Here is a 57,671-nt window from a genome sequence, read left to right on the forward strand (position 1 = left end):
TGGACGATTCTTTTATGCCAGCACAAGAGCACGTAAAGTATATACGGAGTTTGAATTCCAGGATGGAGACTTCTTCGTATTTGGCAAGGAAACGAAAGGGCTGCCCCAAGAGTTGATTGAGGCTAACCTTGATACTTGTATGCGTATGCCAATGACAGGTGACGTCAGATCATTGAATTTGTCCAACTCGGCAGCGATTATTGTGTATGAGGCTTTGCGTCAGAATCAGTTCCCAGGAATGGACTGAATTAGCATGATATTAAGGATTATCCCTCAATGGGGAGGAATTCAGGTTCACCCATCGAAAGTCTATTGTGCAAAGGTTTCACAGGATAGCTTGCAAAACTAGACATAAAGAGGTGAAAATGATGAAACCAGCAGGTGTGGTTAGAAAGGTGGACCAACTCGGACGTATTGTCCTTCCTAAATCACTGCGTAAACGGTATCAAATGAATGAAGGTGATCCTGTAGAGATCTTAGTACAGGGCGACCATATTATTTTGGAACGTTACCGTCCAAGATGTGTTTTCTGCGGATCGATGGAACAAGTGAAAGATTTCAAGGACCGTTATTTATGCGAACAATGCATGAGTGAGATGGGACAGCTTCACAACCGTTAATCAGCAATTATCCATAGCGCTATTAGTAAGCCCTCACATAACCATTATTCGGAACAAAAAAATGAAGCTTCTCCTAAAATGTTTAGGAGAAGCTTCATTTTTTTGCCTGCTTAGAGGCCTTTGGTCTTGTCGTCGTTGTAGGAAGACGTCAAGATCGCAGTCAGGAACAAAATAAAGACTGTCATGACAATAACGAAAGTTGTAGACATTATGTTGACACCTCCGATAAGCTAGTTTCATTATACCCAAGGTTTAGGAAAAAGAAAACGTGTAAAGTTAGTTTTATTGCATGGAATGTTTTTATTATGCGACAATAAACTCATGAAAAATCATGGCTTTTAATACGGGAGGAGACGGAAAAAATGGAATTTCGGTTTGCATCAAGAATGACCCAGGTGAAATCATCGGTTGTCAGGGATATTTTGAAGCTGACGCAAGGCTCCGATATCGTTTCTTTCGCAGGTGGATTGCCGGCTGAGGAGCTCTTTCCTGTACAGGCGGTACGGGAAGCAGCAGACCGTGCAATCTCCGCGGGTACTAGTGCGCTGCAATATGGTCTGACGGAAGGCTACTTGCCTCTTCGGGAGCAGCTCTGCGTTCGTATGGCTCAGAAGGGGATGAATGTGCAGCCAGAGGAGATGATTATTACAACCGGATCTCAGCAAGCCATCAGCCTCCTGGTACAAGTGCTGACAGAGCCCGGCGATACGGTGCTTGTAGAGCGTCCAACTTATTTGGCCTGCCTGCAAGTATTTGAACTGCATGGACTGAAGGTTGTTGCTGCTGAAAGCGATGAGCATGGCATGATTCCGGAGGACGTTGAGCGGCTAGTTCGTCTACATAAGCCCAAATTTATGTACGCTGTACCGACATTCGGCAATCCAACGGGAAATGTATGGAGCCTGGAAAGAAGACAAAAGCTGCTTCAAATTTGCGTAAGTCATCAAGTGCCTATTATTGAGGATGATCCATACGGTGAACTGAAATATGATAAGAATGCGGCTTATCCGACGCTCTTTGCTTTAGATCAGGAGCAGGGCAGCGGTGTGGTTATATATACTAGCACCTTCTCGAAAACAGTGGCTCCTGCGCTTCGTACAGGTTGGGCGATTGGTGATACCCGTGTCATTAAAATGCTGGCAAAAGCAAAGCAAGCGGCTGACTTGCAGTCCAGTACAATGGACCAGCAAATTTTAAGCCAGCTGCTGGCTCATTTCCCACTTGATGATCATATTCGGGTCATCTCGGAATCGTATGGAGAGCGGATGCGTGAGATGCAGAGCCTGCTGAGAGCGCAAAAGATTGCTGGACTTAATTGGATTGAGCCCAAAGGCGGCATGTTCCTCTGGGTGGAGCTCCCGGAAGGGCTTGATACGGAAGCTCTGCTGAAGGTAGCCGTATCGAAGGGCGTAGCCTTCGTGCCTGGAAGTGCTTTCTATGCCTATGATCCGAAGCGGAACTCCGCCAGACTCAATTTTACACATAATAAAGGAATAAAGACTGTGCAGGGCGTCGAACGTTTGGCGGATGCAATTCGCGAGTTTACGGTGAGGAGCTAATTCTCTGTTAATAACATTTTTGTAACTTTGGTCCGTTTTGAACCTTTTGTTTTAGGTTCTTTTGGCGTTTTTGCAGCTTTAGCAGCTTTGGGTTCAGGTGCTGGCGGAAGCGCAAACGTCTCCGTCCACTCGGCTATAACTTCGGCGTATTCGGTTAATGCTGCGGCACCGCTTGGGGTCAATTGATATTGGCCGCGCCCGACCTTCTCGAACCAGCCGTAATAATTGCTGCGAAGCATTGACGGACTTTGTGGATTGCTGGTCAGCGCAGTGAGCTGGCTTGGTGACAAGATCCCGGCTTGCTGCAGGGCGTAAGCGCCGCGAAGAGCCTTCTCTCGATAAGCGGTTACCAGCTTGCGCCCTGTGCTGCCACCGACATTGTAATCGCCGCTGCGTTCGCGGAATTCCTTAAGCAGGCGCGCCTGACGAGTTCTTCGAATGCCCCGCTTTGGCATCTCACCTGGCTCGCAGAGCATCTCAATGACAGGTGCTTTCGTCTTGAAGAAGGTAACGGTCATAAGGCCGAGGCCAAGCATCCGGCACAGCTCGGTAATATCGCTGAAGCGCTGATTATGCGATCCGCTTTTCTTCCTATTGCGCTCAATAGCGAGCACAACATGATCATTTATACGTAAGCGTTCAATCCCTTGCAGCAAAAGTGCAAGATTGAACGTTTTTTTCATTTCGACAACAACCGCCTCGCTGCCATCTGGCTTTATCGCGACGAGATCGCAGTGAAGAACCTCGCTTTTTACCGTAAAACCAAGCTTTTCGTAGTGTCTCTTGATGGGGCTGTACAGCTCCTCTTCCTTATTAACAGCCATGTTAATCCCCTCTTTCTCCCATTATTATAACAAAGGATTGTTCATGCTTGTCGCAAAATGCTGGATTGCCGACTAAAATAGTGGTCAATTTCCTACATAACTAAGCATAGGAATGTAATACTTCACTAAAAAAGTTGGTCCACTCGATCAATGATGTAGAGATAATCCCGGGCGGAATGAAAATTGCGGATTGCGGAAGCGATGGGAGGAGGCACGGCATGGACATTTTCAAGCGGATATCGGAGTATCAGACAGAGAGTGAAAAACTTGCGTGGACTGGATCTTTTAGAGAATACATTGAGTTGTTAAGAGAGGACCCTTCCCCGGCCATGACTGCGCATGCGCGCGTCTATGAAATGATTGAATCATTTGGCGTGGAGGAAAATAGTGGAGGTAAACGCTACAAATTTTTCGAACAGGAGATCTTTGGTCTTGATCGTGCAGTGGAGAAGCTAGTGGAGGAGTATTTCCATTCTGCAGCCAGAAGGCTCGACGTTCGTAAACGGATTCTACTTTTGATGGGCCCCGTCAGCGGTGGTAAATCAACAATTGTTACGATGCTCAAGAAAGGGCTGGAGCGTTTCTCCAGAACGGAGAGGGGAGCTACTTATGCGATTAAGGGCTGCCCGATGCATGAAGATCCACTTCATTTAATCCCACATGAGCTTCGTCCTGAGATTGAGAAGGAGCTTGGTGTACGGATTGAAGGTAATTTATGCCCGTCCTGCCAGATGAGGCTTCGCGTGGAATACGATAGCGATATTGAGAATGTACTTGTTGAGAGGGTGCTTATATCGGAGGAGAATCGGGTAGGTATCGGTACATTCAGCCCATCCGATCCGAAATCACAGGATATTGCTGACCTTACCGGCAGCATCGATTTCTCGACGATTACCGAATTTGGATCGGAATCCGATCCCAGGGCTTACCGGTTCGACGGCGAGCTTAATAAAGCAAACCGGGGCTTAATGGAGTTCCAGGAAATGCTGAAATGCGATGAGAAGTTCCTATGGAACCTGTTATCGCTGACGCAAGAGGGGAACTTCAAAGCAGGACGGTTCGCGTTAATATCGGCCGATGAGCTCATCATTGCCCATACGAATGAATCCGAGTACAAATCGTTTATCAGCAACAAAAAGAACGAGGCGCTGCAATCCCGTATGATTGTTATGCCAATTCCATACAACCTCAAAGTATCAGAGGAAGAGAAGATTTATACGAAATTAATCGGCCAAAGTGATATGAAGCATATTCATATTTCACCGCATTCCCTGAAGTCGGCAGCAATCTTCTCCATACTTACCCGTTTGAAGGAAACAAAGAAGCAGGGCATGGATCTTGTGAAGAAAATGCGCATGTATGATGGAGAAGAGGTTGAAGGATTTAAAGAAGCCGATCTGAAGGAAATGCAAAATGAGTACATTGAGGAAGGCATGTCTGGCATTGACCCGCGTTATGTTATTAACCGGATCTCCAGTGCGCTCATCAAGCAGGATATGTCTTGTATCAATGCACTCGACGTGCTGCGTGCTCTGAAGGACGGACTTGATCAGCATCCTTCCATTACGAAGGAGGAGCGGGAGAGGTACCTGAACTTTATCTCCGTAGCGCGCAAAGAGTATGATGGATTAGCGAAGAAGGAAATTCAGAAGGCCTTCGTTTATTCCTTCGAGGAATCTGCCCGTACGTTGTTCGAGAATTATCTCGACAACATCGAGTCCTATTGCAACTGGTCCAAAATTAAAGATCCACTCACTGGTGAAGAGATGGATCCGGATGAGCGTCTGATGAGATCCATCGAAGAGCAAATCGGTGTATCTGAAAATGCGAAAAAGGCTTTCCGCGAGGAAATATTAATCCGTATCTCTTCCTATTCACGGAAAGGCAAAAAGTTCGATTTCACAAGTCACGAAAGGCTGCGTGAGGCGGTTGAGAAGAAACTGTTCACCGACCTGAAGGATATTGTGAAGATTACGACATCCACCAAAACACCGGATGAAAGCCAGTTGAAGCGTATTAATGAAGTGACGAAACGATTAATTGATGAGCATGGTTATTGCCCGGTATGTGCCAATGAGCTGCTGCGGTATGTCGGAAGTCTTCTGAATCGTTAAAATAACAAGCCCGGATTGAAAGCCTGCGGACCTGAAGTGTCCGCAGGCTTTTCTTGTCATGAAGAATACAAGATTGCATTCAGGTGGATTCCATATTTTCCGATATAATCTATATAAGATGAAAGGAGTTAAGACCTATGATTCAAGTCTCAGAAGAACGCCGTAAACAGCTTGCGTATACTCGTATTACAGAAGAGGATTTGAAGCGGCTCGCGGATTGCCGTCCAATCTTCGAGCAGGTGGTCGAAGAAGTCGTTGAGCGTTTCTACGACAGTATCGGCGAGCAGCCACATCTCATGCAAATTATCTCAAACGTAAGTAATATTGAGCGGCTTAAACAGACCCAACGCGGCTATTGGCTTTCGCTGGCTTCAGGTGTCATCGATCAAGCTTACATTGAGAACCGCATTACTGTAGGACTTGTCCATTCTCGAATTGGACTTACGACCGATTGGTATTTGGGAACTTATATGACATATCTCGACATTGCTACAGTAGTTCTGCAGCGCACGATTCCGGACAAATGGACGGCCATTGTACATTCCCTTTCCAAGATGTTTAACCTTGATTCACAGCTGGTGCTTGAAGCTTATAACCGTGCAGAGCAGGCTCTTATTCAAGATTTGGCTGATCAAAAATCAGTTATGCTGACTACAATCACGGAATCGGTTCAACAGTTGGCAGGTTTAATGACCGAGCTTGATCAAGGTGCGCAATCGATTGCTGAAGCAGCTGTATCCACTTCTCAATCGCAGGATCGGTCGCATGAGCTGCTTGGCGATCTCGAAGAAGAGCTTGTCGGCATAACGGAGATGGGTCTCTTAATCCGTGGGATCGCAGACCAGACACATCTTCTTGGGCTTAATGCTGCGATTGAAGCGGCACGGGCAGGGGAGATGGGCCGAGGATTCGAGGTTGTTGCAAACGAGGTTAGAAAGCTGGCAGCTTCCTCACGTTCTGCCCTAGAGACGATTCAAACGAATTTGGATGAGATTCAGAAGAAGGTTCATCTGGTTCAATTGGAATCCGAGAAAACATCAGTGGAAGCACGTAATCAGGCGGCAAGGTCACAGGAGCTTGCGGTATTTGTACAAACCGTCGATTCCGTTACAAAAGATTTACGGCAATTGAATACATAACAAGAGAATAGGCATATGATATAAAGCAGGGTTTCTTCGCCAGCGCAGAAGCCCTGCTTTCGTGCTATATAAGTTGACATGAAAATCCAAATCTTGTATGATAAATCTAACAAAAAATGACTTTAATTAAGGATATTAAGTATTTTCATGTAAGATAAATTAACAAGTAGGTGGCAAGCCAACTTTGGTAGTCATCATCGCAGGCATCAAGAAGGTGCTGCACCATCATGGAGGAGGCGGTTGGCATGTCGACGGCCAAACAGTCGCAATCGCATTATTACGATTCGCAATCATTTTACGATGAAATGTTCGAGAAAGACTTTTCGGTTCGTCCCCATTATGAGAATATCCATAGGTTGTTCACGAGAATGAAGCCGTCGGAGCTCACGATGAGACAACATGCCCTTAATCAACGCATGATGGAAGAAGGTATCACCTTTACGCTTTATAGTCCAAACCAAAGCGAGCCGCTTGAAAGAACAATACCCTTTGATTACATTCCTCGCGTTATCCCCAAGCATGAATGGGAAGCCGTTGACCGCGGCGTCCGTCAACGGACCAAAGCGCTCAATATGTTCATCCACGATATTTATCATAACCAGCGCATTGTATCCGACGGAGTCATCCCTAGACGAATGATTATATCCAACATATATTTTCGTCCAGAAATGATGGGGTTAGACGTTCCAGGAGGCGTTTATATTACGTCCTCCGGCATAGATTTAATTAGAGACGAGAAAGGCCGTTATTTTGTCCTCGAGGATAATCTCCGCTCGCCTTCTGGTTTCTCTTACTTATTCAAAGGCCGTACTATGATGAGTGAGCTGTTTCATGATCTATACTTGTCCTCTTCCGTCCAAAGTATTGAACGCAGCTTGAACTATTTCCTGAGCTCACTTCGATCACTTGCGCCAAACGGCAAGAAGGACCCGTTAATTGCACTGCTTACTCCCGGCGCCTACAACTCGGCTTATTATGAGCATACCTTCCTCGCACAGCAGCTCGGCATTCATTTGGTGGAAGGCCGTGATCTCGTCTATAAGGATCACAAAATCTATTTGCGCGATATGAGGGGACTACGCCAAGTTGACGTCATTTATCGCCGGATTGACGACGATTTTCTTGACCCGCTTGCTTTCCAGCCGGATACGCTGTTAGGCGTTCCAGGTCTGATGAATGCTTACCGGGCAGGCAATATCGCTATCGCGAATGCGCCAGGTACCGGTGTTGCCGACGATAAGGCAGTTTATGCTTACGTTCCGGATATGATTCGTTATTATCTCGGAGAAGAGCCAATTCTGCATAACGTGCCTACGTATCTTTTATCCCGCAAGGATGAGCGTGACTACGTTCTGGATCACCTGGATCAGCTTGTGGTGAAGGAGACCTCTCTCTCCGGTGGATACGGTATGCTGATTGGTCCTGCTGCTACACCAAAGGAAATAAAAGAGTTTGCCGAGGAGATCAAAAAAGACCCTAGCCGCTATATTGCACAGACGACTATGAAGCTGTCACGTGCGCCGGTTATGGTGGATGGCGCAATGGCGCCGCGCCATATTGATTTGCGGGCATTTGCTCTGATGGGTGAAGAGTCAACGCATGTTATTCCAGGCGGTTTAACTCGTGTTGCGTTAAGAGAGGGCTCACTTGTGGTCAACTCATCGCAAGGCGGAGGAGTTAAAGATACATGGGTGTTAAATCGTTAAAATAGTCAAGATAAAGAATGGAGGTATCGCTGTGCTTAACCGAAACGCTGAAGCGTTGTTTTGGATTGGCCGCTATATGGAACGGGCGGAGAACCATGCGAGATTAATTGATGTCCACTATCACCTGCAGGCAGAAGATGAATTAGGCGTTGAAGCTTGCGGTCGAGACGGCGAAGATAATGAGGTGCCTTGCAAGTGGACTCGTATTGTTGATGCTCTAGGCAGCAGAGGCTCTTATGAGCAGCAATATGGCAGTTACACGGAGCAGGACGTTCTGCATTACATCACGCTCGATCGGGATAATGCCAATTCGCTCGTTTCTTGTGTCAGCCATGCTCGGGGAAACCTTCGTACGCTGCGTGAGAAGGTTCCAAGCGAGCTGTGGGATACAATCAACTCCTTTTATTTATGGCTGCGTGAGAAACAGCCGGAGGATTTCCTGAAAGAATCTCCTCACCTGTTCTATGGTCGGATTAAGGAGTGGGCTGCTTTGTTCCAAGGACTCTGCCAATCGGTTATGCCTCGTGAGAATGAATGGCATTTCATCGAATGCGGACGCTTCCTGGAGCGGTCGGAGAATACCCTTCGGATTGTTAAAGCAGTAGGCAATGCGGCTGCCGGAGATGGCTGGAACAATACAGGGGCTTACCCTTATTTACAGGCTGTCTTGAAATCACTCAGTGGTTATCAATCATTCCGCCGCTCATACGCCGATGGCATGTCGGTTGAGTCCATCATGGAGTTTGTTATTCTGAACCCATCGTTTCCGCGATCAGTTCAATTCTCCTTCCATGCTCTCGATGAGCATATGAAGCAAATCGAGCTTACAGATAAACAACTCCGGACCGCTCATGACCGTGTCATTCGCCAAGTGGCGAAGGTGAAGGCGGATCTGGCTTGCCTGGAACATGACGATATGATTATCGATCGTAATGGTTCGATTGTTGGACATTTGCTGGATTCGTGCCAGATGCTTGGGCACTCTTTTGCAAAAACCTTTTTTCGTATGGGGGAGGCAAGCGCATGAAGCTAAATATCTCTCACGTGACGCAATACGATTACGAGGGGTCAGCGATGGACAGTGTCAATGAAATTCGGCTGACGCCAAGCACGAATGAGCGCCAATCCTGCTATCAGCAGGCTATCTTTATCGAGCCGAACGCATCCCTTTTCAGCTATGAAGATTTTTTTGGCAACCGAGTGCATTCCTTCTCTGTGAATCCGCCTCATAAGCGGCTGACGATCCGCACACAGATGACCGTAGTGACCAGACATGCGCCAAGTCCTGAAGAGCAGGCCGCACTCTTAAATGGCAAGCTGGCAAGGGAGGCGTGGGCTTGGCTGGAGACGGAAGAAGCGGCTAACCGCTTTATAGAGTTTCTGCTGCCAACTGGCTATACCAACATAACGGATGAAGTTCGGCATTTTGCGAGTAACGTCGTGGATAACGATGATATAAGTGTGTTAGGCTGGTTAATTGCGTTGTCCAGCAAGATCCGCTCTGAATTCATCTATGACCCTGAAGCAACGACCGTCACTACAAAAGCAAGTGATATGATCGAACGCAAGCGTGGGGTTTGTCAAGATTTTGCCCATCTAATGACCGCATGCTGCCGGGTGTATAATATACCTGCCCGTTACGTGAGCGGCTATCATTTTGTAGGTGATCTGCAAGGCGGCACTGCAGACTTTGAGCAAGCTTCGCATGCTTGGGTGGAAGCCTATGTGCCTCAACTTGGCTGGTGCAGCTTTGATCCTACGAATGTAGAGCCAGTTGGCGAGCGTTATGTGAAGCTAGGCCATGGCCGTGATTACAAGGATATTGTACCGGTGAAGGGTGTTTACCGCGGCAGCGGCGAACAGAAGCTGAAGGTAACCGTTGATGTCCGTAAAGTTGAAGCGTAAGGCGAATAATAAAAGGCTGCTTGCAAAGGTTCCTTTAAGGATGAACCGTTGCAAGCAGCCTTTTATACGTTAACCGAGGAAATACCACAGCTCTACTTCAACCTCTTCAATAACAACATCCGTTATCTGCTGATCTCTTGTATATCGCCACTGCTCATAATAATCCTCTTTCATATAGACATGCACCATAAACCTAGACCCCACATTAAACATCACCCTATAACCTACGAACTTATCTTTGGACAACGGTATCACCTCGGATGTCTTATTCCTCGATTGTAAGTACTATAAAAAATTATAGTGAAGATAGAAGGGAATTACTATAAGCCGCTATCATGCTTTCTTGGGCACTTTTTCCTAAATTTTTTCTCATAATTCCCAGCAAGAGCAGGAGGCCATGAAGGAAGAAATATCCTTCTATTTTCTGATAAATACATCTTTATAAAGAGGAGTTAAAGCAGTCTGGTACTGTATTTAGGCGGTATTTCTGTAATGGGTCTCAGCTGTAAACTGATGGTAAAAAAAGCTATATGAGAAGGCTGTTATTTTGGCTTAGTCTATCAATAGTGGTAGTTTTTGGTCATTGCGGTGAGTGTTGGAATTATCATTTAATAGGAGTGGGAGGGATGTGAAAACATGAAAAAGCAAATACTTAGCCTCGCTATTATTGGATCTTTACTTGGTACAGCTGGTATCGCAAATGCCAGCACGACGTGGACTACGTCAAGCGCAGTAAGCAAGTACAATCAATACATAAACGCCGATAGCTATGTGAAGGACGAGCTCTATAATGTGGCTGATTTCCACTCAAAGTATGGCAGTCAGTCGAACACTCTTGCTTACCAAATTGTCGATCGGGCAATCTGGTATATGGAAAATGGGTACATGGTTTACGGCAGTGGTTCGGATGCTTACGGTAAATATGGCTACGAGGATTGCTCGGGCTTTGTCCGTTTTGTGTTTGGAGATTTTGGATTCAATATAACAGGCACATCTGCAAACTATAACACAGTTGGTACAAAAGTTGCCGGTGTAAGCAAGCAAAAGGTTAATGGCAAATGGAAGCTGACGGGTATCGAAAATCTGCGGATTGGTGATATTCTGACTTGGCAGGAAACAGATCATATTATGCACGTTGCGATTTATATGGGAACAAATCGAGATGGGCAGCCGGTAGTGATCGGCACACGTTCAGATGGCAATCCGACAGCACTTGGCACGGTGGACAGCTGGGAATACTGGTGGGGCGAGAACTTCAAGGAAGCACGCCGTGTAGTTCCAACAGCTGGATTCAGCGGTATGGCGGGGAAAACCATCAAGGCTCCTACTATTCCAAGCTCGTATGTGTTGCCGCCACAGAAGAAGGTACCGGCATGGACAGGTCCTAATCCTTCAAACGGTAATTCGGGTACGGTAACGCCAATTCCGGATCCGACACCTACAAATCCGTCAACACCGTCGGATTCAAACACTACATATGTGGTAACGGTAAAAGGCTGGGTAAGCCTGAAATCGGCCGCGAGCTCCAGCTCATCGACCATTGGCCGCCTCGAGCTTGGCCAAAAAGCTGAGCTGGTCAAGAAGACAAACAGCTATTGGTACCAAGTGAAAGTAAACGGACAAACCGCTTACATCACAACAAGCAGTACTTATACGAAGACAATAACGGAGTAGAGTTGGAATAGGGGGAACTCACAACTGAATGAGCATGACCGCGTGAAACCTGGTGCTTTGGGAAGGGCTGCTTGGACAACGAGGATAATGTTCATGAAGGGGTGAGTTCCTCAAAAGACAAACTCAAAAAATAGCGTTGCAGGGATAGCTCCCTGCAACGCTATTTTTATTAAGAATTACTACATTAATTTACTAATGCGAGCTGTTTCACCAGTGAGCGAACCTTTTTTTGTTGCAGATGTGTGCAGGCCTATCCACATCAGCACAAGTAGTAGAAGGCGGCGGTTCATACACTGCATTGGAGGGTGAATGCAATGTACGATAAAAAATATAACAGTCGCAGTATATATGGGAAGCTTAAGGTGTGCCGGTATTTGAATTCGCATAAAACGCTAAAAAAGCTCGTTCCTCATACCGTTTCGTTCAGCCGCGAACATATGGAATCGATGCTGGCAAGCCACTCTTCCATCTATGTAAAGCCGGATTCCGGCTCGCAAGGGATGGGGATTTTCAAAGTGAAGAAGTCGGAAGGCTCAGGCTATACGGTGAAGCATATCGTGAAGAAGAAGCAATTAAGCCATCATTTGAATACGACTTCAGCGGTCTACGATTATATAAACAAGAAGTCGGAAAAAAAGCTTATTATCCAAAAAGGCATCAAGTTGGACCGGGTGAATGGCAGAGCTTATGATATCCGGGTGATGGTGCAGCGTAAGCCGGACGGACCATGGACGGTGAATTGTTACTCCGTTAAAGTAGGCGCATCAAAGAAGATAGTGACCAACTATTATCAAGGCGGTAAGCTGTACACAATGGAGAAGCTAGGTAAACAACAAGGGAAATCAGCGGCAACGACCTCACAGCGGCTGTCCGATTTGAAATCGATGTCCCTTAAGATCGCCGAGCATCTCAGCAGCAAACGCGAAGGGATGCATGAGATGGGAATCGATTTTGCTTACGACCGTAATCAAAAGTTATGGGTCATTGAAGTGAACTCGAATCATCCGCAGTTTTATCCAATGAAATGGCTTGATTCAAAGGCCTTTAAGAAGATGAAAGAGTTCGCGAAGAGTTACGGTAGGAAGGATGCGTAAGCAGCCAGAAGTAAAAAGACCGGGAAGAAGCAGCCAAAGCTGCTTTTCCGGTCTTTTGCATGCCTACAAAATCCCTTACACATAATGAATTCTTCCAGTCGTTAGTGAATGTAAGAACTGCGTACTCAGATTTCGTAGCCATTTGTGTTATAATTCAAGTACACGCGACCAGATTTTCATAAGTCCATTGAAAGAGGTTGCGGTGTGGGACAACAGACGAGATCATCAAACAGATTAAACAAAAGTGAGTTATAGATAAATGGTAACAGGTAATAAATCCGAAGGAGGTAGATCCAAGTGTCGAATCCGGATGATAAGAAGCTGCACACGTATCAAGACTGGTTGTCATGGGACGGAGTATGGGAATTAATTAACGGCAAGGCATATAATATGTCCCCGGCGCCTACAGCCCTTCACCAGTTTGTTGTAGGAGAGCTGCATTTCGCGCTAAGAACACACTTGCAGAATCAGAGCTGCTATGTGTTTGTCGCTCCGTTCGATGTGTTCTTCAGCGAGAGCGAACAATACGATAGACCTGATCATGTGACACAGCCGGACCTGTCGGTGGTCTGCTCCAAAAATCAGATTTCCAAGAACGGCTGTCATGGCGCCCCGACGATGATTATCGAAGTGTTGTCGCCATCAACGGCGCTTAAGGATTTCAATGAGAAGTTTAATCTTTATCAGAAATATGGCGTTCAGGAATATTGGATCGTTGACCCCGGTAATCGCACGGTTCATGTATATGCGCTGCAGGATGGTGTATATCAGGTGCGGGATTTATATACGGAGCAGGATAGCGTGCGGTCGAACGTGTTCAAGGATTTTCAGATATCACTTGGCAAGCTGTTTAACTTGGAAACCTGATATATCTGATTGTAATTGGACAATCTGTCATAACCATATCTTGTTGTAAAAAAGACCGGGAAGAAGCAGCCAAGCTGCTCTTTCCGGTCTTTTGCATACCTACAAAATCCCTTTACACAAACTTCCGACTCGTCTTTTTCCCATCGCAGCTGAAAACAATCTTTTTGTCCTCGACAACCGTTTCGAGATGGACATTCTTGCCCCATAGCTGCACCACATAAGGGAGGGTACGCTCGACATACTTGAGGTCCAGTTCGGTTCCCTCATAGTTATGCTTCATATAAAGCTCGCCAACCCGGTTGAAGTCGCCGTCCGTTACAACGAGACTTGGGAAACCGCCGTTTACCTTAGAATAGACGAGCTGCTCACGGATGTTTTCCCAGGATTTATCGGTAATTTTCCACTCAGGACCTTTCTTCTCGAAAATATAAAGGTCAAGCTCATCTACCAGGTTCTTCGTCAAGTAGTTGCGGAGGAAGGAGATATCCGAATCAAATTCACGGACTTCGAATATTTTCTCACGGCCTTTGCCGGGTACACGTCCGAAGCGTGCTTGTTCCTCTTTCGTAGGATTATCCCAACGTTTCTCAATGTCCTCAAAGATCTTTAGACCTAGATAATAGGGATTAAGGCTATGCTTTGAAGGGATAACAACAGAAGAGTTCAGCTTGGCGAACTCAATGGTCTCATCGCTTGTAAGCGGCAATTCGCGGATAATACGCTGATGCCAATACGAAGCCCAGCCTTCGTTCATAATTTTCGTCTCAATCTGAGGCCAGAAGTAGAGCATCTCGTCGCGCAGCATGGACATGATATCGCGCTGCCAAGGCTCAAGCTTCGGTGAGAATTCCTCAATGAACCAGATCAGGTCCTTCTCAGGTTCTGGAGGGAATTGGGTGACAGCAGGGCCTGATGCGCCGTCGGAGTCCTCGGCCGCTTCAAGGGACCAAAGATCTTCATAATCCGATTTGGCGGATTGCTTCGAGGAACGTGATTTCTCCTTAGTCAGCAATTCAATATAGCGGGACTTATCGAGTTGGTACGGCTTAATAATGGTAGGATCAACATGCTCTTGAATAGCAAGAACGGCATCAATGAATTTCTCGACGGCCTCCGTACCGTAATCCATCTCGTATTGGGAAATGCGATCGGCTGTAGCAGACATACTTTCGACCATATTGCGGTTTGTTGCGCCAAAACGGGCGTTATTCTTGAAGAAATCACAGTGGGCAAGAACGTGAGCGACGATCAGCTTGTTCTGAATAAGCGAGTTACCCTGGAGCAGGAAGGCGTAACAAGGGTTCGAGTTAATAACAAGCTCGTATATTTTGCTTAGACCGAAGTCGTATTGCATTTTCATTTTATTGAACGTTTTCCCAAAGCTCCAGTGGCTGAAGCGTGTCGGCATACCGTAAGCGCCAAACGTGTAAATGATGTCCGCCGGACAAATCTCATAACGCATAGGGTAAAAATCGAGCCCAAAACCTTGCGCGATTTCTGTAATTTCATCAATAGCTCGTTCTAGTGCACGGATCTCATCCTGATTCATTCCGCTATCCCCCCGTACTTAATAAATACCGTTCATACCATTTGTATGCCTATGCCACTAGTGGATATGCCCTCCTGGTTCAAGTAATCTCCTATTTATTTATTCGAAGAATTCGTTTATGATTTGCCTAATAATTAACGATAGGACCAGGAGGGCCGCCGCACCATGGACAAGCGGATGAGAACGTTTATGCCTTTTACGTACAAAATGATGATTTCCTATCTGCTGCTTGTCTTAATTACAGATGCCGTGATTGGCTATTTCTCGTACACGATGCTTGTGCAGTCCCGTACGGAAATGGCAGAGACGAATATAAAGACTGCGATGCAGCAGACGGAAAATAACCTCAGCTACCAGCTGGATGAGATTCAGCGGATGTCGGATACATTGTTTGGAAGCCTCTCCTTTCAACGGGCCTTGCAGAAGGAAGGCGACCCGTTCCAAACCTATCTGACGATGCTCGATGAGATTGTTCCGCAGATTCAGGCGCCGCTGCATTTGTACGGCAATCATATTAGGCTCCTTGTCTACACGACAAATGGCTATTTGAACGAGGTTGACGGGGACAGCATGTATGAGGAGATTAAGGACAGCGACTATTATATTTTGCCATACAGCGAAATTACGGACAGGTCGTGGTTTAATGCCATCGAGGATTCGGACCGTGATAACATATGGCTGCAGGTCGATACGGATCAAAGCCTCAACAATATCTCGCATTTCCGGAAGCTGGTCTCATACAACGACTATAAAACGATTATCGGGTATGTCCGTATTACAACAAGGCTGGATGATTTATTAGGTGATTTTAAAGCGTTTCCAACCGAAGAAGGACTCATCCTGCGGCTGCTGGATACAAGTTCGAACACGGTTATGTTCCAGCGAGGCGACAATGGGCAGGAAAAAGAGGCAGCAGCGGGTTCCAGCATGGAAGAGGATGATGCGACTTATCTCGTTTTGGAAAATAAGATTCCGAACACCAGTCTCGTCATCGAGACGCTTGTACCACGTACTTATCTGAGCAAGGATGCTGCCAAGCTGCGCGGTGTCATCTTCTCTGTATGTCTCATCAGCTTTCTTGTCATGTCACTCATCGGATTCTTGGTAGCTAGATTATCAGGCCGGAAAATGCGGCGGATCGTTACGTTCCTCCGCTCCTTCCAGCAAGGAAGCTTCCAGAAACGTCTCCGCTTTAGCGGCAATGACGAATTTGTTCATATTGCCGGAGCTTTTAATGACATGGCAGAGAACATTCAAGATTTAATCAAGAAGGTGTATGTCGAAGGCATTCAGAAAAAACAAGCGGAGCTTGAGGCCCTTCAGGCGCAGATTAATCCGCATTTCTTGTACAATACCTTATCGACCATTGGCAGTCTTGCGAATCTGTCCGAGACGGAGAAGGTGACGGGGATGGTCGAAGGGCTGGCGAAGTTTTACCGGCTGACGCTTAATGATGGGCATGTCTTTATCCCGCTGTCTAAGGAACTCGAGCAGGTAGAGTCGTATCTCGACATTCAGCGTATTAAATATGCAGGGAAGTTTGATGTGCATGTTGATACGGATCGGGAGCTTGAAGACTGTAAGGTCATTAAGCTGATCTTGCAGCCTTTTGTGGAAAATATCTTTAAACATGCTTGGTTTGGTGAGCATATCGCCATCCGTATTAGCGGCAGAGTGATCGGAAATAAAGTGGAGCTGAAGGTGATCGATACCGGTATCGGCATGAAACCGGATGTGCTAAAGGCTGTGCTTGCCCAGCCTGGCCAAACGGGAGGGTATGGTATCCGCAACGTGGATGACCGTATCAAGCTGAGATACGGCGATGAATATGGAATAGAGATCGGAAGTGTGTTTGGCGGAGGTACAACGGTCCGGATCCTGCTCCCAATTGACAGACAAGGTATAGCATACGAGGAAGAGCAAAGGAGGCATCTGGCATGATAAAGATATTATTAGTGGATGATGAAGCGGTTGATTTGGAGTGGCTGCGGCGCAGAGTTGCAGGCAGTCCGCTGCCTTTGCAGGTTATTGGAACGGCTAGCAGTGGTTTTAACGCCTTAAAGCTGATGGAAGATGAACGTATTGATGTTATTTTATCGGATATTCGGATGCCTATTATGTCGGGAATGGAGTTCGCACGGAAGGCAAAAGAACTGAACCCGCATGTTCAGATTGTCTTTATTAGTGGTCATGAGGATTTCGGCTACGCAAAGGAAGCGATTCAGATGAACGCTTCCGGCTATTTGCTCAAGCCTGTTAAAGATCAAGAGCTGCAGGACATGCTGGAAACCGTCTGTTCGCAGGTCGAGAAGGAACGCAAGCGACACACCATTGTATCGGAAGCCTTATCACTAGTGAATCGGGAGCTTCTGCTTCGCTGGCTCGCGGATGCCTCGGAGGAACATGAACGTGAGCATATTGCACCATTCTTGACCACTTTGCTGCAATATGGAGCAGCAGCGGCTGTTATTGAAATCGATGATGTGGAATGGAAAATTCCTGAGCAGGAGCGGCGCAGCCAGATCCGCAGCATCTCCTCCTTTGTTGAACATTTTGTTGGCGATAATAATGGCGGGACAGTGCTTGCAAGTCACGATCAACGGATTGTTATCCTGTCTCCAATCTCGGATGAACGGTTTACCGCGATGCTGGAGGAGCTTGTAGAAGAAGTTCGGCAGAACTTCCCGGTTACGATTACAGTCGGAGCAGGCAGCTCTGCCCGGGATACCGAGGAGCTTCGTGAATCGTATCGGCAGGCGCAGGCTGCACTTAGCGCCAAATGGCTGCTTGGCAAGAACCGGCTGATTAAGGATGTGTCAGGAACAGCAAGAGAGGATATGCTGGAGCCTAATATTGAAGCTAATGTTGAGCAGATGCTTACGGCTATCCTGGAGTATGATCTTGTTGCCATTGATGATCGGCTTCTCCAGCTGTTTGATAAGAATGAAATTGTATCCCAGAAGCAATATGCTTACAATCTGATCATTCGCATCACCTCGAAGCTGCATGCCGATTTGTTGCAGCAGAATGAAAACCTGTATGAGCTGCTCAAATGGGATGCACAGGTTCTCTTCCAGTTCGAAACGATAGATGATATCTTATCTTGGCTGAGAAGAAGATTCTTTGAGCTGTCTGAGCTCTTATATGTCAAACGGCAGAAACAAAAGCGCAAGTTATTCGATAACATTATGACCTTCGTTGATGAACGGCTGGAGCAGAAGATTACGCTCAAGGAAGTGGCGGCTCATTTTGATTTTACACCCAATTACTTAAGCACCCTGTTCAAAGAAGAGATCGGCACTTTGTTCAGCGATTGGCTGAATGAGCGGCGGATGGATCGGGTCCGGGAGCTGCTTGCAGATCCTTGCCTGAAGGTGTATGAGATTGCAGAGCGTGTTGGCTACAAGAATATTATTTATTTCAATCGGCAGTTTAAGCAATTTACAGGAATGACACCAGGAGAATACCGGAAAAAGCATAAAATTTAGTCCGTTTGATCTTATATCAAAAGCCTGCGGTCTCTTTTTTTCGAGTCTGCAGGTTTTTCTATTTTCTCTTCTGTAAACTAAACTTTCTTAAACGAATCGTAGATTAAGTATTACTTTTTGTAGTTTGGCTTAATTTTGGAGTGCCTGTGTGGTTTATATAATTAACTTATACGAGAGAGAGATCATACAGGAGGAGAATTCGAATGAAGCAACGCGGATTTTGGGGCTACGCCCTCCAGAACAGAACGCTGCTGCTCATGCTCGCGCCAGCAGTAATCTTTTTTATACTGTTCGCTTACATCCCAATGGCCGGCATTGTGCTCGCATTCAAACAATACAACAACACGGGAGGCATCTTCGGAAGTCCGTGGAACGGAATCAGTAACTTCCGCTTTTTCTTCGAGTCAGGCAATGCCTGGATGGTAACGAGAAATACGGCGTTGTATAATATCGCGTTTATTATCGTGAATAACTTGCTTCAGATTGCGGCGGCAATTCTGCTGTTCGAAGCAGTGGGTAAATGGTTCCGCAAGTTTACACAAACGATGCTGTTCCTGCCCTACTTTATTTCCTGGGTTGTCGTAGGAGCGATTGCATATAACCTGTTCAACTACGATGTTGGTACGCTGAACGTTATGCTGAAGGGACTTGGACTTGAACCAGTTGATATTTACAACACCCCTTCGTATTGGCCAGTTATTCTGGTGCTTGTATCGGCATGGAAAACGCTTGGTTACGGCTCGGTTATGTACCTGGCGGCAATTACGGGAATTGACAACGAGATGTATGAAGCCGCTGAGATTGACGGAGCAAACGTGTTCCAGCGCATTCTGCATATTACGTTGCCGAATCTGTTCCCTACCGTTATTATTCTAGTGCTGCTTGCAGTGGGTAATATATTCAGAGGAGATTTCGGGATGTTCTACAATATGGTCGGTAACAACGGTTTGTTGTTCTCCTCGACCGATGTCATTGATACCTTCGTATTCCGGTCGCTCACGACCTCGAACGAAATCGGCTTATCGGCTGCTGCTGGCTTCTATCAGTCTGTGCTTGGCTTTGCAACGATCTTGCTGGCAAACTATGCGGTACGCAAATACGACAAAGATCATGCTTTGTTCTAAAAGCACATGCTTACGAAGCAAGAATGATCACAAATACCCGATAGAAGGCTATTTGTGTAAAAATTCTTAAGCACATGCTTACGAAGCAAGAATTATCACAATTAGCTGATAAAGGGCTATTTGTGTGACAATTCTTTTCAGGAGGGATTACGATGAGTGCAATTGCCCAAACGGCAAAAAAAGGGATCAAACGACAGGCGGACATCATCCTGCTGCGGATTATCGGTTATGTGTTTATCGGCCTGCTCGCCATCATTTGCTTTATTCCTTTCCTGTTCGTGGTATCATCCTCGTTATCGCAGGAAAGCTCCATTGTGGAGAAAGGTTATCAGCTCATACCAGCGGTTTGGTCTACCGAGGCCTATAGCATGCTGTTTAAATATCCGGAGCAGATGCTTCGGGCGTATGGGGTCACGCTTAGTGTGACAGCAATCGGGACGCTTGTCGGACTATTCATAACGGCCATGACGGCTTATGTCCTGCAGCGAAAAGATTTCAGATGGCGTAACCAATTTGCTTTCTTCTTCTTCTTTACGACACTATTCAGTGGAGGCCTGGTTCCATGGTATATGCTGATCGTCACGTATTTGGATTTGAAAGACAAATTGATTGTTCTTATCTTGCCGATGCTGTTGAACGTGTTCTATATTATCGTGATGAAATCATTCATGAGCAGCATTCCCGAAGCGATTACCGAATCGGCCAAAATCGACGGAGCAGGCGACTTCCGCATTTTCGTTCAGCTGATTCTGCCTCTGTCCAAACCTGTACTTGCCACCATCGGGCTGTTTATCGCTTTGGCTTATTGGAATGACTGGTACAATGCGCTTCTGTTTGTCAGTGATGATAAGCTGATGCCGCTGCAATATTATTTGTACAAAATGCTTGGCAACATGGATGGCATGCGTAAAGCAATGATCGCATCCGGAGCTGTCGTAACGACGAACGTTCCAACAGAAAGCCTCAAGATGGCAATGACGATTGTTGCAACAGGGCCAATCCTGCTCGCTTATCCATTCATTCAACGTTATTTCGTGCAAGGTCTTACGCTTGGCGCAGTGAAAGGATGACCTCAGGGCAACCTGGTTATCATACATTACTACCATTATTAGGGGGATAAACATGCCAAACAAAAAATCGGTCATGATGCTGGCAGCAACTTTTGCCTTATCTGCTACAGTTCTAGGTGCATGCGGCAGCAACAACAATGGTAATAACAACTCGAATTCGGCTGATGCTACACAATCGCCTGCTGCTGAATCGGCAGCTCCATCGGCCTCTGCTGATGCAGGTGCAGTTGATACATCAGAAGAACTAAAAATTAAAATGCTGATGGTTGGCGGCAAACCGGTTGATTATGACACTGTATTCGGCGAATTAAACAAAAAGCTGAAAGAAAAAGTAAACGCTACCGTTGAGGCTGAATTCCTTGATTGGTCGGATTGGACACAGAAATATCCTTTGAAATTCGCGGCAAATGAAGATTTTGATATTGCATACACAGCTAACTGGGCGTTCTATAATGACCAGGCACTCAAAGGCGGCTTCATGGAGCTGACCGACAACATGCTGAATAAGTTTATGCCGCTTTCGATGAAAGCAATGCCAGCAGTAGCTTGGGAACAGTCCAAGGTTGGCGGCAAGCAATATCTGGTACCAAACAATAACCCTGAAGTAACAGACAAAGCGGTTCTGATCCGTGAAGATCTTCGCAAAAAGTATAACCTGGAGCCGGTTAACAGCCCAGAGACTTATGCGGCATATTTGAAGGCGATTGCTGCTAACGAAAAAGGCGTCAACGCTTTTAATGCAAAAGGCGCTGACGGCTGGAAATGGCATGAGCTTGACCAAATCCTGCTCGAGCAGGCAAATGATTTCAACTTAGTCGATTACAGCATGCCGCTTGCTTACAAGCTGGATGATGCAACAGGTAAAGTATTCAACATCTATGACACACCTGAATTCAAATCACTTCTTACTTACTATAAAGATCTGGCTGACAATGGCGCTTGGTCCAAGAACATTGTAAGTAACAAAAATGACGTATGGCAGGACATGAAAGCTGGTAAAACCGCTTCTTACGCTCAAAACCTGGGTACGGTAGCGATGAACCTTGCAGAACTGAAACGTGAACAGCCAGAGGTTGAGTTGGCGATTGCGGATTTGACGCCTAACAGCAAGAAAATCGCGGCAATCTCGACACAAAACGGTTTCGCGATCCATGCAACTTCGAAGAAAGCAGAACGTTCGCTGATGGTGCTTGATCTGCTGCAAAATGATAAAGAGATCCATGACCTGTTCATGTATGGTATTGCTGGTACAAACTATGAGCCAGTAGGCGATGATAAATTTAACGCTCTGCCTGGTACACCTAACTACACTGGTTTCTCTAACTGGGGTTCGAACTCCCCGCTGAACCGTATGGATGCATCGTATCCGGCTGAAGCGGATGCTATTGCAACAGCTTGGGAGCAAAAGGTATTCCACTTCAAGCTTGAGACGTTCGTATTTAACGATGCTAATGTGAAAAACGAAGTGGCTAACGTAGGTAATGTGATGCTCCGTTATGCAATTCCGCTCGAATACGGTCTGATCAAAGATATCGACAAAGGCCAAGCGGATCTAATTGCACAGCTGAAAGCTGCAGGTATTGATAAAGTGCAGACGGAATTGCAAAGCCAAATCGATGCGTTTTTGGCTGCACAATAAGGGGAGACTATTGTCTCTCCTTGCTAGAAAATGATTCATTAAGAGAAATGAGTTTTACGACGGAACGGGGTATCCCCTTCGGCCACTGTTGTCTGCAGGAAATTTGAATTAGACTTTCAAAGGAGATTTCCTGCAGACAAAGGTGGACGCTGGCGCTCCTCAGGGGACACCCCTTCTCCTTACGTAAAACCATTCTCTAATCATTAACAATTTTCACAGCAAAGGAGGAGACATAAGTCTCCTCCTTATTTATAGCCAAAGTGGGAGGAAGAATAATGAAACGAATGGCACGTAAAAGCATTCTTTTATTTTTTACATTTACGTTAGCGCTTACATCTTTGTTGGCGATTGGACCGGCCAAGCAAGTGGCGGCGGCTGCGGAGACTTTGTCTGATCCGGATACCTTTATTAAGGGGGTAGATATTTCGACGCTGCAGGCGCTGGAAGATCAGCATGTAAAGTTTTACGATAAGGGGAACGAACAGGATCTGCTGACGATTATGAAAAATCATGGCGTCAACTACGTTCGGCTTCGTCTCTGGAATGATCCGGAGCAAGCCGATGGCTACAACGATAAGGCACATGTGCTGGCGATGGCAGAACGAGTGAAGGATGCGGGCATGAAGCTGCTTCTTGACTTCCATTATTCCGACTTCTGGGCAGATCCGGGACAACAGGTGAAGCCGGCAGCTTGGAAGGATCTCAGCTTTGCAGATTTGAAGACAGCGGTTTATACCTATACGGAAGATGTCATGAGTGATCTGGCTGCTGCGGATGCTTATCCGGATATGGTGCAGATCGGCAACGAGATTAACAGCGGCATGCTGCTGCCAGATGGTTCAACAACAAATATGGATAATTTGGCTGAGCTGATTAAAGAGGGTGCCAAAGCGGTTCGGGATACGACACCGGACGGCCAAACGACTCAAATTATGCTTCACTTGGCGGAAGGCGGCAATAACAGTAAGTTCCGCAGTTTCTTTGATGCGATCACAGCGCGTGGAGTAGATTATGATGTGATCGGCATGTCGTATTATCCATTCTGGCATGGCTCTTTCCAACAGCTTAAATCCAATATGGATGATGTAGCTGCCAGATACGGCAAGCAAATTGTCGTTGCAGAAACCTCTTATCCGAATACGCTTGAGAACGGCGACGATCACCCGAATACGGTCGGAGAGACTGAGACCAAGCTGGTTGGTTTTGAAGCGTCGGTCGAGAATCAGAAGCTTGTAACCGAGACAGTACTCAACACGGTTGCTCATGTGCAGGGTGGTCTTGGTCTTGGCGTGTTTTACTGGGAACCGGCTTGGCTGCCTGGTGTAGGCTGGAAGCAAGGTGAAGGGAATGCTTGGGAGAATCAGGCGATGTTTGATTATGACGGTAATGCTCTGACGTCGCTGGATGCCTTCCAATATGAGCCTGGCAGTATTACCAGCGTAGATCCGATTCTCGTCTATCCGGCAACATCAGTGACACTAGCAGCAGGAGATTCGTTGGTACTGCCTGCTGATACGAAGGTGCTCTATAACGAAGGGACAATTTTAGCAAAGACAGTTGAATGGGATTCCTATAACGCTGAGCTGCTGAATACGCCAGGGACGTTTACTGTTCAAGGTGATGTAGCTGGTACAGATCTTCGTACTTCAATTGAAATCACGGTTACAGGTAATCCGAATCTGATCCATGACGGCAGCTTTGAAAGCGGTACGTTGGCTAATTGGTCAGTAACAGGTGATGTGGGAGCCGTGAAGATTGACCAAAATGCAGGCAATGCAAAGGCTGGCGAATATTCCTTGAATTATTGGTCGGGCTCGGCTTTTGCTTATCAAGTTTCGCAGACGGTTACAGGCCTTGAGAACGGAAAGTATGAGCTAAGAGCGTATGCTTCCGGTGGTGTGTATGATGAGCAGGTGATTACACTAAACGCAGAGACGGGCGGTCAGACGTACAGTACTCCTATTACGAATGCTGGCTATAATGTTTGGAAGCAGTATACGGTTGGAGATATTCAAGTTACTGACGGTCAGGTCAAGGTAGGTATTGATGTGAACGGACCAGCTAATGCGTGGGGGTACTTCGACAAGTTCGAGCTGGTGAAGGTGGAAGCAGCAGCGGTTAATGTCGTGCAAAACCCAGGCTTTGAGAGCGGTGCTCTTACGCCTTGGGAGGTTGCAGGAGAAATGGGAGCGGCAAAAGTTGCGCAAAACGCTGCGAATGCCAAATCCGGTGAATATGCGCTTAATTATTGGTTTGGCACAGCGTTTACTTATACGATTGCACAGACGATTGAAGATCTCGAAAATGGTATTTATGAGCTGAGAGCATCGGCTTCCGGCGGTGTGTATGATACGCAAAAGATCGCCCTGTTTGCGAAGTCAGGTGAGAAGACCTTCAGCACTGATGTGGTGAATACAGGCTGGAATGATTGGCATTCATATACGGTCAGCAATATAGAAGTAAGAGATGGCAAAGTGACCATTGGATTTGATGTAGATGCTCCTGCTGAGGCATGGGGCTACATGGATGATATCGCACTTGTAAGAGTAGGCGACCTGCCTTCCACTGGCGATGGTGACGGTAATGGCAACGGTGACGGTAATAGCAGCAATAATGGTAACAGTGGGGCTTCAAGCAATAATGGTATAGCTGCTATTAGCCGTACGCAATTGACATCGGACGGGAAGGGCGGCTACTCCGTTGCCTTGCCGGCAGGCACAACAACGGCTGTACTTTCTTCTGATACTTTTGATACTTTGAAGAAAGCTCCAATTACACTTGCCGCAGGTGATTTGTCTCTCACGATTCCTTCCGAAGTGCTGGCTGAACTGCTAGGTAAGTTAAAGACAGAAGCAGGCAGTAAGCTTACGGTTAGTTTTGTACCGGTAACGAGGGAAGATGCGGATAAATTAATGGACAGCGCTGGAGGAGATGCTCGTTCACTTGGCACTATTTATAATTTTAATTTATCTATTACTGATGCGTCTGGAAATGTGGAGAAGCTTTCTAATTTTTCAACCCCGATAACACTCAGGCTGAAGCAAGGGGTAACCAGCAATGCTGATCTGACAGGCATTTATTATATTACAGAAGACGGCACCATTCATTATGTTGGAGGACAATTGGTTAATGGCGTCTGGGAAGCTTCTGTCGAACATTTCAGCAGCTATGGACTGCTCGAAGTAAGCAAGTCCTATAAGGATGTGCCAGATAGCCACTGGGCTGCAGCATCTATCGCTTCTCTTTCTGCCAAGCAGCTTGTAAATGGTAGTTCGGATACAAACTTCGAACCGGAACGACAAATCACTCGTGCGGAATTTACCGCTATCCTTGTTCGCGCTTTGAAGCTTACAAGCAGCGCAGATCATTCACTTCACTTTAGCGATGTACCGGCTTCGGCTTGGTATGCAGAGGCTGTGTCGGCTGCACATGAAGCGGGACTTATACAAGGCCGTAATTCGGAGCAATTCGCGCCGAATGCTCCAATTACCCGCCAAGAGATGGCTGTTATTCTGGCAAAAGCCTATGTGATTGCCCATGACGGTACTGGAACTGCAGTTGGTACAGAGCTTCCTTTCTCGGATAAAACGTTCATTGCAACATGGGCACTGCCTTCTGTACAATGGGCATACGAGCAAGGGCTGCTGAAGGGTCGCAGTGGTGATCGGTTTGCACCGGCTGCATCGATGACTCGTGCAGAGGCAGCAGAAGTGGTGTATCGCTTGCTGAAATAGGCAAAGGAGTTTTACCGGTATTATGGATGTTAATCAAATTGTATTTGTATTTTTGATTGTGCTGCTTGCAGGTTTTGTACAAGGGCTCACGAGCTTCGGTTTCGCACTAATCTCAGTGCCGCTGCTCGTGAAGCTGATCCCGATGCAGGAGGCTGTTCCGGTTGTTGTTGTATTAAGTTTGATGACGAACATTGCTGTGCTGTATAGCTGCCGGAAGCATGTCCGAATGAAGCAGATTTGGCCGCTTCTGACAGCAAGTCTGATTGCGGCACCGCTTGGAACCTATGCTCTGCTATATGTTCCCGCTAGTGCGTTAAAATTAGGAGCTGGCCTGCTGGTTGCAGCCGTATCCATGCTGATGCTGAGCGGCAAGACTTTTCCGCTTGGTCGTCTAGCGTATGCGCCTATTGGCGCAGTAAGTGGTTTTTTGAACGGAAGCATCTCAATGAGTGGACCACCTGTTGCTCTCTTTTTGACCAACCAGGGTGCTGATAAGATGACATTCCGGGCCAATATTACGGCGTATGGTCTCATTCTGAATATTATCACGGTGGGGACTTATGTATATGAAGGGCTGCTTAACGAGACGTCTATGCAAACTATTGGATGGGCGGCTCCAGCACTGATTATTGGTGTCCTAATTGGCATCAAGGCAGTCGGAAGGCTTAATGAACGGTTGTTCAAAACGATCGCATTATGGCTCATATTAGTTACAGGAATCTGGACGGCAATTAACGGTATGATCGGATAAACAAAAAAACCTTGAAGTTACAGCGCCTAAGCTAAGGCATTGTTGGCTTCAAGGTTTTTTCTTGTATTTTTCATGTGATACATCGCTTGATCTGCATCCATAATAAGCTGCTTAAGGCTGGCGTATCTTCCTTGATTAGAGCTGACTCCAATGCTGGCAGATATATGGACGGGCTGACCGTTAATGACAAAAGGATCTAGGAAAGAGGCATTAATCTTGTCCTGCACGGCTCGAACGCCGTTGTCCTCGCTTAAGTTCTGGAAGCAGATGATAAACTCATCACCGCCATAGCGGACAATTCGATCGAGCTGACGGATTTGCTGTTTGAGCCGTTTGGCAATTTCGATGAGCAGCAAATCTCCAAATTCATGACCATAATTATCATTTATCCGTTTAAAATCATTTAGATCGATGAACATGACGCCAAGTGGAGCATCGTTATTACGCTCAAATAATTCATCTAGAAATCTTCGGTTATATAAACCTGTAAGACTATCGGTAACCGTCGCATATTCCAGATCAATGGTATAACTAAGGAGCGCAGACATTGAATTCACAATTGAAAGTTCGTCGTCACTTAACGACAAGGTGTCCCTGTCAACCAAATAAATACCGCCATGAACGACACACTCGCTTGTAGAGATGGGGATGGCAAGATAGGAACGTTGTCCAATGATCGTGCTGACATCTGATCGGAAGGTCATTCCGGCCTGTACGAGTGAATCTTTGCGGTTATAGGCTTGTACAATCCGATGTGCTAAGCCTTCTTGGATCGCGATGAAAAGAGTATCGATCGGAAGAAATCGGGCCAATAGCTGTATGACATGTCCGGCTGCATCATCCAATGAGCGAATTTTGCTGGGCATACGTATTTCATCTCCTGCAATAAATGGTGAAGCATTCAAAAAATTACCTTCTGATTCCAGTTTAGACGAAATACACGGGGGACTCAACAAAGAACTTCTTAATAATGGGTATTTAAGGAACGAAAAGGGGCTTTTCTGTATTTTGATTAATAAAAATGTTAATTCAAAGATATATGAATTCGCTATTGAATTATTGCAACGGCTGGTGTTTAATAAGGATATTCTTCCTTACAAACAATCCTTATGAGGTGATTCTTTTATGGCGAACAAAGCGAAAATGATCGTTGACAAAGATTTTATTGTTGGAGAAGTTGATAAACGAATTTATGGCTCTTTTATCGAGCATTTGGGCCGTGCTGTTTACGGTGGTATTTATGAACCAGAGCATCCGTCAGCAGACGAGCAAGGTTTCCGTTCTGATGTACTTGAGCTTGTAAAAGGCTTAAATGTGCCGATCGTTCGTTACCCTGGAGGCAACTTTGTATCCGGTTACAACTGGGAGGATGGGGTTGGCCCGGTAGCGGATCGCCCAAGACGCCTGGAACTGGCATGGCGCACGATTGAGCCGAATTTGGTAGGCTTTAATGAATTCGTAGACTGGTGTAAAAAAGCAAATACAGATGCGATGATGGCAGTCAACCTCGGAACACGCGGCGTTGAAGATGCTCGCAATCTTATCGAATATTCCAATCACGCCTCTGGCTCTTATTGGTCGGATCTGCGTATTAAGCATGGCTATAAAGATCCTCATAACGTGAAAACCTGGTGCCTTGGCAACGAGATGGACGGTCCTTGGCAGATTGGTGCGAAGACAGCTGTGGAATATGGCCGCATTGCCAATGAAACCGCGAAAGTGATGCGCTGGGTAGATCCAACGATTGAACTGGTGGCTTGCGGAAGCTCGGCGCTTGGCATGCCTACCTTCCCGGATTGGGAAGCTACGGTGCTGGATTTAACATACGATAACGTTGATTACATCTCCCTACACCAGTATTATGGCAATAGAGACAAAGATACGGCGAACTTCCTCGCCCAATCTATGGGCATGGACTCGTTCATTCAGACAGTGATCTCTACGGCAGATTTTGTGAAAGCGAAGAAACGGAGCAAGAAGAACATTAACCTGAGCTTCGATGAATGGAATGTCTGGTTCCACTCTAATGAGAGTGATCGTAAACTCGAGCCATGGTCTATTGCGCCGCCGCAGCTTGAAGATATTTATACACATGAAGATGCGCTTGTTGTTGGCTGTATGCTGATTAGCCTTCTGAAGCGTGCTGACCGTGTGAAAATGGCATGTATCGCTCAGCTCGTGAACGTTATTGCACCAATTATGACCGAGAATGGCGGAGCAGCATGGAAGCAGTCCATCTACTATCCATACATGCATGCAAGTGTGTTTGGCCGCGGTACCGTGCTTGTTCCGCTGCTTAAGTCGGATAAATATGATTCGAAGGATTATACAGATGTTCCTTATGTGGAAGCAGTAGCTGTCCATAATGAGGAACTCGGAGAGGTAACGGTATTCGCCGTAAACCGTGATCTTGAGAATGCCCATAACTTCGAGATTGATCTTCGCAGCTTTGGTGCTTTCCGGGTAATCGAGCATATTGTCCTCGAGAATGATGATTTGCAAGCCGTTAACACAGCTGCTAATCCGGACAATGTGAAGCCACATACGAATGGCAATGCGAAGCTTGAACAAAATGGCACGATTGAGACAGCGCTTGGTAAAGCTTCCTGGAACGTTATTCGTATCAAACTTCAATAGCAGGATGTGAAACATGTTAATCAAAGCCGATACAGACCATGCCTGGCTTCCGCTATATGAAGCGCTGGCTAGTCCTGTACGATTAAATATTCTGGATCTGCTCGCAGCAGCACCTGAGCCGATGAACGTGAAGGAGCTCGCAGCCTCACTTGGATTAAGCAGCGCCATCGTGACGATGCACGTCCGTAAGCTGGAGCAGGCCGGGATCATCCAGACGAAGATGATTAGAAAGCAGGGGGGGACGCATAAGATTTGCGAGATTTCCGCCTCCCGCATTCAGATTGATCTGCCTCAGGCTGGATTTATTCCGAAGAAGACACATGAGATCAGCATTCCCATCGGGCATTATACCGAGTTTGAAGTCCATCCGACCTGCGGTATTGCCACCACGGAGAAGGTCATCGGTCAATTCGATGATCCGAGATATTTTATTGAGCCGGAGCGGATGAATGCCGGAATACTCTGGTTTGGCAAAGGCTATGTGGAGTACAAAATTCCGAATTACTTATTGCCTGGCCAGCGTCCGGAAGAGCTGGAGATCGTTCTTGAGATCAGCTCGGAGGCACCAGGTTACAACGAGAATTGGCCATCGGATATTGTATTTACCTTAAATGGTGTCCGTATCGGAATGTGGACGAGTCCCGGGGATTATGGCGATGTGAAAGGCAAGTATACACCGGCTTGGTGGCAGGACTTTGTCAATCAGTATGGCCTGCTCAAGATCATCCGCGTCCAGAAGAACGGCACCTATATCGATGGTCAAAAAATTTCAGAGATCGGAATCGATCAAATCGAGCTTAACCGCAATCAATGGGTGTTCCGTCTCGCCGTCGAAGACAACGCCGTCCATGTCGGCGGCCTAACGTTATTCGGCAAAGGCTTCGGCAACTACAATCAGGATATGATTTTCCGTGTATTGTATGTGGAAGGGCTCGCATTGTAGTGTCGCTGCGTAATTAAATGTTCTTCCGATTGCTGTGCTCTTCCGGTTCCATTAACAAGTTGTTATATAGGTAAGAACCGAAAGAGCAAGGCAAGCGCTCCGCTTCTCCAGAACATTTAATTACTACGCTCCAAAGTTGCTCGCCCTATTGGGGAGGGCAGTTTAGGCCTGCTGAGTGTCTTCAGCAGGCTTTTTTTAATCCGTTCCTGGGCTGTCGCCAGGAACAACCTGCAATAGTGCAGTTTATTTTATGTAAAGTAATGCGATTCCTTCGTCCAGATGCAAAAATGCAGGTAAATCTCGCTATTTACGCCTATAAGGCATAATAGCTCGGATTTACCTGCATTTTTGCATTTTGTTTGGTGTTTCAGCCTAGTAGTTGGTCTTTTACATGTGTTTTTTTGCATTTCGTTATGCCGTTCCTGGGCTGTCAGCCAGGAACGGATCCCTGTTGTACAAAGAGGGCTATACCCGCAGGCTTTTAGCCTTGGGTATAGCCCTTTTGGTTGGTTAGTCGAACGGAGTGGTCTAATGTTCTGGAGAAGCGGAGCGCTCGCCTTGGTTTTCGGATTCCAACATCGTAAAAGTTGAATCAGGGAATCCGAAAAGCACAGCGATCGTAAGAATATTAGACCACGTAGTGAGATGAACGAAACAAAAAAACAGGCTGTACCCAAGGGTACAGCCTGTCCTATTAGCCCTCCAAAAGAAGGGTTTCTGGATCTTCAAGCATTTCTTTTACTTTTACCAGGAAGCGTACAGCTTCCGAGCCATCAACGATACGGTGATCGTAAGTGAGGGCAATGTACATCATTGGGCGGTTTTCCGAGCGCTCAGCGTCGATTGCTACTGGACGAAGCTGAATTTTGTGCATGCCCAGGATACCAACTTGCGGCGAGTTCAAGATCGGCGTGGACAGAAGGGAACCAAATGTACCACCGTTTGTGATCGTGAACGTACCGCCTTGCAGATCGTCCAGCGACAGCGAGTTGTTACGCGCTTTGCCAGCAAGGGAAACGATTTGTTTCTCGATTTCAGCGAAGCTCATACGATCAGCGTCACGAACGACTGGAACAACCAAGCCTTCTTTTGCCGATACTGCGATACCGATATCGTAGTATTGTTTGGCAATGATATCACCGTTGTTAATCTCTGCGTTAAGGAGTGGAAACTCTTTAAGCGCGCCAACAACTGCTTTAGTGAAGAAGGACATGAAACCAAGACCTACTTCATGTTTGTCGAAGAACGATTGTTTACGGCGTTTACGAACATCCATGATCGCAGTCATATCAACTTCGTTGAAAGTTGTCAGCATTGCTGCTGTGTGTTGCGCTTCAACAAGGCGATTCGCGATTGTCGCACGACGACGGGACATTTTCGTACGAACGTAAGGCTTGTTCGATGTGAACTCAGGTTGAGCAGCTTTTGCTGCCGGAGCAGGTGCTGCTGCTTGTGCAGGAGCAGCCGAGCGAAGATCAACACGGCCGAGAGTCGATTGTGCTTCGTTAATATCGATACCTTTTTCTCTTGCAAGCTTACGAGCTGCAGGAGAAACATTCAATTGGCTGCCAGCTGCAGGAGCCGTAGCCGGCGCAGCTGCAGGTGCAGGAGCAACTGCTACTGCCGTAGCTGGAGCAGCAGTTGATGCAGGTGCTGCTTCAGCTGCAGGAGCGGCCGGTGCAGGAGCAGCAGCGCCGCTGCCAGCTCCGATTGTGCCGATGACTTCACCGATTTGAACGGTGTCGCCTTCGTTGCGTGTAATTTCTTGCAGAACGCCGTCTTGCTCAGCGCTGATTTCAATGTTTACTTTGTCTGTTTCAAGCTCAAGAAGCACGTCGCCTTGTTTAACAGCGTCTCCTACTTTTACTACCCATTTGGAGATCGAGCCCTCTGTAATTGATTCACCCATTGCCGGTACTATAATTTGTTGCACGTGAGCTTACCTCCCAGTGTTATATGTCAACGAAGGACTATATTTTAATGTTTGCAATAAAATGTGCTGTTGCTCGAAGCTGTGAACTTGTTGGAAGCCGCTTGCTGTACTCGAGCGCTCTGGACGGCCGATGTAGCTTACGCTTGCACCTGCTGGTGCAACTTTGCGCAGGCGTGGTTCCATGTAGAACCATGAGCCCATGTTTTGCGGCTCTTCTTGTACCCAAACAATTTCTTTCAGATTCGGCATACGTTCAAGGATTGCTGCGATTTCTTTATCAGGGAACGGATACAGCTGCTCAACACGAACCACATGCAGCCAATCCAGCTCTTTATCGCCATTTTTCTCAATCGCTTCATCGATATCAATCGCCATCTTGCCTGTAGCGAGAACGAGGCGTTCTACGCGGTCAGGATGAGTGCCGAGACCTTTTTGTTCTACAACCGTCTTGAATGTACCATTGCTAAGCTCGGAAATTTCCGAAGCAACACGCGGGTTACGAATCAAGCTCTTAGGTGCCATGATGATCAGTGGACGAGCAGCATCGCTCTCTGTGATCGAAGCCTGGCGGCGAAGCAAGTGGAAGTAGTTCGCTGCACTGGATAGGTTCACAACCGTCCAGTTCTCTTCAGCGGACAACTGCAGGAAGCGTTCCAGACGAGCGCTGGAGTGCTCTGGTCCTTGACCTTCGTAACCATGCGGAAGCATCATGATCAGGCTCGATTTTTGCTGCCATTTTGCACGGCCAGCCGAGATGAACTGATCAATCAGAACTTGCGCTACGTTCGTGAAGTCACCGTACTGTGCTTCCCAAATAACCATTGTTTCCGGAGCGTGTACGTTGTAACCATATTCGAAGCCAAGTACAGCAGCCTCGGACAGCGGGCTGTTATGAATCGCGAAAGATGCTTTAGCTTCAGGCAGATGATGAAGCGGGCAGAAAGTATCGCCAGTCTCAGCATCATGCAGCACAAGGTTACGGTGAGCGAATGTTGCACGTTCAACGTCTTGACCGCTGAGACGAATTGGTTTGCCATCTGCCAGAATCGATGCAAAAGCAAGCGTTTCGGCATGGCCCCAATCCATTTTCTCACCGTCGTTCACAGCAGTTGCACGGCGTTCCAAGATGCGCTGCAGCTTCGGATAAACGTTGAATTTCTCCGGCCATTTCAACAGGTTTGCGTTGATTTCGCGAAGAGTTTCAACGGACACAGGAGCTACTGCTTCACCAGTTGAAAGCTCATTTGGCAAACCTTGCGTCTGGTGGACAGGCTCTTGGCCTTCGCGGCTCTTCATTTCCTCGTAAGCTGCTTTCAGGCGGTTGATTACTTCTTGCTTCAAGCCTTCTGCATCTTGCTCGGTAATTGCGCCCTCAGCTACAAGTTTGTCGATAAAGACACGGCTTACAGTTGGATGAGCTTTTACCTTTTTATAGATGGTCGGTTGCGTTGTTTCCGGATCATCTGTTTCGTTATGTCCGTATTTACGGTAACCGATCAGATCAATCAGGAAGTCCTTCTTGAACTTCGTACGGTACTCACTTGCCATACGAGCTGCCATAATTACCGCATCCGGGTCATCAGCGTTTACGTGAACGATTGGAATCTCATAGCCTTTAGCCACGTCGCTCGCATAATGCGTCGAACGGGAATCATGGCTTTCCGTTGTAAAGCCGATTTTGTTGTTGACGATAATATGAAGCGTACCGCCATGCGAGTAACCGTTCAGCTGCGACAAGTTCAATGTCTCTGCTACGATACCTTCACCAGGGAATGCAGCGTCGCCGTGCATAATGATCGAAGCAGCGGCATCCATGTTTTGCTTCGGATAACCTGTTGCTGTGCGGTCATCTTGTGCTGCACGTGTGAAGCCTTCGACAACTGGGTTAACGAACTCCAGATGGCTCGGGTTGTTCGCCAGCGTAATGCGGGTCTTAACGGTCTCGCCAGTTCCGATCGAGCGGTTAGCGCCAAGGTGATATTTTACGTCGCCGGTCCAACCGTAGTTGATACCGATAGAGCCTTCGGATGGGCTCATTTTTTTGTTAGATGCGTTATGGAACTCCGAGAAAATCTTGCTGTAAGGTTTGCCAAGCACATGCGCAAGAATATTCAAGCGGCCGCGATGCGCCATGCCCATCAAAATATGTTTAACGCCGTCATTAGACAGCTCGTGAACCATTTCATCGACAAGGGCAACGAGTACATCATTACCTTCCACCGAGAAACGCTTCTGGCCGACAAATGTGCGCTGCAGGAAATCTTCGAATTGTTCAGCTTCGAACAGCTTCGTCAGCAGCTTCTTGCGTTCATCCGTGCTCAGCTTGCTTGATGGGTTTTCTTTCTCTACACGCTGCTTGAGCCATGCACGTTCTTCTTCGTTATGAACGTGGCTGAACTCATAAGCAATGGTTCCCGTGTAGGCTTTGCGAAGTTTTTCGATTGCATCCCAGCCGTTCTTAACATCAGCAGGTGCTTTCGTCCATACAAGCTCAGCAGGCAATGCAGCCAGATCAGCTTGAGTTAAGCCGTATGTTTCAAGTTCAAGCATATTGGTGCTTACTTTCGGGCTGATACCAAGTGGATCGATATCCGCAGCTAAATGGCCGAAAGCGCGTATGTTCCATACAAGCTTACCAGCCGCTACTAGGTTTTGAAGAACTTTCGCATCGATTGCCGCGCCGCCAGAAGACTGTGCCGCAACGATAGGTGCTGTTTGTCCTGCGTATTGAGGCGGTTCACCATGAAGTTCGAACAGCTCACGATACTCAGCGATAACAGATTCAGGGTTTTGTTTGAAAAGCTCATATTGTTCTTGGACATATCCAAGATTGGGTCCGTAATAGGAAGCCCAAGGGTCTTGCTTGTGCAAATTGCCAGATGACATCGACAGATACCTCCGTCTAGGATTTTGAAGTTCAAGGGACGGAAATTAGAACTTTCTTATACAACCATTATATTATAAACATGCCTCAAAACTTAAATAACGAATATGTATCATTATTATCTTGAATATAGATTGATTCAGCACTGCGAGCGGCATTTTTCATTCTTATTATGCTCATATCGTCAATATCCAACACATTATTCCTGTGGAAAGCTGTCGTTTCTAATAAAGTTGTATTCGGATTCGAGAACGATTGGGTTTGACCAATAGAAATTTCCCCCGTTTCGTGGAAAAAAGTAACCCTATTCCTTAAGTTATAAGCTCTATAATGGAATGGGATGGACATATTGATCAGCGGGAGTGAGGAATCGTGAACGTATCAATTGGAGGCTATTCGTTTAACAACACGAATCTAGAAGGCAAGATGGATGTATTTGGTTATTTGGAAACGGTTAAATACCGCTATAAGCTGAATGTTGCCGATTTATGGAACGGGTTTTTCATCGATCGGAATACAGGTCCAATCTATCAGCTTGCAGATGAAAGCTATATCCGCAAAATCCGTGAAGCGCTGGATGAGAAGGAAATGTCGGTTGTCAATTTTGCAGTTGACGGTGCTCATCTATGGGATCCGAATCCCGATGTTAGGAAGAAGCTGCATGAGAATGCGCTTGTGCATCTCCGCGCATCGGTTATTCTAGGCGCGAAGACTGTCCGCATCGATACAGGCGGCAGCTATCATGACGTAGAAACAATGACGGACGAACAATTCGAATATACGGTACGGATCTATCAGGAGTTCGCACAATTTGCTGCAGATAACGGGTTTCTTATCGGCCCGGAAAATCATATGGGAGCCTCGCTCTTGCCGCGCGAAATGAAGCGGATCGCCGAAGCGGTTGATCATCCTGCCTTTGGTTTTCTTGTCCATCTTGGGCGCTGGAGAGCGGATCAGGAAGAGGGCGATAAGCTGGTTGCACCATGGGCGTACCACACTCATTTTGATGAGCAAACCGCCGTTTCTGGCAATGCCTTGGATACGATCGCAATCTTGAAGGATGCAGGCTACAAAGGGTATTGGGGGATCGAATACAATGCGCCTAAGCGGCAGTATCTTGAGACAGAGAGACTGCTGGGCATGGTTAAGAAGCTGCTTGCAGACGAAGCGGACAGAGGGGGTAATGCGTAATGGAGACGATTAAAGTCGGGATTATTGGTGTTGGGCAAATCGGCAAGCAGCATATTGAGAAATATCGTCTTATTGCAGGTGTAGAGATCGTTGCGATCTGCGATGTAAATGAAGCAGAAGTAAGACGTGTGGCAGAGCAATTTGGCATACCAAACAGCTATACAGACTTCCACCAGCTGCTCGATCAGGAAGATATCGCGGCCGTTGACGTATGCTTGCATAATAACTTCCATGCTCCGGTTACGATTGCTGCGCTCAAAGCCGGAAAACATGTTTATTGCGAAAAACCAATCGCCGGTACATATGAAGACGGCAGACGAATGGTGGAAGCAGCGGAAGAGACAGGCAAAATGCTGCATGTTCAGCTCTTTACACTGTACGGTAAAGATACGAAAGCAGCCAAAGCATTAATTGACGCCGGCAAGCTGGGCAGGCTGTATCATGCGCGGTCTACGGGCTTCCGCCGCAGAAATCGTCCTTATGTGGATGGCTACGGCACACCATTTTTCACTCGTAAGGAGACGGCTGCTGGAGGAGCTTTGCTGGATATGGGGGTCTACCATATTGCTCAGCTTCTTTATTTGCTTGGCAATCCGGAGGTTGAACGGATCTCGGGTAAGGTCTATCAGGAGATGGCGATGCTGGAGGAACGAAGAGAGAGCAGCGGTTTTAATGTAGAAGAGCTGGCCACTGGCTTCATTCGTTTCAAGGGTGGTCTCACTTTGGATTTGATTGAAGCCTGGTCGGTTCATATGGGAGGCTTTGAGGGTAGCAGTATCCTTGGCTCGGAAGGTGGCGTACGGTTCCCGAATGGCTTGCCGGGAGAAGCCAGCCAGCCATTCAGCTATCACAGTACCGTATGTGATATCGATCTAGACAGTACGATAGATCTCGACATGATGGATTTGCGCTGGCATCGGATTCGCGAGAATGAAGATGCTTATGACTCCTCGCAGCATCACTGGATTGCGGCGCTGCAGGGCCGAGTTCCACTCTTGCCGACGGCGGCAATTGCTCTGCGTACGATGCTGATCAGCGAAGGGATTTATCTCTCTGAAGAGCTTGGCCGTGAAGTGACGGTGGAAGAAGTAACGGCATGTTCCAGCTCGACAGCTATTCCTGTGTAAACCATAACGAAAATGGCGGTGGACATCTTGAGTGAGGGAGATACCGATACGAAGGAAGCAAAGACGAGCTTTCGCTCAATTAAGGCTTTTAATTTTTTTAGTTATGGAACAATAGCGGTATACAGTACATTTTTTGCGCTTTATTTGCAATCCATCGGCATTACTCCTTTAAAAATCGGAGCAATGATGGCGGGTGGACCCATTGTTTCTTTAATTGCGAATCCATTGTGGGGTTATCTGAGTGACCGGACTCGGAATATACGGTTCATTCTCATTATGATGCTGGTTGGCAATCTAGCGGTTATGCAGCTTGTATTTCTGTCTCATTCTTATACGCTTATTTTTGGCTGTATGATAGCGTTTTTCTTTTTCCAAATGCCATTATTCTCGCAAAGCAACAGCCTTATTCTCAATAGTATCGAGGGGACACGTCATAAGTTTGGGGCTTTTCGGCTTTGGGGATCACTTGGCTGGGCGGTACTAGCCGTTATAACAGGACCTATTCTTGGACAGATCGGCATTGACCGGCTATCACTCGTGTACAGCTTAATGATGTTTGTGGCGATTGGCTTCGCTTTTACCTTGCCGCGAGGTGCGTCACCGAAGACAACGGTTGAAGTGAACTATAGGCGGATGCTGGGGAACAGGGCATTCCTTGCGTTTCTTATCATTGGACTGTTGATATCGATTCCGAATTCAATGAACACAACCTTCATTGGCTTGTATATGGCGGATCTTGGTGGTCACACGGATCTGATTGGATGGTCGGCTTTCTTGTCCTCGATCTTCGAGATCCCTGTCTTTCTGCTGCTGGACCGTTATCTGACGAAAAATGCACGTAGGATGATTAGCTGTCTGATTCTTGTAAGCTTGTTGTATGCGTTACGCTGGTTCCTCATGGCGGGAGCGGGCGATGCGATACAGATAATATTTATCCAGACGCTGCATTGCTTGACCTTCGGCGCTTTCTATTACATTGGCACGCAGCTGACAGCACTTATTGTGCCAGCCGAGCTGCGTGCTTCGGGGCAGGCGGTCTATGCATTGACTTGGGGTGGTTTGTCCGGAATTGCTGCTGGCTTTCTGGGCGGATACCTTTTTGAACAGAAAGGTCCGGAGACTATTTATTGGGCAGGTACGGGCATGGCGCTGCTTGGTATAGCAGGTTTCTCATTGCTCTATGTGTATATGAGAATGACTGCGTCAAAGGAGACGAATCGAGAAATAAGTGTTTAGCAACATTTTCCCCCGTACCTTCGTCCAAATCTCTGAACGCTACTCTACACATTCAGCTTAGAGACAGAAGGAGGACAATAACAATGAAACAACGTTTAACCGCTGCGGCGATCTCGGCCGCTGTCTTGTTCGGGTCTTTGTCAGGGCAGGCATTTGCCGCTGATTCAGGCTTCAAGGACATTGCGAATTCGAGCAGCCGGGTACAGATCGAGGCGCTTCAAGAGCTTGGAATTGTGAAAGGGGTATCCACTTCGGAATTCCATCCGGAAGAAAGCCTGACTGGCGCACAAGGGATCGAACTTATTGTTCGAACCATGCAATTAAGTCTTGCCGCTATCGATTTCAAGCAAGCTCCTACGGCAGAAGGATTCTTCACAAATGTGAAAAATGATGCTTGGTATGCAGAGAGCTTCGTAATCGCTCATTATAATGGGCTGGATATTCCTGCGGATATCGATCCGTCGAAGCCGCTTACCCGTGAGCAGTTCACGCATTATCTGGTGCAGGCTCTGGAGAAGACCGGCCAATATCCGCTCATTAAGATGTACATTAACATTCTGGATGAGAAGGATATTACGGTAGATTATCAGGGAACGATTCAGCGTGCGCTGCTGTATAAGATTGCAAAGCTTGATGAGGAAGGTAACTTCCATCCGCAGGAGATTGTAGATCGTGGAGAAGCGGCAGCAATGCTGTACGATGCGCATCAGTTTGTTGAGACGCACAAGGATAACGGTCAGGTTGACCCTGAGACTCCTGAAGCTCCAGATACACCTGAAGCTTCAGCAACACCGGAAGCTTTACAATAAATATGAACAGAGGCTGCCACTAGACTTCAGGTCTAGCGGCAGCCTCTTTCTTTTGCCGCTCCGCAATGCATGCTTTCATAGTATAATAGGAGCATCATGAACAGTTGGAGAGAGGAACACGAATGACGCAAATTAAAGATCTTCGTAATCAAGACGATTTTACCGGCTTCTATTTGCTCAAGGAGCTGGATGTGAAGCAGACCAATGCAACGACACCTAAGGATTATTTCGATATCGTACTAGGGGATTCCAGCGGGCAGCTGGGGGCAAAGTTCTGGGATGTCTCACAGCAGGATAAAGAAACCTTCTTCCCGATGGGGCTTGTTAAAGTACAAGGTAATGTCCATTTATATCGGGAGAAGCTGCAGATCAAGATTTCAAGGATGCGTCCTGCAGCGCCAGAAGATGGTGTTACACTGACGGATTTCATCCGCTCGGCACCGGTTGCTTCTAATGAACTCATTGATACAATTAATCAAGCAAAAGACAGCATACAGGATGCAGAGATTAAAACTATTGTGGACTATTGCGTAGCAAAGGTGGAAGAGAAGCTGACGCATTACCCAGCCGCGAAGACGCATCATCATGCGTATTTTGCGGGTCTGGCCTATCATATGGCGAGAATGCTGGAGATTGGGGAATTCCTTTGCAAGCAGCGGCCGTTCCTAAATGCGGATCTGCTTAAGGCAGGTATTATTCTTCATGACATCGCAAAGCCGGAGGAGATGATTGCGCAGCTTGGCATCGTATCCGACTACAGCCTTTCGGGTAAGCTGATGGGACATATTTCGCTAGCATCGACATGGATTACGGAGGCAGCGATTCGCTGCGATATAAATTTACAGTCGGAGAAATTGCTCGGGCTGCAACATATGGTGCTGTCTCATCATAATCTGGGAGAGTGGGGAAGCCCCGTTCAGCCGCAAACGGCCGAGGCGGTAGCGCTGCATCATATTGATGCCATGGATGCCAAGCTGCAAATGGTTGAGGATGCTCTTCTGACGACACCGGAAAGTGAACCATGGACCCCTGTTATACGTGGACTGGAAAATAAGCCAGTCTATCGGATGAAACTGTAAGTATCCGTATTATTATAAACAGGTAATGGGGTGAAAAACCGGTGATAGCACCGGTACAGCCGATGACCGATAACGAACCAATCAGATATAAGCAATGCGTGCATTGTATGGAGCAAAAGCCGGAAACGGACTTCCTGCGCCGAACGGGCAGGCGTTCCGGAACAGGCTCTCGGCGCGGCTCTTGCCGATCCTGCCGTAAGCATAGAAGCAGGATTCCTGCTGCGACGATATCGTATGCGGAATCTGAATTGCCGCCTAATAATCAGATAGAGCACTCGCCAGTATCTGAGGCTGCAGCTGCAAAACCAGTTAGCCAAGCTGCTCCTCTCACCGTACCTGATTTGGGGACGGCTGTTTCAGCACCTGCACCTGCAGCTCCAACTGCGCCTAGACGTCCGAGGCCAAAATCTTCTCCTAGGGGTGGAGCCAATATTTTAAAACCCCGCCCCCGTCCTTTGCCGGCGAACCATTCTCCGTCAGACGTTAGTCTGCTGAGGACAACACGTAAAGGAACGGTCTGGATGCGCGGTAGGACGGATAAAGGGCGGCGCTGGCATCAGGAGATTGAGCTGGAATTAGCCGTTACGCTTGTGAAGGAGCGGGCCGCTGTTATTGTAAACCGGACTACAATCCGGCGTTTGTTCAGCAACAAGGATTTCCGAAGCTTTATCTTGACGAGGGACAATTACACCTGTCATTTCTGCGGACAATACGGTGATACGATTGACCATATGCTGCCGAGGGCAAAGGGCGGCCATACAACACCGGACAATTGTGTATGCGCGTGTAATGATTGCAATCAGTCAAAAGCAGATAAAGATATTGAGGAATTTATGCGTGATCTGTAAACAAACAGGGAGTACGGAAACCGAAGTGGTAACTTCGTCCCGTACCCCTGTTCTGCGTTCTAGAATAAGCTCCAATCCATCTCACGAGAGAGTGTCTCGAGCAGATGAACGCCAGCAATGCTGTTACCCTTCGTGTTCAATGCCGGGCCAACGACACCGATGCCGAATCGACCTGGCACCATCGTGAGGATCCCGCCGGAAACTCCACTTTTAGCTGGAAGTCCAACCTGAATCGCAAATTCGCCCGAAGCATTGTACATCCCACATGTAACCATAAACGTCTTCGCAATCTGTACATAACGGCGCGGAATAAGGGGGGCTCCTGTGATGGGGTCTGTTCCGTTGTTCGACAGCACAAGAGCCATACGTGCAAGATCACTGCAATTCACTTGTATAGAACAATGATGGAAATAGACATCCAGCACCTCTTCGACTTGCCCTTCCAGAACCCCGTTATCCTTCAACAGATAAGCCATCGATCGGTTCAAGTTTGCCGTATCCGATTCCGACCGATAAACCTCCATATCATAGGTCAATGTATCGTTACCTGCGAGTGATTGGAAGAAGGAGAGAATTCGTGAAGTTTTCTCAGCAGCATTCTGGCCATGAATCAAAGACGAGATGGCGATAGCCCCGGCGTTAATCAGCGGGTTGAACGGAATTCCCGGCCGGACAAGCTCCAGCTTCAGCATCGAATTGAAGTTATCGCCAGTTGGCTCCATGCCGACTTTTTCGAACACCGCTTTTTCGCCATTGTCCATCAATGCGAGGATAAGCGTGAACACTTTCGAAATACTCTGCATCGTAAAAGAAAGGCTGCAGTCACCACTCGAAATGGTATTGCCCGTTGTATCGATCAGATGGATACCAAGCGCGTTTTGCGGGGCCTTCGCCAGCTCTGGAATGTAAGAGGCCGTCTTGCCGTAGGCGGATCGCACTTTGCTCGCTTCGACCCAAGTCGGGAGCTGGCGGTTTAATAATTCTTTTTCTTGCTCGGTAAATGACATAGCCACTCTTCTCCAATCCATTGTCCAACTCATTTTCTTTCAATTATATTTCATATTCCAAATTGCGAACAGTGCGAGCGAATCTCTAGATTGATTTATGATTTGGACTCGCTTAGACTATGATTTTACAGGCTGCTGACTGCCAAATTTGGCATAGAGAGATAATAAGCTAGCCGGATAGATAAAGCGGGAGGAATGGAAAGTGAGAAAGAAACGAACAGGGCTCGTCATGCTCGCACTTCTTGTGGCGATTATCGCAGGATGCGGTCAAAATAATAATGCAGACAAGCAGAACAATCAAGCAGTAAACGAAGGAAAAGATGGGCAGGAAGTAAACCTGAAGGTAGCGGTACTTATTCCGCCGATGAGTGAAATTCTGGAGCTGGTGAAGCCTTTACTGAAAGAGGACGGTATTAACCTGGAGATCGTGACGCTCTCGGATAACGTTCAGCCAAACACAGCCCTTCAACATAAAGAAGTAGACGCGAACTTCTTCCAGCATGTTCCGTATATGAATGATTTCAATGCCACAAACAAAGGTACGCTGGTGCCGGTCAAAGCGATCTATAATGCGGTATATGGCGGCTATTCGAAAAAGTATAAAAAAATCGAGGAACTTCCAGAAGGTGCAACAATTGCGATTGCAAATGATCCGTCTAATATCGGACGCTCGCTTGTTATGCTGGAGAACAACGGCTTGCTTAAGCTGAAAGACGGCGTTGGCATCAAAGCAACACAGGCCGACATTGTTGATAATCCGCATAAGTATAAGTTCCAGGAAGTCGATCTGTTAATGTTGGCCCGTGTTATCGATGACGTAGATATGGTCCTCATGACTCCGGCATACGCGAAGCCACTGGGGCTTACACCAAAGAATGATGCTCTAATTACGGAAGGCAAAGACTCCGACTTCGTCATCACGTTAGTAGCACGTGAGGATAATGTGGATTCTGCTCCGATCCAGAAGCTTGCTGAACGTATGACAGGTCCAGAGGTGAAGAAATTCCTCGAAGACAACTACAGCGATATTGCATTGCCTGCATTTGAATAAATGGAATGGCGTACAAATTGATGATCAATTTGTACGCCATTTTTTTGTTTTGTAAATGATGCAACAAATTCTATGCAACAGTTGTCTTCCTTGTCAGGAAGCTGAAGTTAATGGGCTGGGAGATGATCGTTGGTGAGATACTCGAAAGCTATATTTGTTGCAATAGGTTTGCTTTTCCTCTTAACAGGTTGTTCAGAATCCCATAAGCTCACGATAAACGATATCGAATCATCCTTTACTAAAGCTGGCGTGAAATACACGGAACAACTTGGCCCCTCTGAGGCGAAAAAGAGTATGGTGTATAATGGCACTGCTCCTGCTGTTATTCTGCATACAGATGGAGATTTTCGAGAAGAAGGACTTAAGGTATATCTATATACATCTGATGTTGAAAGGAAGAAAGGGCTGGAGCAATTCCAGGAGGAGCAGTCCATAGATCTCACCTATGGGATGAAAGAAACAGCGATGTATGCACATAATGTTATGTTTGTATCTTTCAGCTACACGGAAGCAGAATGGACAGCGATTAAGAAGTTGAAATAGCCTTAGCGATATCGCACATCGTTAAGACCCACTTAACGCGTCTTTGAAGTTTGCTTAACGATACCGCACATCGTAAAGCACAAGGATTTAGCTCATTTTAGGCTCGAATAGCTAGTTTGGACAGGTCTTAACGATGTAGCACATCGTTAAGGTGCAGCTTATACGTGGTTTTAGCCAGCTTAACGATATGGCATATCGTTAAGTTGGCTTGCCCTAATAAAAAAGCCGTCCCATCGAATGGGACGGCATACTTTGTACCAATAAATAAAAAAGTGGATGGGGATGTATCTCCTGGAGGAGCAGAGTAGATGCTTTCGAAGCAACTTTCTTGTCAGATAGCTTTTAAGCGCTCGCCTTTGCCAATGTGAAATCTCATTGAAAATGAGTTGGATCGGAATTTCACACTGGCAACCGCTAAACCGAATCTCTCAATTGGTGAACCTTCAGTTGAGATTCGGTTTAGCGGAAGGAGATACATCCCATAAACGACTTTTATAATTCCTAGCCGACTCTTTTCAAGAACTCTACAATCGTGAGCAATCCTTTATCAAAGTTCTCCAGATTAAAATGCTCGTTAGGAGCATGGAGATTCTCATCCGGCAGGCCAAAGCCCATCATTATAACAGGTGCGGAGAGAAGTCGGGAGAAGGTTTCTACAATTGGAATAGAGCCGCCGTCTTTTGTGAAGAGTGCACGAGTGCCGTAGACTGCTTCATACGCGTCCGCAGCTATTTGGAGAAGCGGAATGGATGGATCCATATCGAAGGCGCGGGCTTTTTCGCCTGGCTTCACTTTCAACGTTACACCTGGCTGAACATTCGCATGTAGGTGAGCAATGATGCGGTCAAGAGTAACCTGTGGATCCTGCTGGCCAACCAGGCGGCAGGTGATTTTGGCATGTGCTTCTTTCGGGATAACGGTCTTTGTGCCTTCGCCTTGGAAGCCGCCGTATACGCCGTTTAGTTCAAGGGTTGGACGGGCACCAGTACGTTCCACAAAAGAGTAGCCTTCTTCACCATATGTAGTGCTAAGGCCAAGCGTTTGCTTGAGCTGTTCTTCATTGAAGTTCTGCTTCTCGAATTCTGCATGCATATCAGCCGTCAATTCAGGCACGCCTTCATAGAAGCCTTCAACCGTAATACGACCCTGCTTATCATGAAGAGAAGCAAGGAGCTCAACCATAGCATGAAGAGCATTCGGAACGCCGCCGCCATAAGTACCTGAATGAAGGTCTGTATTCGAAGCGTTGATGGTCAGCTCCAGCGAGCACAGTCCACGCAGGCCAATGGAGATGGCCGGCTTACCTTTTTCAATGAGAGAAGTATCCGAGATCAGTACAGCATCCGTTGACAGCTTATCTTGCTGCTCCTGCAGGAACGTTAACAGACTTGGGCTTGAGATTTCCTCTTCGCCTTCGATACAGAACTTCACGTTTACAGGCAGCTGTTGCTCCTGTTTCAACAGTGCTTCAATCGCCTTGATATGCAGGAAAATCTGACCTTTATCGTCTGTTGCTCCACGTGCATACAGCTTACCGTTGCGTTCCGTTGGCTCAAATGGCGGCGTCTCCCATAAGTTGAGCGGATCAACCGGCTGCACATCATAGTGGCCGTAAATTAACACAGTTGGTTTGCCAGGAGTATGCAGATGCTCGGCATAAACGATTGGATGTCCGGCTGTTTGATGAATTTTCACGTTGTCGAGTCCAGCTTGCTCAAGCTTGCCAGCCACCCACTCAGCGGCTTTGATCATGTCCTGCTTATGCTCAGACAGTGCTGAAATGCTCGGAATAGTTAAAAACTCTTTAAGCTCCCCCAGCTGCTGTTCTCTTAATTCTTTAAAATACGTTTCATAACTCATGTGATATGTACCTCCTAAAATGAATTGTTACCCAATTAGCCTTGTGAAGGCCAATCGTAATGATTCATGCTTCGTAAGCATGGACCAAATGAATGATTACCCAATTGGCCTTCTAGAGGCCAATCGTAATGATTCATACTTCGAAAGCATGAACCAATGAATTGTTACCCAATTAGCCTTGTAAAGGCCAATCGTAATGATTCATACTTCGTAAGCATGGACCAAATGAATGATTACCCAATTGGCTTTCTAGAGGCCAATCGTAATGCTTCATGCTTCAAAAGCTTAGTTACAGTATACGCTTCACGGCAGCCAAAAAAAAGCAGCCCTGCCGATGGGCAGAAGCTGCTATACGATCCAACTTATTTATTCAGCATGTGGAACACTTGCTCAACGTCTTTGTCGCCGCGGCCGGACAAATTGACAATGATGATCTGATCCTTGGTCATCGTAGGCGCAAGCTTTTTCGCATGAGCAACTGCATGTGCGCTTTCGAGCGCAGGGATAATTCCTTCCGTACGGGACAGCTCCTGGAACGCTGCCAGTACTTCTTCATTGCTGATTGTTACGTATTCTGCACGTCCACTAACTTTCAGATGGCTGTGCTCCGGTCCAATACCCGGATAGTCGAGTCCAGCAGCGATGGAGTATGTTTTTCTAGGATTTCCTTCCTCATCGAGCAAAACGAGACACTTGAAGCCGTGAATAATGCCCGGCACGCCTTCGGTCAAGGTTGGAGCTTGATCAGGCTCAACACCAATGAGGCGTACGGAAGGTTCATCTATGTAATGAGCAAATGCACCAATGGCGTTGCTTCCTCCGCCAACGCAGGCGATAACGGCGTCTGGGAGACGACCCTCTTTGGCCAAAATCTGACGCTTCGATTCTTCACTAATAATCGATTGGAAATGCTTAACCATCGTAGGGAAGGGATGTGGTCCTACGGCCGAGCCAAGGAGATAGAATGTATTTTTATAGTTTTCAACGAGATCATTCAGCGCTTCGTCTACCGCGTCTTTCAGGCGGCCTTGGCCTTTGTGTACAGGTATAACGGTTGCTCCAAGCAGCTCCATACGGAATACGTTCAGCGCTTGGCGGCGAGTATCTTCCGCACCCATATAGATAACGCAGTCCATGTTGAACATGGCACAAGCCGTTGCCGTTGCAACACCGTGCTGGCCAGCTCCAGTTTCGGCAATCACACGTTTAGCACCCATACGTTTGGCAAGCAAAATTTGCCCAACAACGTTGTTGATTTTGTGAGCGCCGGTATGGTTCAGGTCTTCGCGCTTCAGGTAGATTTTCGCTCCGCCCCAAGCGTCCGTTAATTGCTACGCATAAGTCAGCGGATTCTCGCGGCCAACATATTCTTTGAGGTAGTATTCGAGTTCTTCTTTAAATTCTGGGTCGTCCTTAAACTTGTTGAACTGTGCACTTAAATAGTCTAATACTTCCTTCAGCTCAGGTGGAACAAAGCTGCCCCCGAACTCTCCAAAATATCCTTCAGCCACTTGTTCTTGACTCATTGAAAGCGCCTCCAATCGAATATGTACTCTACCAATTCAAGTCCTATCGTAGCATAAATGCTAGGAAATGGCTTGTTAAAAAAAGGCAGTTTAATAGTAAGACGTTCAATTGATATTCACAATATTTTACAAATTAAAGTTGCGCTTTAGAGTAACTATGATTACTATATAGAGTAAGGAGGTGTTAAAAAATGGATGAAGAGTTACAGCTTAACGTTCCGTTATTACGTCGTCGTGTTCCCAATCTCACCTCAGCGGCACGGGCAGCTGGTCTAAGAGCAGCAACCGTTTCTAATCTTTGCACAGGGAAGATTCCTGTTGGTCGTGCAGAAGTTCGAACGTTGGTCGCTTTAGCAACATTAGCAGGCGCAAGTCTTGATGAACTCATTATTAGAGGGAGCGGGATGAGGATGATTGAAACCGGAATTAAGGCGCTGGATTTATTAGCACCGGTCGTGCGCGGCGGAACGGTTGGTTTTGTAGCGAGGCCAAATATGGGGCAGCTTGTCTTACTTGCGGAGTTTATGCATCGGCTGAACAAACGTGGATATGCCACAATTTTCTGGGATCCTGGCACGGATGCACCGGGAATTAACCATGTGAAAGAACAATCTGAATTTGTTCTCTCGTCAAGAGATGATGTGTACAAACAGATCGTAAACCTTCGTGAAGAGAAGGATATTTTGCTTGGCGTTGACCGCAGTACGGTTCTATCGGGTGAATTATTGTCTTTAAGAGAAAGCTTGAAGGAAGCAGGGGCAAGACCAATCACAGTTGCATTAGTCGATATGGCATATGAGGCTGCGGATGGATCAGCAACAGATGCATATGGCCCGCTAGATACGTTCTTGCGTTTTGATTCAGATTTAATCAGCCGCGGTATTTATCCTGCTATTGATCCTATTGTTTCTACCTCAACCATACTGGAAGGCTCTTATCTAGATGCTGTACACCTTATCATACAACAACGTGCAAGGAAGCTGCTCCGGCGTTATCGGGAATTAAGATCGCTTGTGAGTGTACATGGAATTGAGAAAATAGCGGAATCCGATGTGCAGGTATATAACCGTGGAGAAAGACTGGAATCCTATCTAGCTCAGCCGTTTTTTGTCTCCGAGCCGTATACGCAGAAGCCTGGAGAGTGGCTGCCGCTCTACGATACGCTGGAGGACGTCAAGCGAATTCTGGATGGCGAATTGGACGATACCGAAGCTTCGGAGTTGTTTTTCAAAGGACGGCTCGAGGTTAGAAGTTAATTAATAGATATAAAAGGTTGGACCCTTGGGTTCAACCTTTTTATGTGCAAGCCGGGATACGAACGTCTTAAGCCCCAGAATGTAGACATTTGGCCAAACAGCGCAATACCTGCTGCATACAAGAGAAAACAGCGCGACGAACAGTCCATTTTCCGAGACGATTAGACAAAACAGCTTCTCGCCGGATAACTGCAAGTCCCAGTCTCCAAAGGCGAATACAGTGGTTGAGTGAATCGTCTCCTTGAGGAATACGGGGAATAACAGATCCAGCTGCATAAATGTCTGCGACAGAAGTACACCAGCAATGATAGGAATTATTGCGGAGGAGGATAACAGGACCTATAATTGTGTGAATATGGCAAATCGATGGCGAGGATGTACACATATCCAAGTAATAAAGGAGTGGAACAAATGAGCGTATTCAATCCAATTTTACTATCGATACCTGAAAGCTTCGAAAGTACGAGACTTATTATTCGTGCTCCATTATATGGAGACGGCGCAGCAGTTAATGAGGCGGTTATTGAAAGCAGGGAAGAGCTGTGGCCATGGATGCCTTGGGCCAAATCAGTTCCTACTATAGAAGAGTCTGAGATTACCATACGCAAATCTCGGCTGGAGTATCTAGAGCGGACAGATTTACGCCTTCTGCTTATTCATAAAGAAACGGGACAGCTTGTTGGCAGCAGCGGCCTTCACCGGATGGATTGGCAGGCGCGTTCATTCGAGATTGGCTATTGGGCACGAACGTCTTATGCAGGACAAGGCTACATAAAGGAAGCGGTTGACGCGATTACGAGTTTCGCTATTCAAGTTCTGGGGGCGAACCGAATTCAAATTAAATGTGATTCCCGCAATCAGCAGAGCGCCAAAGTGGCTGAACGGGCAGGCTTTACGCTGGAAGGTATTCTGAGAAATGACAAATGCGCAAATGACGGCTCGCTGAGGGATACGATGATTTTTGCGAAGGTTCGGGGAGCGGAGTTTTGAATATTGAGGATATAGTTTAATGGATATATTTCCCTCTATGATTAGCGGTTTTCTCATGCTATAAATCAGATTTGAGGGGATAGGTCTAATGCTATTAAAAATGTATCTTGTTTTTACAATAATCTGCCTTCTATACTTCAGAATCAGAAAGGTTAAGACAGCTGAACAAGCCTTGATGAGAGCGCTAACCTGGGTTAAGCTGTATCGGAAAGATAAGGCGCTCGCGTATCTCATTAAATCAGTAGATCTAATGAAAGATGATAAGGAAAAAGCCAGCTTGTTTAAAATGATTGGCATGAGATATTACCGAAAGAAAGAGTATAGCAAGGCGGTACATTATTTTAATCAATCATTCGAAATCGCATTGCTGTTAAAATTCTATTATAATTCGGAACTGCATCATGTTCTTATGGCTTATTTGCATCTTAATCAAAAAGATCGGGCAAAAGAGCTATACTACAATTTTCTCGAACGATGTACTTATGATAAGAAGTTCAATAAATTGAAGAAGCTCGAGGGTTATTTTTAAAACTAACCAACAAAGCACATAAACACAGCGGTGGACATAGTCCATCCGAAGCAGCCGAGAGGCTGCTTTTTCCATTAGCAGTCAATAAATGCGTCCAATGGCCTAGAAACAAAATGATATAATACCTCTAGTATATTCGACTCTAGAGAGGATTGAATGCCATCTATGAAAGGCTCGTTAAGGAAAATATTCTATCTGTCATTATGCAGCACCCTGTTGTTATCAAGTGGTTTTACCGTACATAGTAAGACCGCCTCAGCGGCTGCGACAACCGTGCAATTTACTGCAGATGACCCTGTACGATGGGCAGATGGAATAGCCGAAGATGGTGACGGCGGTTCAGTGAATCTGCCAGGCATTGATTTGGAAATCTATAATATTAGCAATGTGAATGGGACACCGATGTCAGAGGCATTGATTTATGGCAGTTCCCAATCCTTTTATGCATTATCTAGTTTCGATGAGGCCCTCTCAATTGGGGATGGGTGGAAAGGGATGGAGATCCGTGAGAAAAGCGGAAATTCATTCGATATTAATGGCTTTTTCTATACGAACTATGGTGAAACAGATGAAGAAAATCCATTAGACCTAACGGTAGATGGCTACAATGACGATACACTTGTCGCCTCATCTACCTTTAAAGCAGAAGACATGGTTGATTATTTCCTGTCCAAGCAAGTAATGCTTGATTCCAGCTTCGACAATGTAGATGAAGTACGCATCTATTCGTCTCATAACAGCTGGCATGGTATTAATCAAATTCAATTAAATGTTCCAACGGCAGCTGCGCCTGCTGCCACGCCTGCTAGTAATACGACGGTTAATCGGAATGACAGTGTGACACTGACATCTGCGACGCCTGGTGCGACCATTTATTACACAACCAATGGTTCTCAGCCGACAACAAGCAGTAATAGCGGTGGAAGCGGGACGAGCAGTGCAGCTGTTGGCATTACTGGTACTCCCGGCTCGACTGTAACGGTAAGAGCGATTGCGGTCAAAGCAGGGATGGCAGATAGCGCAGAGGCGATGTTTATTTATCCAGTTCTCAATCATGTCCCAACAGCAACGAATGCAACGTTCTCTACCCCAGTAAATACGGCATTTAATGGAGCGGTAAGCGGAGCGGACGAAGATACAGGTACGACACTGACATACGGATTAGTTACAGGACCTGCTAATGGCACACTCATCCTTTACTCAGATGGAAGATTTACCTATACACCTACCTCTAATTTTACCGGTACAAATAGTTTTAATTTTATCGCAAATGACGGTATCGCTAATTCAGCTGCAGCAACCGTTACGATTAATGTAATGCCTCCCAATCAAGCGCCTACGGCAACTCCAGCAAGTGAAACGATAAATGAAGATGCCCTATTAAACGGCAGAGTTAATGGTTCGGATCCAGACGGAGATTCCTTAACATTTGAAGCAGCAACAGGTCCTGCGCATGGTTCGATTGAGTTTAATACGAATGGGACTTACACCTACTCCCCTGAACCGAATTATTATGGAAATGACAGCTTCACCTTCAAGGCCAATGATGGTAAGTCGTTATCTGCTGCTGCTACTGTTTCTATTACGGTGAACGCAGTAAATGATGTGCCATGGGGTCTTCCTCAAGTTTTTTCCACCTTTGAAAATATTACTTTGTATGAAACGCTTAAAGGGTTTGATCTGGATACGGGAACGATATTAACTTATGCGAGGGTAGCAGCCCCCGTCCATGGTTTGCTTTCTATTAATAGCATGACAGGAGATTACTCTTATATACCTAATCCTGGATACAGCGGTACGGACAGCTTCTCGTATGTTGTAAATGACGGAATCGTCGACTCTCCACCTGCCGTTATTACGATTACGGTCAATGCCGTAAATGATGCTCCTGCAGCCAATACAGCAAGCGTGTCTCTTGATGAGGACACGGTATGGAACGGTACATTAAGCGGTACAGATCAGGATGAAGATGCTTTAACGTTTATTAAGACATCAGATCCTGATCATGGTACGGTGACGATTGATTCGGCGACAGGAGCGTATACCTATACACCTGAAGCGAACTATAACGGTCCGGATAGCTTCACCTTCAAGGTAAGCGACGCTTCATTATCATCAGCACCAGCTGCAGTAGGAATAACGGTAAATCCGGTGAATGATACGCCTGTTGCCTTATCTGACACGGTGACGACTGATGAAGATACAGCATATACGGGAACCTTAACGGTTACGGATCCCGATGCTGGTGAGGTATTTGCCTTTAGCAAAGGTTCCGAGCCGTCCCACGGTACACTAAGTCTTAATACTGCAACAGGTGAATACACCTATACACCTGAGTCAAACTATAACGGTTCAGACAGCTTCACTTATACGGTCAGTGATACAGCAAGCACATCTGTGGCTGCAACGGTTATGATTACGGTCGCTCCGGTAAACGATGTGCCAATAGCAACCGCAGCAAGCGTAACAACAAAGAAGGGTACAGCAGTAACGGGAACGTTAAGCGGTACAGATGTGGATACAGGAACAACGCTGAATTTTGCCAAAGTAACAGATCCTGTCCATGGCACGGTAACGATAGATGCTGCGACAGGAGCTTACACGTATACGCCAGCTGYTGGTTATACCGGTACGGACAGCTTTACCTTCACGGTGAGTGACGGTATGCTGACGTCAACAGCTGCTGCATTTAGTCTTACAATCGAATCGTTACCTGTGAGCGGCGGAGGAAACTCTTCTTCTTCTGGATTTATGATTTATATTAACGGCGTAGCCGTATCAGCTGGAACAGCAACACAAACCGTCGTGAATGGCCAGAAAGTAACGACAGTTGCGATGGATCAGAAGCTGATTGAAGCGAAGCTGGAAGCAGAGGGCAAGCATGCAGTCATTACGATTGTAGGAGATCTGAAGTCGGATATCTTTATTGCAGAACTGAATGGCGAGATACTAAGCCTAATGGAAGAGCAGCAAGCAACCTTTGAGGTGAAGACGAGTGCTGTAACCTATACGATTCCTGCTGAGCAGATTAACATCGACGCAATCGCTAAGCAGTTAGGCGTATCGACAGATGAGCTCAAAGGGATCGGGGTTCAGCTAGAAGTTGGAGCACCAACGGCAGACATGCTTCAGATTGTGGAGGACGCTTCAAAAGCCGGCCATTTCGAAGTGGTTGTTCCGCCGGTAACGTTCCAAGTGACAGCGCATTATGGTAATGCTAAAGTCGAAGTAAATAAATTCAGAGCTTATGTAGAAAGAACGATTGCTATCCCTAATACGGTGGATTCAAATCATATAACAACAGGTATCGTTATTGAACCAGATGGTACAGTCCGTCATGTGCCAACGAAGGTGGTACAAATTGGCGGCAAGTACTACGCGATAGTGAACAGCTTGACGAATAGCACCTATGCGCTGATCTCGTATTCAACAACATTTACAGACATGTCAAACCACTGGGCTGAAAAAGCAGTAAACGACATGGGCTCACGTTTTATCATTAATGGAATTGGTAATGACTTGTTTAATCCGGATAAAGACATTACGCGGGCGGAATTTGTAGCTATTGTTGTCCGTGCACTAGGCCTTCAATTGGTTGAAGGTGATTCTATTTATTCGGATGTCTCAGCTAAGGACTGGTATAGCCGTGCTGTATCTACGGCTGTTTCATACCAGCTCATTAATGGCTTCGAAGACGGTACCTTCCGTCCATTAGATAAAGTGACTCGTGAACAAGCCATGACGATTATAGCAAAAGCGATGAAGCTTACGGTTCTTCAATCCGGTACAGCTGGTAAGAAAGCAGATGAATTACTTCGTCCATTCACAGATGTGAAAGAGGTATCCAGCTGGGCCATTCAAGGCGCTGCAGAATGCCTGGAGTCAGGCATTATCACAGGCAGACAAGCAGCAATACTCGCACCTAAAGCAAACATGACTAGAGCCGAGGTTGCTACAATTATTCAACGACTTCTTGAAAAGTCAGAACTTATTTAATACAAGACAGCGGCAGTCCAGGACGTCAAGTCCTGAACTGCCGCTGTTTTTATTTTGCAGGGGGAATACTTTGCGGGTTGTTAAATACATTCTGCGGATCATACTTCGCTTTTACCCTGCGCAGTCTAGGATAGTTCTTCCCATAGTAGACCGGACCGGAGCATTTGATGCCCTGGTCAGGCACATTGATATACGATCCTACGATATAAGGCTGCAGCTTCTTGCGTGTATTGCGAGCTAAGGCGATATTTCTCGCAGCATGAGATGGTTTAACCCATGAGCTGTTCCATTCCACATAGAACTTCGCATTACGCCAATAGAATGCGGTAGCTCTAGGGGCAAGTTTGCTTACAGCTCCACCCCAGTTGAGGAAGTAGAACCCGGCTGGAGTTCCTTCTTCAGCCTTCTCCAAGAACTTACGCATAGGTTTAAAGGCCTTATCAGGGAATGGATGATATCCAAAACCGCTTGAGAATTGGTTGCTGTACTTTTGAGTAAGTACAGGGTCAGGAGCAAGTAGGAACTTAGTAGCTTCAAGATAAGGGAGATGCTTGATTGTACTCGTAGGTGTTCCAACGCTTAAAATAGGCTGCAAAAAGCGAAGGGCATCGGTTTTAGATCCCAGGAACAGCCCAAGCATGCTTACATTGCCGCCTTTTTTTGGACCGACGGTTAACTCGCTGCCAAGTTTGGTGCTGGTGCCAGGAGCCCACCTTTGCCATTTCTTGACGACTGCTTCGAACTGGTTCCATGGCCAGGTAACGCTGAATACGGTAGCCTTGGCTGGAGCACGCAGCACTTTGAATTTATATTTGGTATATACGCCAAAGTTGCCGCCGCCTCCCCCGCGGGTAGCCCATAGTAGATCGGAGTTGCGTTTTTTGCTCGCGCGAATCACTCGGCCCTTCGCATCAACCATTTCCACCGCAATAAGATTATCGCAGATTAGACCAGTCGTCCGTTGCAGCGGACCGATGCCCCCGCCAGTTGTGATGCCGCCGATCCCAACAGACGGACTGTCGCCAAAGGGAGCTATAAACCCTTGCCGCGCAAGCGTATCAACGATTCTGCCTACTCGATTGCCTGATTCTACCACTGCGGTTCTGCATTTTTTATTCAACGTAATTTTCTTCATTTCGCTGACATCGATGACGATGCCTCCGTTAACCTGTGAAAGATTAGTCTCCAGAGCATGTCTTCCGCTTCTTGGCCGGATAGGAACATTATTCTTGCGAGCCCATTTGATGGCGTTTGCTACGTCTTGTGTTCTTTGGGCAAAAACAAATACTTTTGGGAATCTGTCTGTATGAGGATCCCAGTTTTTACGAGCTGCATTATAACCTGGATCTCCTTTAAAAATCACTCGCCCGGTAAGCCCCGTCTTTGATTTCACGTGTCCATCTCCCTATAAGTAAATGACAATAATTTGAGATTAGGCAGGTACCGTATAGCGTATGAGGGAGATTAGCGGATGGTATAGGCAAAAGTAACGAAGATGTTTAAAAAATCATTCTAATACATGGACACCCTCCGGTATCCTAATGAAAGTAGTTCGTTACAATCATACTCACATGAAGAAAAATATGGTAACATACTCGGATAATCATAGATAAGATAGGAGTAATTATGACTTTTCGCACACGTATCCTTTCTGCAGCAGGCGGACTATTTTTTCTGACCATTCTGGTCTCATCACTCGCCAATACAATGAGTATCTATGCATCCGTATGGAAGATGCTGACTGCACTTGCTGTAACCTTTATTGTTGTTATATTCGTAATCTATTGGGCAACCCAACGGTTGAGCGGGAAAATGTTCCTGATTGTTTTTCTAACGCTTGGATTGGCCTGCAGGGTGGGCTGGATCTTATGGAATCCGGCATTACCTGAGTCGGATTTTCTTTTCATGTACAATGCAGCTCAAGAGGCGGCTTCGGGGAATTTTGCCTATAGCGATTCGCCTTACTATATCAGCTTTCCTTACCAGCATGGGTTTACGATGTATGAGGCTGCTGTTATTCGACTGTTTGGTAATCATCTAATTGTGTTAAAGCTGTTCAATGTCTTGTTCAGCATTGGGACGGCAGTCATTCTCTATTTTTCAGCTAAAAAGGTGTTTAATAACGAGAATTACGGTAGAATTACTGCACTTATCTATCTTTTTTATATTCCAAATATCATCATGTGCTCGGTATTAACGAACCAGCATATATCGGTGTTTCTGTTTTTGCTGGGATGTCTCTTGCTGCTGAAAGGCAAGGACTCGTTCATCTATTGGCTGCTTGCAGGGTTAGCAATCGGACTTGGGAATCTCATGCGTCCAATAGGAATTGTCTACTTGGCAGGGGCTGCCTTATTTGTTTTGCCGATGTTATGGCAGCTATGGCGTGGTTCCGCTAAGAGGCAGGCAGGTGTGATGGCGGGCAAGCTTGCTGGTGTGATTATTGTCTATTATTTGGTGCAATTGCTTGCTAGTGCATCACTGATCTCCTCCGGTGTCACCCAGCATTCCTTATTTGAGGGAGAGAAATATTGGAAGTTCATGGTTGGTTTAAATGCTGAAACGAACGGCAGTTGGAATAAAGATGATGCGAATTATGTAAACCAGTATCCATATGGGGAAGAGCGCTATCAAGCGGAACTTATTAAGATAAAAGAGCGTCTGGAAGATAAGTCAGAAGTCGCGGCACTCCTTGGCAGAAAGCTTTCCATCATGTGGGGTTCTTCGGATTCAGCCGCCTATTGGAGCTTGCGGGGATTGGACAACTGGGAGTTGGAACAAAAACTGCAACGATGGGAAGGCCCAATGTATGTGTTAATGTGCGCGTCTGGCGTGATCAGTATGATTGCTTTATGGCGGTCAGGCAAGGGGGAGAAAGCGCTGTTGTATTTGGGGTTACTGCTTCTCTACATAGGCGCACATTTGTTAGTGGAAAATCAACCACGGTATCGGCTGGATTTGATACCGGTGCTCATTTTGTTGCAAAGTTATGGGGCTTATCAGGTATTCAGCTGGTTAAGAACATTTCTGCCTTCTAGTGCTGGTCGTCGGAGAGAAAGAGAAATTGGGATGTAGATTTGAAACAAAGGAGGAATACTTCCTGTGATAAAGCCTATTAGAGTTGTTGTAGCTTGTTGTTTGATTGCTACAGTAATGCTGCTTGTTTTACAACGACACGAATATCAAGCATCTGCACCTGCTGTCGCTATAGCGACGGATTCAACAGATAAGCCTTCTGCATCGGAAAACGACGTACAATGGGTCTATATGTCATGGCCGATTCCTTCTGTATATGTAAGTGATCCCCTTATTGGATCAAGAGATCAGGACCGTATTGTTCAGCTTTTGAACTGGTTAGATGAAGCAAAG

Annotated in this window: 43 protein-coding genes and 1 pseudogene (2 of these 44 cut by a window edge); 33 read left to right on the forward strand and 11 right to left on the reverse strand. The window is 46.6% G+C overall.

Annotation, left to right across the window (positions count from 1 at the left end; genetic code table 11):
- The 3 genes from trmL to AB4Y93_RS08900 form a co-directional block, all read left to right on the forward strand.
- Window positions 1-247, forward strand: partial view of a tRNA (uridine(34)/cytosine(34)/5-carboxymethylaminomethyluridine(34)-2'-O)-methyltransferase TrmL gene (trmL, locus tag AB4Y93_RS08890; RefSeq protein ID WP_441891010.1) — the 3' portion only. It extends 218 nt beyond the left edge of the window; the window shows 247 of its 465 coding nt (coding positions 219-465); its start codon lies beyond the left edge, outside the window; the stop codon is at window positions 245-247.
- A 121-nt stretch (window positions 248-368) separates the two neighbouring features.
- Window positions 369-620, forward strand: a complete 252-nt coding sequence (locus tag AB4Y93_RS08895; protein WP_167280573.1) for an AbrB/MazE/SpoVT family DNA-binding domain-containing protein — start codon at window positions 369-371, stop codon at window positions 618-620.
- 362 nt (window positions 621-982) lie between these two features.
- Window positions 983-2,179 carry an aminotransferase-like domain-containing protein gene (locus AB4Y93_RS08900; protein ID WP_441891012.1) on the forward strand — a complete coding sequence of 399 codons (1,197 nt, stop codon included), beginning with the start codon at window positions 983-985 and terminating at the stop codon, window positions 2,177-2,179.
- Here AB4Y93_RS08900 and AB4Y93_RS08905 read toward each other — a convergent pair.
- A complete protein-coding gene (locus tag AB4Y93_RS08905; RefSeq protein WP_441891014.1) occupies window positions 2,176-3,003 on the reverse strand; it encodes a DUF2161 domain-containing phosphodiesterase in 828 nt (275 codons plus the stop codon). The two genes, AB4Y93_RS08900 and AB4Y93_RS08905, sit on opposite strands and share 4 nt — an antisense overlap.
- Window positions 3,004-3,221: 218 nt before the next feature.
- Between AB4Y93_RS08905 and AB4Y93_RS08910 the strand changes: the two genes are divergently transcribed.
- From AB4Y93_RS08910 to AB4Y93_RS08930, 5 genes are all read left to right on the forward strand, one after another.
- Window positions 3,222-5,117: a PrkA family serine protein kinase gene (locus tag AB4Y93_RS08910; protein ID WP_167280422.1), complete on the forward strand. Its 1,896-nt coding sequence runs from the start codon at window positions 3,222-3,224 to the stop codon at window positions 5,115-5,117.
- A 137-nt stretch (window positions 5,118-5,254) separates the two neighbouring features.
- Window positions 5,255-6,256, forward strand: coding sequence for a protoglobin domain-containing protein (locus AB4Y93_RS08915; protein WP_441891017.1), 1,002 nt, complete (start codon window positions 5,255-5,257; stop codon window positions 6,254-6,256).
- Between the two features lie 245 nt (window positions 6,257-6,501).
- Window positions 6,502-7,962: a circularly permuted type 2 ATP-grasp protein gene (locus AB4Y93_RS08920; RefSeq protein ID WP_441891019.1), complete on the forward strand. Its 1,461-nt coding sequence runs from the start codon at window positions 6,502-6,504 to the stop codon at window positions 7,960-7,962.
- A 31-nt stretch (window positions 7,963-7,993) separates the two neighbouring features.
- Entirely contained in the window at window positions 7,994-8,989 is a 996-nt protein-coding gene (locus AB4Y93_RS08925; protein ID WP_441891021.1) for an alpha-E domain-containing protein, read from the forward strand.
- A complete protein-coding gene (locus AB4Y93_RS08930; RefSeq protein WP_441891023.1) occupies window positions 8,986-9,867 on the forward strand; it encodes a transglutaminase family protein in 882 nt (293 codons plus the stop codon). Before AB4Y93_RS08925 ends, AB4Y93_RS08930 begins: the two co-directional genes overlap by 4 nt.
- Window positions 9,868-9,936: 69 nt before the next feature.
- On the opposite strand, the gene AB4Y93_RS08935 is transcribed toward AB4Y93_RS08930, so the two are convergent.
- Window positions 9,937-10,071: a hypothetical protein gene (locus tag AB4Y93_RS08935; RefSeq protein ID WP_441891025.1), complete on the reverse strand. Its 135-nt coding sequence runs from the start codon at window positions 10,069-10,071 to the stop codon at window positions 9,937-9,939.
- Between the two features lie 432 nt (window positions 10,072-10,503).
- On the opposite strand from AB4Y93_RS08935, the gene AB4Y93_RS08940 reads away from it, so the two are divergent.
- The 3 genes from AB4Y93_RS08940 (at window position 10,504) to AB4Y93_RS08950 (ending at window position 13,502) form a co-directional block, all read left to right on the forward strand.
- A complete protein-coding gene (locus AB4Y93_RS08940; protein ID WP_441891027.1) occupies window positions 10,504-11,541 on the forward strand; it encodes a C40 family peptidase in 1,038 nt (345 codons plus the stop codon).
- A gap of 314 nt (window positions 11,542-11,855) precedes the next feature.
- Window positions 11,856-12,635, forward strand: coding sequence for a YheC/YheD family protein (locus AB4Y93_RS08945; protein ID WP_441891029.1), 780 nt, complete (start codon window positions 11,856-11,858; stop codon window positions 12,633-12,635).
- A gap of 297 nt (window positions 12,636-12,932) precedes the next feature.
- Window positions 12,933-13,502: a Uma2 family endonuclease gene (locus AB4Y93_RS08950; RefSeq protein ID WP_441891031.1), complete on the forward strand. Its 570-nt coding sequence runs from the start codon at window positions 12,933-12,935 to the stop codon at window positions 13,500-13,502.
- Window positions 13,503-13,614: 112 nt separating this feature from the next.
- On the opposite strand, the gene AB4Y93_RS08955 is transcribed toward AB4Y93_RS08950, so the two are convergent.
- Window positions 13,615-15,051 carry a SpoVR family protein gene (locus tag AB4Y93_RS08955; protein WP_441891033.1) on the reverse strand — a complete coding sequence of 479 codons (1,437 nt, stop codon included), beginning with the start codon at window positions 15,049-15,051 and terminating at the stop codon, window positions 13,615-13,617.
- A 165-nt stretch (window positions 15,052-15,216) separates the two neighbouring features.
- Between AB4Y93_RS08955 and AB4Y93_RS08960 the strand changes: the two genes are divergently transcribed.
- The 7 genes from AB4Y93_RS08960 (at window position 15,217) to AB4Y93_RS08990 (ending at window position 26,857) form a co-directional block, all read left to right on the forward strand.
- Window positions 15,217-16,992: a sensor histidine kinase gene (locus tag AB4Y93_RS08960; RefSeq protein ID WP_441891035.1), complete on the forward strand. Its 1,776-nt coding sequence runs from the start codon at window positions 15,217-15,219 to the stop codon at window positions 16,990-16,992.
- Window positions 16,989-18,539, forward strand: a complete 1,551-nt coding sequence (locus tag AB4Y93_RS08965) for a response regulator (RefSeq protein ID WP_441891037.1) — start codon at window positions 16,989-16,991, stop codon at window positions 18,537-18,539. The genes AB4Y93_RS08960 and AB4Y93_RS08965 overlap by 4 nt, the downstream gene beginning before the upstream one ends.
- A gap of 203 nt (window positions 18,540-18,742) precedes the next feature.
- Window positions 18,743-19,663, forward strand: coding sequence for an ABC transporter permease (locus AB4Y93_RS08970; protein WP_167280411.1), 921 nt, complete (start codon window positions 18,743-18,745; stop codon window positions 19,661-19,663).
- A 152-nt stretch (window positions 19,664-19,815) separates the two neighbouring features.
- Window positions 19,816-20,733 (forward strand): carbohydrate ABC transporter permease, encoded by a 918-nt coding sequence (locus tag AB4Y93_RS08975; RefSeq protein ID WP_441891039.1) that lies wholly within the window; start codon window positions 19,816-19,818, stop codon window positions 20,731-20,733.
- 52 nt (window positions 20,734-20,785) lie between these two features.
- Window positions 20,786-22,372, forward strand: a complete 1,587-nt coding sequence (locus tag AB4Y93_RS08980; protein WP_441891041.1) for an ABC transporter substrate-binding protein — start codon at window positions 20,786-20,788, stop codon at window positions 22,370-22,372.
- Between the two features lie 275 nt (window positions 22,373-22,647).
- Window positions 22,648-26,106: a glycosyl hydrolase 53 family protein gene (locus tag AB4Y93_RS08985; protein ID WP_441891043.1), complete on the forward strand. Its 3,459-nt coding sequence runs from the start codon at window positions 22,648-22,650 to the stop codon at window positions 26,104-26,106.
- A 22-nt stretch (window positions 26,107-26,128) separates the two neighbouring features.
- The gene (locus AB4Y93_RS08990) at window positions 26,129-26,857 is read left to right on the forward strand and encodes a sulfite exporter TauE/SafE family protein (RefSeq protein WP_441891045.1); all 729 of its coding nucleotides are present in this window, start codon (window positions 26,129-26,131) and stop codon (window positions 26,855-26,857) included.
- A 26-nt stretch (window positions 26,858-26,883) separates the two neighbouring features.
- Here the strand turns inward: AB4Y93_RS08990 and AB4Y93_RS08995 are convergent, their stop codons facing one another.
- Window positions 26,884-27,723 (reverse strand): GGDEF domain-containing protein, encoded by an 840-nt coding sequence (locus tag AB4Y93_RS08995; protein ID WP_441891047.1) that lies wholly within the window; start codon window positions 27,721-27,723, stop codon window positions 26,884-26,886.
- Between the two features lie 259 nt (window positions 27,724-27,982).
- On the opposite strand from AB4Y93_RS08995, the gene arfA reads away from it, so the two are divergent.
- Both arfA and AB4Y93_RS09005 read left to right on the forward strand, forming a co-directional pair.
- The gene (gene arfA / locus AB4Y93_RS09000) at window positions 27,983-29,494 is read left to right on the forward strand and encodes an arabinosylfuranosidase ArfA (RefSeq protein WP_441891049.1); all 1,512 of its coding nucleotides are present in this window, start codon (window positions 27,983-27,985) and stop codon (window positions 29,492-29,494) included.
- 13 nt (window positions 29,495-29,507) lie between these two features.
- Window positions 29,508-30,437: an ArsR/SmtB family transcription factor gene (locus tag AB4Y93_RS09005; protein WP_441891051.1), complete on the forward strand. Its 930-nt coding sequence runs from the start codon at window positions 29,508-29,510 to the stop codon at window positions 30,435-30,437.
- Between the two features lie 694 nt (window positions 30,438-31,131).
- On the opposite strand, the gene odhB is transcribed toward AB4Y93_RS09005, so the two are convergent.
- Both odhB and AB4Y93_RS09015 read right to left on the reverse strand, forming a co-directional pair.
- A complete protein-coding gene (gene odhB / locus AB4Y93_RS09010; protein WP_441891052.1) occupies window positions 31,132-32,370 on the reverse strand; it encodes a 2-oxoglutarate dehydrogenase complex dihydrolipoyllysine-residue succinyltransferase in 1,239 nt (412 codons plus the stop codon).
- Between the two features lie 6 nt (window positions 32,371-32,376).
- A complete protein-coding gene (locus AB4Y93_RS09015; RefSeq protein WP_441891054.1) occupies window positions 32,377-35,256 on the reverse strand; it encodes a 2-oxoglutarate dehydrogenase E1 component in 2,880 nt (959 codons plus the stop codon).
- A 370-nt stretch (window positions 35,257-35,626) separates the two neighbouring features.
- On the opposite strand from AB4Y93_RS09015, the gene AB4Y93_RS09020 reads away from it, so the two are divergent.
- The 6 genes from AB4Y93_RS09020 (at window position 35,627) to AB4Y93_RS09045 (ending at window position 41,544) form a co-directional block, all read left to right on the forward strand.
- Window positions 35,627-36,445 carry a sugar phosphate isomerase/epimerase family protein gene (locus AB4Y93_RS09020; protein ID WP_441891056.1) on the forward strand — a complete coding sequence of 273 codons (819 nt, stop codon included), beginning with the start codon at window positions 35,627-35,629 and terminating at the stop codon, window positions 36,443-36,445.
- Window positions 36,445-37,572 carry a Gfo/Idh/MocA family protein gene (locus tag AB4Y93_RS09025; RefSeq protein WP_441891058.1) on the forward strand — a complete coding sequence of 376 codons (1,128 nt, stop codon included), beginning with the start codon at window positions 36,445-36,447 and terminating at the stop codon, window positions 37,570-37,572. The genes AB4Y93_RS09020 and AB4Y93_RS09025 overlap by 1 nt, the downstream gene beginning before the upstream one ends.
- Before the next feature lie 27 nt (window positions 37,573-37,599).
- A complete protein-coding gene (locus AB4Y93_RS09030) occupies window positions 37,600-38,808 on the forward strand; it encodes an MFS transporter (protein WP_441891060.1) in 1,209 nt (402 codons plus the stop codon).
- A gap of 83 nt (window positions 38,809-38,891) precedes the next feature.
- On the forward strand, window positions 38,892-39,617 hold the full coding sequence (locus AB4Y93_RS09035) for an S-layer homology domain-containing protein (RefSeq protein ID WP_441891062.1): 726 nt from the start codon (window positions 38,892-38,894) through the stop codon (window positions 39,615-39,617).
- 122 nt (window positions 39,618-39,739) lie between these two features.
- Window positions 39,740-40,696 (forward strand): 3'-5' exoribonuclease YhaM family protein, encoded by a 957-nt coding sequence (locus tag AB4Y93_RS09040; protein ID WP_441891064.1) that lies wholly within the window; start codon window positions 39,740-39,742, stop codon window positions 40,694-40,696.
- Between the two features lie 62 nt (window positions 40,697-40,758).
- Complete coding sequence (locus AB4Y93_RS09045) at window positions 40,759-41,544, forward strand: HNH endonuclease (protein ID WP_441891611.1); 786 nt, start codon at window positions 40,759-40,761, stop codon at window positions 41,542-41,544.
- A 59-nt stretch (window positions 41,545-41,603) separates the two neighbouring features.
- On the opposite strand, the gene glsA is transcribed toward AB4Y93_RS09045, so the two are convergent.
- Complete coding sequence (gene glsA, locus AB4Y93_RS09050; RefSeq protein ID WP_441891066.1) at window positions 41,604-42,551, reverse strand: glutaminase A; 948 nt, start codon at window positions 42,549-42,551, stop codon at window positions 41,604-41,606.
- Between the two features lie 229 nt (window positions 42,552-42,780).
- Here glsA and AB4Y93_RS09055 point away from each other — a divergent pair, with 229 nt between their 5' ends.
- Both AB4Y93_RS09055 and AB4Y93_RS09060 read left to right on the forward strand, forming a co-directional pair.
- Complete coding sequence (locus tag AB4Y93_RS09055) at window positions 42,781-43,602, forward strand: MetQ/NlpA family ABC transporter substrate-binding protein (RefSeq protein WP_441891613.1); 822 nt, start codon at window positions 42,781-42,783, stop codon at window positions 43,600-43,602.
- A gap of 132 nt (window positions 43,603-43,734) precedes the next feature.
- Complete coding sequence (locus AB4Y93_RS09060; RefSeq protein ID WP_441891068.1) at window positions 43,735-44,145, forward strand: hypothetical protein; 411 nt, start codon at window positions 43,735-43,737, stop codon at window positions 44,143-44,145.
- A gap of 501 nt (window positions 44,146-44,646) precedes the next feature.
- Here AB4Y93_RS09060 and AB4Y93_RS09065 read toward each other — a convergent pair.
- Both AB4Y93_RS09065 and trpB read right to left on the reverse strand, forming a co-directional pair.
- A complete protein-coding gene (locus AB4Y93_RS09065; RefSeq protein WP_441891070.1) occupies window positions 44,647-46,005 on the reverse strand; it encodes a dipeptidase in 1,359 nt (452 codons plus the stop codon).
- Window positions 46,006-46,367: 362 nt separating this feature from the next.
- A pseudogene (gene trpB / locus AB4Y93_RS09070) lies at window positions 46,368-47,531 on the reverse strand (tryptophan synthase subunit beta).
- Window positions 47,532-47,722: 191 nt separating this feature from the next.
- On the opposite strand from trpB, the gene AB4Y93_RS09075 reads away from it, so the two are divergent.
- Window positions 47,723-48,787, forward strand: coding sequence for an ATP synthase beta subunit C-terminal domain-containing protein (locus AB4Y93_RS09075; protein ID WP_441891072.1), 1,065 nt, complete (start codon window positions 47,723-47,725; stop codon window positions 48,785-48,787).
- Here the strand turns inward: AB4Y93_RS09075 and AB4Y93_RS09080 are convergent, their stop codons facing one another.
- Window positions 48,788-49,063, reverse strand: a complete 276-nt coding sequence (locus AB4Y93_RS09080) for a hypothetical protein (RefSeq protein ID WP_441891074.1) — start codon at window positions 49,061-49,063, stop codon at window positions 48,788-48,790. It lies immediately after the preceding gene.
- A 135-nt stretch (window positions 49,064-49,198) separates the two neighbouring features.
- Here AB4Y93_RS09080 and AB4Y93_RS09085 point away from each other — a divergent pair, with 135 nt between their 5' ends.
- Together AB4Y93_RS09085 and AB4Y93_RS09090 are read left to right on the forward strand one after the other, a co-directional pair.
- Window positions 49,199-49,777 (forward strand): GNAT family N-acetyltransferase, encoded by a 579-nt coding sequence (locus AB4Y93_RS09085; RefSeq protein ID WP_441891076.1) that lies wholly within the window; start codon window positions 49,199-49,201, stop codon window positions 49,775-49,777.
- A 685-nt stretch (window positions 49,778-50,462) separates the two neighbouring features.
- Window positions 50,463-54,302, forward strand: coding sequence for an Ig-like domain-containing protein (locus tag AB4Y93_RS09090; protein WP_441891078.1), 3,840 nt, complete (start codon window positions 50,463-50,465; stop codon window positions 54,300-54,302).
- A 49-nt stretch (window positions 54,303-54,351) separates the two neighbouring features.
- Here the strand turns inward: AB4Y93_RS09090 and AB4Y93_RS09095 are convergent, their stop codons facing one another.
- Window positions 54,352-55,695: an FAD-binding oxidoreductase gene (locus AB4Y93_RS09095; RefSeq protein WP_441891080.1), complete on the reverse strand. Its 1,344-nt coding sequence runs from the start codon at window positions 55,693-55,695 to the stop codon at window positions 54,352-54,354.
- 233 nt (window positions 55,696-55,928) lie between these two features.
- Between AB4Y93_RS09095 and AB4Y93_RS09100 the strand changes: the two genes are divergently transcribed.
- The gene (locus AB4Y93_RS09100; protein ID WP_441891082.1) at window positions 55,929-57,377 is read left to right on the forward strand and encodes a glycosyltransferase family 39 protein; all 1,449 of its coding nucleotides are present in this window, start codon (window positions 55,929-55,931) and stop codon (window positions 57,375-57,377) included.
- Between the two features lie 27 nt (window positions 57,378-57,404).
- Window positions 57,405-57,671 carry the 5' portion of a hypothetical protein gene (locus AB4Y93_RS09105; protein WP_441891084.1) on the forward strand. It continues 525 nt past the right edge of the window, so the window shows 267 of its 792 coding nt (coding positions 1-267); it begins with the start codon at window positions 57,405-57,407; its stop codon lies beyond the right edge, outside the window.

The organism is Paenibacillus sp. YAF4_2, from assembly GCF_052113225.1.
GTDB lineage: Bacteria > Bacillota > Bacilli > Paenibacillales > Paenibacillaceae > Pristimantibacillus.

What these genes read in the sequence shown, in the direction of transcription:
- AB4Y93_RS08895 (WP_167280573.1), top strand. Translation starts at nt 369, where the DNA reads ATGAAACCAGCAGGTGTGGTTAGAAAGGTGGACCAACTCGGACGTATT.
- AB4Y93_RS08900 (WP_441891012.1), top strand. Translation starts at nt 983, where the DNA reads ATGGAATTTCGGTTTGCATCAAGAATGACCCAGGTGAAATCATCGGTT.
- AB4Y93_RS08905 (WP_441891014.1), bottom strand. Translation starts at nt 3,003, where the DNA reads ATGGCTGTTAATAAGGAAGAGGAGCTGTACAGCCCCATCAAGAGACAC.
- AB4Y93_RS08910 (WP_167280422.1), top strand. Translation starts at nt 3,222, where the DNA reads ATGGACATTTTCAAGCGGATATCGGAGTATCAGACAGAGAGTGAAAAA.
- AB4Y93_RS08915 (WP_441891017.1), top strand. Translation starts at nt 5,255, where the DNA reads ATGATTCAAGTCTCAGAAGAACGCCGTAAACAGCTTGCGTATACTCGT.
- AB4Y93_RS08920 (WP_441891019.1), top strand. Translation starts at nt 6,502, where the DNA reads ATGTCGACGGCCAAACAGTCGCAATCGCATTATTACGATTCGCAATCA.
- AB4Y93_RS08930 (WP_441891023.1), top strand. Translation starts at nt 8,986, where the DNA reads ATGAAGCTAAATATCTCTCACGTGACGCAATACGATTACGAGGGGTCA.
- AB4Y93_RS08940 (WP_441891027.1), top strand. Translation starts at nt 10,504, where the DNA reads ATGAAAAAGCAAATACTTAGCCTCGCTATTATTGGATCTTTACTTGGT.
- AB4Y93_RS08945 (WP_441891029.1), top strand. Translation starts at nt 11,856, where the DNA reads ATGTACGATAAAAAATATAACAGTCGCAGTATATATGGGAAGCTTAAG.
- AB4Y93_RS08955 (WP_441891033.1), bottom strand. Translation starts at nt 15,051, where the DNA reads ATGAATCAGGATGAGATCCGTGCACTAGAACGAGCTATTGATGAAATT.
- AB4Y93_RS08960 (WP_441891035.1), top strand. Translation starts at nt 15,217, where the DNA reads ATGGACAAGCGGATGAGAACGTTTATGCCTTTTACGTACAAAATGATG.
- AB4Y93_RS08965 (WP_441891037.1), top strand. Translation starts at nt 16,989, where the DNA reads ATGATAAAGATATTATTAGTGGATGATGAAGCGGTTGATTTGGAGTGG.
- AB4Y93_RS08970 (WP_167280411.1), top strand. Translation starts at nt 18,743, where the DNA reads ATGAAGCAACGCGGATTTTGGGGCTACGCCCTCCAGAACAGAACGCTG.
- AB4Y93_RS08975 (WP_441891039.1), top strand. Translation starts at nt 19,816, where the DNA reads ATGAGTGCAATTGCCCAAACGGCAAAAAAAGGGATCAAACGACAGGCG.
- AB4Y93_RS08980 (WP_441891041.1), top strand. Translation starts at nt 20,786, where the DNA reads ATGCCAAACAAAAAATCGGTCATGATGCTGGCAGCAACTTTTGCCTTA.
- AB4Y93_RS08985 (WP_441891043.1), top strand. Translation starts at nt 22,648, where the DNA reads ATGAAACGAATGGCACGTAAAAGCATTCTTTTATTTTTTACATTTACG.
- AB4Y93_RS08990 (WP_441891045.1), top strand. Translation starts at nt 26,129, where the DNA reads ATGGATGTTAATCAAATTGTATTTGTATTTTTGATTGTGCTGCTTGCA.
- AB4Y93_RS08995 (WP_441891047.1), bottom strand. Translation starts at nt 27,723, where the DNA reads ATGCCCAGCAAAATTCGCTCATTGGATGATGCAGCCGGACATGTCATA.
- arfA (WP_441891049.1), top strand. Translation starts at nt 27,983, where the DNA reads ATGGCGAACAAAGCGAAAATGATCGTTGACAAAGATTTTATTGTTGGA.
- AB4Y93_RS09005 (WP_441891051.1), top strand. Translation starts at nt 29,508, where the DNA reads ATGTTAATCAAAGCCGATACAGACCATGCCTGGCTTCCGCTATATGAA.
- AB4Y93_RS09015 (WP_441891054.1), bottom strand. Translation starts at nt 35,256, where the DNA reads ATGTCATCTGGCAATTTGCACAAGCAAGACCCTTGGGCTTCCTATTAC.
- AB4Y93_RS09025 (WP_441891058.1), top strand. Translation starts at nt 36,445, where the DNA reads ATGGAGACGATTAAAGTCGGGATTATTGGTGTTGGGCAAATCGGCAAG.
- AB4Y93_RS09035 (WP_441891062.1), top strand. Translation starts at nt 38,892, where the DNA reads ATGAAACAACGTTTAACCGCTGCGGCGATCTCGGCCGCTGTCTTGTTC.
- AB4Y93_RS09040 (WP_441891064.1), top strand. Translation starts at nt 39,740, where the DNA reads ATGACGCAAATTAAAGATCTTCGTAATCAAGACGATTTTACCGGCTTC.
- AB4Y93_RS09045 (WP_441891611.1), top strand. Translation starts at nt 40,759, where the DNA reads ATGACCGATAACGAACCAATCAGATATAAGCAATGCGTGCATTGTATG.
- glsA (WP_441891066.1), bottom strand. Translation starts at nt 42,551, where the DNA reads ATGTCATTTACCGAGCAAGAAAAAGAATTATTAAACCGCCAGCTCCCG.
- AB4Y93_RS09055 (WP_441891613.1), top strand. Translation starts at nt 42,781, where the DNA reads ATGCTCGCACTTCTTGTGGCGATTATCGCAGGATGCGGTCAAAATAAT.
- AB4Y93_RS09065 (WP_441891070.1), bottom strand. Translation starts at nt 46,005, where the DNA reads ATGAGTTATGAAACGTATTTTAAAGAATTAAGAGAACAGCAGCTGGGG.
- AB4Y93_RS09075 (WP_441891072.1), top strand. Translation starts at nt 47,723, where the DNA reads ATGGATGAAGAGTTACAGCTTAACGTTCCGTTATTACGTCGTCGTGTT.
- AB4Y93_RS09080 (WP_441891074.1), bottom strand. Translation starts at nt 49,063, where the DNA reads ATGCAGCTGGATCTGTTATTCCCCGTATTCCTCAAGGAGACGATTCAC.
- AB4Y93_RS09085 (WP_441891076.1), top strand. Translation starts at nt 49,199, where the DNA reads ATGAGCGTATTCAATCCAATTTTACTATCGATACCTGAAAGCTTCGAA.
- AB4Y93_RS09100 (WP_441891082.1), top strand. Translation starts at nt 55,929, where the DNA reads ATGACTTTTCGCACACGTATCCTTTCTGCAGCAGGCGGACTATTTTTT.